A 56028-nucleotide genomic window follows, 5' to 3' on the forward strand; every position below is an offset into this window, starting at 1 on the left:
GGCGCACTTGTCCCTTGGTGCGTCCCCTCGTCTGTCCTCTCGTGTGTCCCCACATTTGTCCCCGCACTTTTGGGGACATCAGGAGGGACACGACGGGGGACATTGTCCTCGCAGTGTCCTTTTTTGTCCTCGAATTTTTGAGACAATCGAAGGACATTGTCTCCTCCTTTGTCCCGTTGCAGTCTCTTTTTCTCTGCCCACTTTGTTTCGCTGCCGACCATCTCACCGATTCCTGCGACAACGAACACGCCATCCTCGCGTTCGACGATCAGTCCGATCTTCTTATAAAGTCCCATCGCAACGACTACCGTATCGAACTTGAAGCGCGTGACCTCGGCGATCTTCTTGACGTCGTACGGGATGATCATATCGCCGACCTTGCGTACCAGCTCCCCGCCGCTATTCGCAGAGAGAAGGCAGAGCTTCTGGTAAAGGACGATGTACTCACAGCCGTTCTTCTGGTCTTGCAGCCAGTCGATGGTCGGGAGATCGAAGAAGTCGGACTTGATCTTGATCCAGTAGTACCGCTTGTCAGCCATTTCCTTACCCCGCGATCTGCTTCATGTCTGATCCGCTCTGCCCCACCGCTGCAAGGCGCACGGGAGAATCCTCGGGCGTTACGTTGCGCGGATTCTGCCCCTCATCGTCAAACAGTCCGCCCTGCCCGCGATGCCCCTCGAGATAACGTACCGCCTCATGAATGAGGTCACGCAGGTGTTCCTCGGTCTCCTCGCTAAAGTAGCTCGGCAGCCCCACCTGCTCATCTGCCTGTGGGAATCGGAGGAGCGGCGTGTTGATCGTGGTCGTCGTTCCGGACTTGGGCATGTGGTACTCGCAGGTAATGATCGCGCCCTCGTAGCCGTCAGTGCCCGTGGAATAGCTGACGCCCGTCGGAACGATGCGCCTGGCGTACTGCCCTGGGTCTACCTCGAGAATCCGGCACACATCGGCGCGAAGATACCCGAATGCCGACCAGAACGAAGGCTCTGGCTCTTCCTCGAACTTCGAGGTGTGCGTGCTGATGAGGCTCTCCTCGTCCTCCTTCTTGTCGTACTCAAAGACCAGCTTTCCTTTTGCCGCCTTGATCTTCTTGATGGTGATATCCATGATTGTCCTCCTTTATGTTCTGTATCTATTTACGCCGGTAAAGGGAGGCGTGTATGTGCCTCCCTACCAGCCTCATGTCAGCCTGTAATCTCTCCTGTCTCGGGATCCACATTGGGCGGCACATCGTCCTGCGCGGAAGTCATGAACTTGTTCGGCTGCGGCGTGGCGTCCTCTGCCGGCTGATTATCATCGCTTACCTCGACCGCCTCTGCTTCGATGTAGTCCGTCTCATCTGCAGTAGCCGTCATGTCTGCTGCAATCTCTGTCTTGATCGTCTCATCGGTGCTCAGCGCGCGCGTGAACTCTGTCTTGATCGGCGCGTACTTAAGACACGCTTTGAGGACGGTCTTCTTCGCCATCTCATCAAAATTCGTTGTCCATGGCGTACTGTAGCCCTTCTTATATGCCTGGCTGTATTTCCTGGCGAAGGAATCCACCTCTGCGCGGCTCATGACGTGGAATCCATAGCCACCGCTCTTGGTCTTGAACATGGCGTAGTAGTGCGTGACCGCCCCCTTCTCGCCCGTCGTTGGTACGTGTCGGAGCTTTGGCTCGAGCCCGAGCTCGTACTCAAAGACGTCGTTTTCATACACCTCGTGTGCCTGGATGATAGTGACCTCCCCGCTGCGATACGCAAGGTCGAGGAGCCCCTTGTAGCCAAGCTGAAACTGGCACTCGAGGATCCCTTTGTTTTTGTACGGGATGAGGTATGCCTGTCCGAGCGGCGTGTTCGGCTCGACACCGAGCTGCGCCGCCTGCATCATCGCACCGAGAAAGCTATTCGGCGTGCACTCGCGGAGCTTCGGGTTCGTGCTGAGTGCCGTGAGCACCATGCGCGTGAATCGCTCCGGGGTGAGGACGGAGGGCAGTGCTTTTGCAATCTGCCCTTCCATCGACACAATGAGGTCTTTGATGGAGCGTGCGCCCTGCTGGGCTGCCACTCTCTGTTCCTGCGCTTTCTGGATCGCGCCGCCTTTTACACTTGCCATGATGATTATCTCCCTTCTCTATGTGTCAGCTGATCCGCAGGACGCGGGTCGGCTTGCCCTGCTTCACGTACTTGGCGTAGATGGCAGGCTCTTTTGCCTTGAGTGCCTTGTTGTCGACGGTCGTGCGCCCTGCCTGCGTCTTCCAGGTGACTTTGTAGTCACCTGCGTAGCCGAGTTCGTAGTCGCCCATCAGCCGGCGGAGCTGGTTTTTATGGTGCTCGAGGTCTTCCTCTGTGTTCTTCTTCGCGTCATCCAGGGCTCGGATGCGTTCGATGATCACTATCGCCGCATCGGGAAGCGTCAGCGGCTCTGCGTTGCCGCCTCGGAACTCTGCCGTGAGGGCATCCTTGCAGCTCTCGCTGCCGTCTACCTCTGGCATGATGCCCGATTCTACCTTGTGCCAGAAGTCGATCTCCGCCTGAAGTAGGAGGTCAATCTCATTGTCATTACGCGGGATCTCTTTCCAGACGAAATGGTTTCCGCCGATGAGCACCGCGATGTACCACCGCTCGCAACCCGTGACCATCATGTAATGCTGGCATTGCACATAGTAGGCGGCGGGCACTTCGTCGTCCTCCCACTCCTTTGCCGCGAATCCGTTGCAGGTCTTGCACTCAAGTCCTGCGTTCTCGCCAACGACCATGCGGTCAACGCTGGCGCGGATGTATGGGTAGTCGTCCATCTGGAGCAGTCCACGCCGCTGCACCTTCTTCCCGGTCAGCTCGCAGAAGCGGTTGGCGACTGCCTCCTCAAGCACCTTGCCCCAGTAAACGTACTCGTTGTCGCTGAGGTCTTCCGGTTCTGCCTTCCCTGTCTTCTCGAGCCAGAGCTGGAAGGGCGACTTCCAACGGTTCAGCCCGACGATGATGGAGGCATCGCTGCCGCCGATGCCTTCGCGGCGGGCATCCAGCCACTTCTTTTCGTCCGCCATCTCGGCGACCGTCATGATAAGTTTTGCCACGTTACTCTTCCTCCTCCATGGCGAACGCAGAGAATCCGTGCTCCTCGGCATACGCAACGATCTCTTCGCGCTCCATATTCTCAACCAGGAGAACGGCTTCGTCTTCGCTCGCTGCAGTGACGCCGATCATTCCGTTGAGCGTGAAAATTACTTTGTAGGGCTTTGGCATTGTCTTTCCTCCTCATCCGTGATATACTCACGGTGAAAACTTATTTCTTTGCGCCAAGAGCGGTTACCGCCGCCTCGGGCGCTTTTTCTTTTGCGATCCGTGCATCGTTCAAAAACATAATGCACGTTCTAATCTGCGCGATCTGCTCTTCGGTCGTTTCGAGTTCGTCAATCGCCGATAAGAGCGTATTAAATGCCACGCCGATCAACTTATACGTCTCTCCGTAAAGAGCTTCCTGCGAGCGGCCTCGCTTCATTGTCACGCAAATGAACAAATCGCTTTCTGCAAGTCTGCCTGCGAGCTCTTCCGCTTGTTCCGTTGTCATTTCTCCACCTCCTCATTAAGTGCTGCGTTTAGTTCGTGCATCCGGGCGATCGCCTCGCTCTGCGTGCCGTATATCAGCACGTCAAGCTCCGCGATGCCGTCTACTGTCCGGCACGCCCGCCACATCGGAAGAATCCCGCCGACAATCTCGCGGCAGACTTTCCACTGCGTCATTTTGCTGCCTCCTCACTCTTGATCCAGTAGGTCAAGGTCAACTTATCGCCGGGATAAATCATCCCGGCCCTATCGAGGAGCCACGGATTCAGCTCCTCCATCCCCGACTTGTATTCGAGGATGTACCGGCGCGTGCCGGTATTTTTGCGGACATACGTCTCTGCGATATCCCAAAGCGTATCGCCCGGGCGCACCGTGTAGGTCTCCTCAACGAGCACGGCGTTCTTGCCGTCGTCCCATGGGTTACACGCCCCAGAGAGGAGCGATGCTGCTGCGACGAATGCCCCGCCGATCAGAATTGGCTGCCAAAACTCACGCATTTTCTGCCACCTCCTTTCAGGCAATGATCCGTTTGCGCGGACGTCCGCGCCGCCGTGTCATCTCAAGCTGATCCGCATTCTCTACAATCTTCACGGCGTGCTGCAGATCTTTGTGAGAGACCGCCGTATCCGCGATCCATTGCAGAAGCGGTCCCCGTGCGATCTTTATGGATGTCCCCACCCAGAAAGCAGGAAAGTCGTTCCTTCCGTGCTTTGCGGCGTGAGCCAGCGCACGGATTAACTCGATGCGAACACCGGTGTATGCGGCAGCCTCCTCGACAGTAAGGGCCGCTTTTTCCCAAATTGGAATCAGTTTTTCCATTTGGTCACCTCCTCACTTTGCGCTTGCCTTCCCCAGTAGGTAGGCTGCCGTGAGCGCCTTCTCGATCCCCCAGACGGAGGTCTCGATGAAATCGAGGCTGTCGCTATTCTGCGGCTCGAAGTCCTCCCTCGTCTCCATTCCGACAAGCGTTTTCCGGGCAATCTCGAGAAGGGCTTCCTTCTCCTTGGTGCTGATTTCGTCCATCATTGTTTCTCCTCCTTACCTGCGTTTGTCGAGATAAATCTGAATCTCAAGTGCTACTGTGGCGATCCGCTGGATGCCACTCAACAGGTGCTCCATCTGCGGTACTTCGTCTGCCGTGAGCATCCCATCCCGCGCAATCTGCAGAAGCTCCTTGTCGGAATCCCTGATCTGCTCAAGGGCACTGAGAAACTTCACCGTGATGCGATCCAGTTCGTTCAGCTCTGCCCGGGGGACGGTTCGTTGTCCGATCGGGCAGCACTGCGAGCAGTGGTAATTCAGAAGCTCCGGCGCGTGGTATGCTTCTGCCATAAGCAGAACTTCTTCGGGATACGGATTCAGCGTACCGATTTCGATGCGCTGCATTCTCTTTCGGTCGATGCCCGTCTCCTCACTCGCGCCCTCGCGGCTGCTCATGCGATCGTTGCACTCTGCCGCCGCCATGCGGGCTAAATAGTACCGATTGACCGCTGTTGACGGTGCAATCTTGGTCATGTTCTATCTCCCTCCCATCCATTACAATGAACTTGTAAGGATTTCTTACTCGTTCCTCGCTGCGCGTTCCTCACATTTGCATCAGATTCAGACAAATAAACGAAACAATCAGAACAGCGCCAATCAACCAGAACAGAAGCATAAGGTGTTTCTTTCGACGGTGCTTCGTGCCCCCTTCGTTTTGACGACGCTCCCACTCCTTAGAGAGAACATCTTCCTGTCTTTTCTTGAATGTCGGCGTTTGAACCAGCTGCATTCCGATCGCAACAAACTCCTCTTTGGTCTTTGCATGAACTAACTGGTTTCCCAGTTCGCCGTAATCTTCTTTTAGCAATTAACTCATCTCCTCCGTTGTTGCTCCCTCCCTGCCGTGGTACAATGAGCGCAGAAAGGGCGTGATTTACATGGGGTATCCGCGAAAAACTTGTGAAAAACTGGTAATGGCTGCTGATAAAGACGGGAAAATATCTTTCGCACAAATCAGAAAGGTTTTTCCCAACCATGACAGCTCGTTCTTTTATGACTTGATTGGCGATGACTTTGTGCGTACTTTTCCCATGGATATGGATACAAGAACGCTGAATAAGTATCGCTATGAAACGGTCATGTTGTTCTGGGAAACACGCCCCAACGACTATGTAAGGGGCTACGAGTTCAAAGACTCCGATCAATTCCGCCTGTCCGTTAGCGGTCTAAACATTCGCGACGATTGTCTTGAACGAATGAAAGACCGTCGCCTCGCAATAACCGCCGCTGTCGCGGGTATCATCGCCGCAATCGCTAGTGTAATAGCACTCTTGCGTTGATGAGTGTGCACACAACAGCGACCGCAATGAACATGATATCTAGAATGAGCATGACCCCCTGATGGTCATAGACGAGCGAATCAAGCCATTCAATCAAACGTTTCATAGTCTCACCTCCTCTCTGTCCCGCTCACGTCTTCCTCCTCGCGGTACTCGTTGGGGAGGGTTCTCTATCCACATATAACAGAATCCGTTAGTTTATCGTCTAAAAAAATAGAACTGTCAACGCCCAGCGCATCGCCAATCACCTTCATGCGCTCAACATCGAGACGAACACTTCCATTTTCCAGATAGCGATATCCTTGCAAACTCATCCCCAACACCTTTGCCAAGTGTGTTTTTGTCACACCTTTTGCACGCCGAACACGTTCGATATTTTGATTCACCGTCACAATATCACCTCCCTCTTTTATAACGGATTTCGTTATATGTATTATACTAACGTAATTCGTTGATGTCAAGTAATTTACATAGAACAATCTCATATTTCGTTACTTTTATAACAAATATCGTTATTTGTGCTATAATGAAACCGTTATCGAACGGAGGTGCGTAGCCGTGGACATCAGCGAGAAGATAAAATTTTACCGAAAAGAACGCGGTCTTACACAAAAAGAACTCGGCATACGAATCAACAAATCTTCACAAGTAATATCAAACTGGGAGCGTGGGTATACTACCTCTATTAACCAAGACGATATATTGAATTTATCCAATACTTTTGGTGTTTCAATAGACAAATTGGTTGATAAAGACGCTTCTCTTTTTGAATCCTCACCGAAAGCATCATCTTCCACCTCCCCCCACTCCAAACGAGACTTGAACGACCTCGCGAAATTCCTCAACAAAACAGAAGTCATGTTTGATGGCGATACATACAACCTCAGTGAAGAGGATCAACAAAAGCTGCGTAATGCTCTTGAGTTCGTCTTTTGGGATGCGAAAAGGCAAAATAAGCGGAAGAAGGATTGATGTGCCATGTTTAACATCAAAGTCCGCGTCAAAAATCTTGTCAACAAATACCACACCGGCAACCCGTTCCAACTTGCGGGCGATCTCGGTATCAAAATAGTACGTCTCCCCCTCCCCGACGATATACGAGGATTTCTGGTAAACGTACTGCGACGAAAATATATTGTATTGAATGACGAACTCTGCTACGCAGCGGAGAAAGTGACAGTATGTCACGAACTCGGACACGCACGTCTGCACGCAGGATACGGCTATTATCTTCACGCCGACCGCGCCTATTACGTTCGCAGCCGTCTTGAGGCAGAGGCGAACGAATATGCCGCGCATTTGCTCGCCTATTCCACTGACATTGACAGTGACCAGGTGACGCACATCATCAACCAACGCCGCCCTGATCCCCGCGAGGTGCATCTATTATTGGGAAGGTTTATTGATACACAGGTTTGGTAGGGAATACTGATCAGAAATGTATTTTGATAGAGAGGAAGATCTATTATGCGACTGAGCGAAGTAAGAAAAATCATTACAGAAAATCGACAAATTCTATCTATACGGACAGATAAATATCGTTCAGATTCTACCATGCTCGAAGTCAATAACATGCACACAGTATTAACGTACCTAAATAATTTGAAAAAAATTCCGAGTTTAGAGCCTCATATAATCAGTCTATATAACGACTTCCCTAAACTAGCTGCTATATATACCTCAGACATGGTGGTTGTTAAGGAGGACGACTTTAGAGGGTTTTATTCACGCCTGGAAAAGATTTCAATAAAGTGTGATGCTATTTTAGAATTAGCTGAATCTATTCTCCCGCAGGAGGTAGAAAACACTATTTCTATAAAATTACCTGTTGAAATCAGCCTGTCCGAAATAGGACTACTTGCAAAAGATTTTTCGGCATTTTTTGATGTGCTTTTTTCGTCCCCGAAACTTAAAGAATGTGGCTCTGTCAAGTTTTATGGTGTAGAGGCAGGCTCTTCATGGCTGTACCTACTCGTCCCTGTATCGGCTATGAAAATAGTCAATATAATCGTTGACGGAATATACAATATTTATAATTCCTACTTAAAGATTCAGCATATGAAAGCAGAGCTTGAGAAGATCAAGTTTGAAAATGAGATGCTATCAGACATCAAAAAAGTAGTTCGCGCCTTGAGCGAAAATACAGTACATCTTATTAACGACGATCAGGAACTTGGTCTTGATGCCGAGTCAGAAAGAAAGTTGTCGCGTAATCTGGAAAATATAATAAAACTATTTAACACAGGCGTCAGAATATATCCATCACTCGCCGCCCCCACAGAAGAACGCAACAAGACGAATGAAATGATCTCACATATCGAGAATCTACTGACAGATATAAATAAGCCAACTTTACCGGAAACAAGTGACCAAGAGATGAGTTCCGACGATGATGCTGATACCGACGATTGATCTTTGGGTTCTCTCTATGGCATTAACGCTCAGGAGTTCTATGAGAGTAGGTTTTACTCAATATGGAGTTTTCGAGGTGCTGTCGAGTTGCTTCTCCCCGATGAGCTTCTGCGTGAGTACCCCAACTGCTCGATCTACCAGATCGCGGCGTCTGTCGGCGTGCCGGAGGAGTTTGTCGGGCTGAAGGGGTAAAGCAGGGCAATGTATGTTGTAGTATGTAATTCTTACTTGACATTTTTCTACCAAAGACGTATGATATTGGCACAAGGTAAATATGCTAATAGCGTCTCTGGTAGTAAGCAGCTCCTTTATCTGAGCTTTGCCGAATCCAGAGACATTTTTATTTACAGGAGGGTTTATGAGAACTGCGATCTTAGTTGACGGTGGGTTTTATCGCAGACGAGCGCAAAGCCGCCTTGGAGAGAAAACAGCCGAGGAACGGGCAGACGAGCTCAACAAGTATTGTCGTCGACATCTGTACCATCATGGCAAGCAAGTCGCCAATCTGTACCGTATCTTTTACTATGACTGTCTCCCGATGGATAAGAAGGTATACCATCCCCTCCTGCAAAGGCAAATTGACTTTTCGCAGTCAGACCTGCGTACATGGATGTATGCCTTCATCGAACAGCTCAAGAAAAAACGAAAGTTTGCAATACGATTGGGAAAGCTCGCTGATGAACAGGCACAGTTCCTTCTACGGGAAGATATTACACGAAAGCTGTGCCGTAGCGCTCTCCAAGTTACCGACCTAAAAGAACAGGATTTCCTGCTGGATGTAAGTCAAAAAGGCGTGGATATGAAGATTGGTCTGGACATAGCATCTCTCGCCTATAAGCAGCAAGTAGATCAAATTGTCCTGATCTCAGGAGACAGTGACTTCGTCCCCGCTGCAAAACTCGCACGACGGGAGGGCATTGACTTCATTCTAGACCCACTGTATAACCCCATCAAGCCCGATTTATTCGAGCATATCGACGGACTGAGAACCTGTGACCCGCACTTCAATCCGAACTGGTCTGAAAAAGAATCCACCGAATAAAATAAAAACCGCCCACCGTGTTGGCGCACGATGAGCGGTGAAGCAGATAGTCTCCGAGGAGATATACCTACTCTGTTGCTATGTGAAAATTAAATAACTTAAACTTATTGCAAAAGGCACGGGTATCTGGTAATATACAAATAAAGAGGATCCTCGGCGTGGCTTCGGTCACTACCTTGGACAACGATGACCCTAGCGCCTTGGCGTTAGGGTCATTCGTCTTTTTAGGAGAAACAGATGGAAGCCCAGATCCCCAAGGATATACTCCACGATATAAATCAAGAAATGGGATTCCCCATGACCTATCTTGCTAAGTTATAAAAAACCGCCCACCGTGTTGGTAACACGACGAGCGGCGAGCAGGTCATCCCCGAAGAGATATACCAGCCATAGCAAGCAAAGTATATCACACCTTCGGGGATTATTCCACAACGGATCCTTCGGAGGTGTTTTATTATGCCCAGCAAACGCAAAGATGGACGCTATCAGTCAAGTGTCATCCTTGAGAACCCGATCACGGGTGAGAAGGTACGGCGTTATTTCTACGCCTACACGCTGCAGGAACTTGAGGCTGAGCGGCGGCGCATCATGAACGCGAACATCTCGGATTTCCTACTGGTCGAGACGTTCCACCGTTTCGCCGACGAGTTCCTCGCCATGAAGCGCGACGTGGACAAACTTGAGGCATCGACACTCTCCGCCTACCAAGGCTTTCTCAATCGTCACATTCTGCCACAGATCCCGCCGTCCATGAAGATCGCCGATGTAAAGCCCTCTCTGCTGAAGCATATCCTCGCGCAGATTGATGGCGATCGGACGAGGCAGGCGGTCTATACGCTTCTGCAGTCGATCTTTCGGGCGGCAAAGTTCGAGCGATTGATCGAGAACAATCCGATGGAGTACATCCGAAAGCCGAAGCACAAGGCGACGGCTGCGGGGATTGTCACGCCGGAGATCTATCACGCGCTCCTTGACGCGATCCAGGGCTCACAGACCGAGCATCTCTTTAAGTTTGCGTGGGACACAGGTCTGCGTCGTGGTGAGATCGTCGCGCTGCGCTGGTCGGACTTTGACGAAAAGGCGGCGACCATCCGCGTATCCAAGGCCCGCAAACGTGCTACAGAGGAGTACGAGGGCACAACCAAAACGGCGTACAGTGCACGAACGGTCACGCTATCCCCTGCCGCTGTGCAAAATCTCCTCGCATGGAAAAAGAAGCTCGCGACGCATCTGCTGCAGCAGGGCATTTCACTCGCGAAGGGCGACTATATCTTTCGCTCCCTGCGCGACGAGACGCAGCCAATCACATTGACCGCTGTGACGCATCTCTTCGCCGATCTCAAGCGACGGCTGAATCTCCCCGCAGATCTGCGCTTTCACTCGTTCCGCCATACCCACGCGACGCTCCTTGCGGAGCAGGAAATCAGCGCGAAGAAGATACAGGTGCGCCTTGGGCATGCCTCCGTATCCTTCACGATGGACCGATATGTGCACAACACGGAGCAGATGCAGGAGGGCGTCACCGAGAAGGTAGTCAAGTGTGAAGAGAAATACGGTCGATAACTGCCATGATGTCAAAAATGATGTCAAAAATAAAAATAGAACAGAAAAAGGCTTCTGAGCAAAATGCTCGGAAGCCTTGATTTTACTGGCAGAGAGGGTGGGATTCGAACCCACGGTGGCTCATCACCACACTTGAAAAGCAGTCAACGAGACATCCATCTTGCTGACTGCTTTTTTCCTATATCAGTGCTGCCGGCTCATACTCCTCGGGCAGGATGCGGCGGAGGAAGCGGCGCGTGCGCTCCTCGCGCGGCGCGGTAAAGATCGACTTTGCACTCCCCTCCTCGACGATCACGCCGTCCGACATAAAGATGACGTGGGTCGCAACATCCTGTGCAAACTTCATCTCATGCGTCACGACGATCATCGTCGTGCCCTCCTCGGCGAGCTGCTTCATCACGGAGAGCACCTCGCCGACGAGCTCTGGATCAAGCGCAGAGGTTGGTTCGTCAAAGAGGATCACATCGGGCTTTGCGGCAACGGCGCGGGCGATGCCGACGCGCTGCTGCTGTCCGCCCGAGAGCTGTGCAGGATAGTAGTCGGCGCGCTCCGCCATCCCCACACGCCGCAGAGCATCCATGCCGATCTCCTTTGCCTCTGCCGCCGCCATGCCGCGCCCGACGGTGAGCCCAAGGGTCACATTCTCAAGGGCGGTCTTATTCGCGAAGAGGTTGTAGTTCTGAAAGACGAAGCCCGTCTTTTTCCGCACAGCGGCAATCTCGCTCTTGGAAGCATCCACAAGGGAGAGCTGCGTCCCGTGGAAGTCCATCGTCCCGCCGTCAGCACGCTCAAGGAAGTTGAGGCAGCGCAGGAACGTCGTCTTGCCTGAGCCGCTCGGCCCGAGGATGACGACCACATCTCCCTTTTCCACGCTGAGGCTCACATCCTTCAGCACCTCTGTCTGCGCAAAACTCTTGCGCACATTCTGTACTCCGAATAACATGCTGCACCTCCTAGCGGAACGCTCCGACACGCCGCTCCGCCGCCGCAAAGAGCAGCTGGACGATCGTGCAGAGGATGAGATAGACGATGAATACGTCGAGATACGCCTCAATGTAGTTGTACCCATAGGAGGCGGCGACCTTGCCGACCGCCATGATGTCCTTGACCGTCATGAGGAAGGCGAGTGACGTCCCCTTGATGAGATTGACCGTGATGTTCGCGATGCTCGGCAGTGCCACAACAAGCGCCTGCGGGAGAATCACGTGCAGGTAGGTCTCTGCCTCGCTCAGTCCGCACACCGCCCCCGCTTCGAGCTGCCCCTTGGGGATGGCGAGCAGTGCCGAGCGGAATGCCTCCGTGAGGAGAGCGATGGTGTTGAGTGTAAAGATAAAGACGGCATACCAGAACGGATCGACCGCCTCGAACACGTTGAAGCTGCTCCCGGCCGCCTTGACGAGCAGATTCAGCAGGCTCGGCAGAAGGCTGTAGAGGAGAAGAATCTGGAGGACGAGCGGCGTGCCGCGCACAAAGGAGACATAAAGACGCGCGATCGTCCCGCCCACACGATGCCCGCGCACGCGCAGGACGGCAAAGCAGAATGCAGGGGGCGCCGCGAGAACGAGCGAGAGCGCGGTGAGTGAGAGGGTCACGCCCGCGCCCTGCCAGATGAGCAGGAAGGTTTCCTGCATAAAGTCAAGATCCAGTTCCAACGGCGTTCCCTCCCTTCAGTCCATTCCGCAGTGTCTTAGGCGCAGTGCGCAGCCCCGTGCCTTGGTCGAGACGATGCTCTGCCCACGCGAAGCCCTGCTCGATGAGCAGGACGAGCACCCAGTAGATCAGCATGGCGCTGAGATAGACCTCAACGCCGTACGCGCCGTAGTTCTGCGCGATGATGAGGCTGCCGCGCCCGATGAGGTCGATCAGCCCAATGGTATAGGCGAGCGACGCCTCCTTCAGGAGATTGATGGTCGAATTGCCGAAGTTCGGCAGGGCGATGAGCGCCGCCTGTCCGAGCATGACATGGCAGAAGGCCTGCCACGGCGAGAGCCCCGCACTCACCGCCGCCTCGTACTGCCCGCGCGGAACCGCCGTATAGGCAGCGCGGAACACCTCCGAAATGTATGCGCCGAACAGCAGCGTAAAGGTGACGACGGCAAAAACGGCGCGGTGCATCGCATTCATATCATAGTCAAAAAGCGCAAAGACGAGCTTCGGCGCACCGTAGAAGACGATGAACAGCAGAACGATGGGCGGCGTACAGCGCATCACATACACATAGGCGAGAGAACATACGCGCAGCACGCGGCTGCCGCTGAGATTCGCCCATGCCAGCAGTCCGCCGAGCAGGGATCCGATGACGATGCTGAGGCCGGCAACGAGCAGTGTGACGTCAAGATAGGAGAGGAGATCGGGCAGAAACTGAACGATCTGCCCGAAGTCAAAGACACGTGTTTCCATCGAATGCCGTCCTCCTCATTATTTTACTTCAGGTAGTCGGAAAGGCTCTCACCGAAGTACTTCTGCTCAAGCTCCGCGATTTTTCCCTCGGCGCGCAGCTCCTCAATCGCCTTGTCGTAGTCGTCCGCAAACGCCTGCTCCTTCTTGTTGAAGATCGGATAGGTCGGGATACCCTTGTAGCGGACGTATGCCATCTTATCATCGAACTGATGATACGGCGCGTCTTCCTTCGCGATGTTGTTCTTGTAGCTCAGCTCAACATCGAGGTAGCCGTCATAGCGCCCCTCGAGCACCCAGCTGTACGCATCCGCCACCTGGAATGCCTCCGAGGACGTCAGCTTGATCTGGTTGTCGGGATTCTCCTTGTTGTACTCGTCGATGACCATATAGCGCGCATCCTGCGGAGCGATCGGGACAATCTTTCCGCTGAACTGGGCAAAGGTCTCCAGATCTTTGATCTTGTCTGCCGTATCCTTGCGGATCGCAAGGCCGATCACGCTCGCACCGATGTTGTTCTTCGGGAACACATACTTCTTCCTGCGCGCATCCGTGATCCAGATCCCTTTGGTGCCGACGGTGTATTTCCCGGACTCAACGCCGATCAGGAGATCATCGTCCGAGGTCGGGACGAACTTGAACTCATACTGCGGCAGCTTCTTCGCCACTTCCTTCATGACGGCAACCTCGAAGCCGTCGGATTCGCCCTGCTCGTTCACATAGTCGTAGGGAACATAGTAATTCGTATGGGCAACGGTGACGATCTTCTTCCCGTCTGCCGACTTCGCGCTGTCCGCGCCGCTCTTTCCGCAGCCCGCCAGCCCTGCCGCAAGTGCTGCGGCGAGAAGCCCCGCGAGTGCCGCCTTCGTGATTTTCTTCAGATTCATGTCATGCTCTCCTTTTATTGCGGCCCTGCCGCGTCGCGTACCCAGTCAAAATGCTTCCAGTCAATGTCGCGCGGCACGGTGCAGTCCGCCCCCAGCAGAATTCCTGTGCGCCCTGCCGCATCGAGGATGCGGTGCGTCTCCGCCGTGATCTCCGCCTGCGTGCCGCGATAGAGCACATCGGATGCGAGATTGCCGAAGCCGCCGAGCAGTGCGTGCTGCGGGAAGATCTTCTGTCCCTCCTCGAGGGGAACCCCCTCGACGACCGACGCCCAGTTGATCGTCTTGGCATCGTAGTCACGATACCAGTCCAGCGCGTTGCGGTGTCCCGCATAGCCGCAGATATGGAGGATGTTGTAGCTGCTCTCGGCGTTTGCCGCGCGCAGAATCTCCTTTTCCCCGGGGGCGAATACCTCCTCGTAGACCGCGCGGCTCGCGCCCTCGCCGATGAGGTTCTGCAGGCTGAAGTAGATGCCCGTCACGCCCGCCTCGGCGATGATGCGGCGTGCCAGCTTCGCAAGATCGGCGGAGATCACATCGAACGCCGCGCGTACCGCTGCTGCATCCTCGCGGACGAGCTGTGCGAGGAATGCCTCATCCTCGGCAAGCGTCCCGGGCTGCATGAACTTCACCGTTGTGCCCGCACAGAAAAGATTGTAGAATGTTGCGACCTCATTTCCATACCGCTTCGTGATCTCCTTCGCATAGGCGATCTGCCGCGTAAAGAAGGGGTGGTCGTCGGGCAGCGGCTGCACCTTTGCCAGTTCCTTTGCCGTGCGTGCGGTCTGCACGGCGGGATTCGGATAGGAGAAGAACCCGTCCGTCATGATCTTTACGAAGTCCGGCTGAAAGCCATCGATATAGCGCAGTTCCCCATCCAAAAGCGTCTGCTCGAGACGCGGGTCAGCATAGGCATCGGCGTGAATCTCATCCGCAAGAAAGTGGAACCAGAATCCCGACGGGACACGCTCGACCTCCCTGCGGTCCATCGCCCTAAGAACAAGCTCCTTTTTTGACTGAGCCATTGTATTTCCCTCCAATAACCATATTTGCATATATGTTTTTCGTTTCCGATGTCGCTATCTTACATGGAATTATCATATTTGTCAAGTATGTTTTATATATTTTTTGATTGACAAAGTATCCTGACAATGTTTATAATGAAACAACCAAAGCGGTTCTGCGCTGTGCACAGACAGTATGGGCTGGGCGTAATCACGCCGTCCATACTGTCTGTGCAGAATACAAACGATACAGGGAACAATGGGAGGAGATACAATGAAAGATTACACTGCAGAGGTACATGGCTGTCACGAGTTCGATGCGACGGGCGCACTCACCACGCCCGTCTATCTCTCGGCGACGTTCCGCCACCCCGCATTCCGCCAGAGCACGGGCTATGACTACAGCCGCGTTGCGAATCCGACGCGCAGCGATTTTGAGAAGGCGATTGCCCTCCTCGAGGGCGGCGAACGCGCATGGGCACTCTCCTCGGGCATGGCGGCGATCAATCTCGTCTTTGCCCTCTGCGCCCCTGGGGACCACGTACTCCTGCCTGAGGATCTCTACGGCGGAACGGTGCGTCTCGCGAACGACATCTACAGCCGTTACGGCATCGACTTCGAGTACATCGATATGCGCGATACGTCACTGGTCGAGGCAAAGATGCGTGAGACGACGAAGATGATCTTCATCGAGACGCCCTCCAACCCGATGATGTTCATCACGGACATCCGTGCGCTCGCCGCCGTCGCTCACGAGCACGGCGCACTCCTCGTCGCGGACAATACATTCCTCTCACCGCACGCGCAGAAGCCGCTCACGCTCGGCGCAGACATCGTGGTCGAGAGCGCGACCAAGTACCTCTGCGGCCACAACGACGTGATCTGCGGCACGCTCGCAGTCCGGGACGCGGACTCCGATCTTGCAAAGCGGATTGAGCTGCTCGTAAAGTCCGAGGGGCCGAATCTCTCTCCCATGGATTCATGGCTCATGCTGCGCAGTCTCAAGACGCTCGGTGTGCGCGTCGAACGCCATGCGGAAAATGCACGCGCTATCGCAGAGTGGCTGCTCACCCGCCCCGAGGTCATGGAGGTCTACTACCCGGGGCTCGCAGGCCACCCCGGGCGCGCCCTGCACGAGAGTCAGAGCACGGGCTATGGCGGCATGATTTCGTTTAAGGTCAAGACCTCCGCCATCGCACAGAATGTCCTCGCCCATCTGCGCCTCATCGCGTTCGCCGAGAGTCTCGGCGGGGTCGAGAGTCTCCTGACCTATCCACTCGTGCAGACACACGCAGAGATGCCCCGCGAGCTCATCGCGCGCACGGGGCTCGACGACCGCCTCCTGCGTCTCTCCGTCGGGCTGGAGGACGTAGAGGATCTGAAGGAAGATCTGGCGCAGGCACTGGAGAAGGCAGCACGGGCGTAGCAGCAGGGTTTGGTTTTGGAGGACACTGTCCCCCCCCCCCCCGCACCGTTCCCCTGTCTGCCCCAAAGAGGAAGGAAAAGAAAACATTATGTCCATCAATTTTGACGAAATCATCGACCGCCGCGGCACGTCCTGTCTGAAATACGACTTTGCTGCTGAGCGCGGCTACCCCAAGGATGTCCTCCCGTTCTGGGTCGCGGATATGGACTTTCGCGCGCCCGTACCCGTCATTGACGCCCTGGCGGCGCGCACGGCACACGGCATCTTTGGCTATACGCAGATCAAGGACGACTACTTCAACGTCCTGCGCGACTGGTTCCGTACGCATCACGCGTGGACGGTGCAGCGCGACGAGCTCGTCATCACACCCGGCGTCGTCTTTGCCATCGCCACCGCCATCCGTGCCTATACCGCACCGAATGAGGCCGTCATCATCCAGCAGCCCGTCTACTATCCCTTTGCGAGCATGATCCGCCAGAACGGGCGCACGCTCATCGACAGCCCCCTGCAGTTCGCTGACGGACGCTACAGCATCGACTTCGCGGATTTCGAGCAGAAGATCATCGACCATAAGGTAAAACTGTTCATCCTCTGCAGCCCGCACAACCCCGTCGGGCGTGTATGGACGCGCGCAGAGCTCGAACAGCTCGCTGCCATCTGCCTGCGCCGTCACGTCATTGTCGTCGCGGACGAAATTCACGAAGAGTTCGTGCGCCCCGGCTTCCGCCACATTCCCTTTGCCTCTCTCTCCGCGGACGCCGCCGCCATCACCGTCACCTGCACTTCCCCGAGCAAGACGTTCAACCTTGCGGGACTGCAGATTTCCAATATCTTCATCAGTAACGAATCCCTGCGCCGCCGCTTCAAGGAAGAACTGAGCCGTACCGGCTACGATGAGCCGAACACGCTCGGGCTCGCAGGCGCGAAAGCAGCATACGAACACGGCGCTCCGTGGCTGAAGGAACTGCTCGCCTACATCGAGGAGAACTACGCCTTTACGAAGGAATACCTCGCTGCGCATCTGCCGAAGGTAAAGCTCATCGAGCCTGAGGGAACCTACCTGATCTGGATGGACTTCTCCGCCTACGGTCTCTCGGACAAGGAACTCAACGAGAAGGTCATCCATGAGGCGAACCTCTGGCTTGACGACGGCCCGATCTTCGGTGCGGGCGGCAGCGGCTTCCAGCGCATGAACCTTGCCTGCCCACGCAGTACCCTCCAAACGGGTTTCGCACATCTCGCCAAGGCATTCGGATAAATAAGCATACAAAAAGAGAAAACACAGCATCATCGCTGTGTTTTCTCTTTTTGTGTCGTTCTTTGATTCAGCTGACCTTCTCGCGTTCCCTGCGGTGTGCCCGCAGCGTCTCAAGCCCCTGCGGATATTCCTGCAGGAGGAGCAGGAGGTTTGCCATCGTGCGGCTCGGCAGGATGTCACCGGACTCATATTTCTGGAATGCCCGTGCCCCGCCGCCGAGGATCGTCCCTGCCTCCTCCTGCGTCAGTGCGAATTTCTTCCGAATGGATCGAATCTCCGTCGGGAGAGGAAGCCCCTCCACGCGTGCCTTCATCACGTGCAGAGCACGGTCAGACACCTTTGTATCCTCATACGAGTGCACACTCCGTGTCCCATCCGCTGAGTACCACCCCGGCATATCCACCGTAACGCTCTCCCCTTGGTACGTGAATGTCATCGGGCGAATATCACGATGCAGTTCTTCCCCCGTCTCTGGGTCAATCATCATATCATCTTGATTCATCGCAATTCACTCCATTTCATTTTTCCTTAAACGACAGCAGCCAAAAGTCCGACACAATATCGTTTGCCGTAAACTTGATGTATAGTAAATATTCACCAAAAGGCACATGATAAACATCCTGCCAAACCTTGTGGTTATACTTCGAGGTCATGGACTTATAGAAATGCGATTGCTCCATGGAGGCGATTACTTCACGAATCCCATCCGCATCAAATCCCAATTCTGCCGCTGACATGAGCGCTGTTCTCGTAATAAAATACCCAGTTTGCTGAATCTTCCTAAGATCATAACTAGGGAAGCACTGATAAATTCAGCACCGCCATCTTAGCGCATCTTTTTTGCCCGCACTTCGTCGGAAAATCCTCCACATAGCTTTAGCTATGCGTCCGGTTTTCCTCCTTGTTCGGACGAAAAAATCTACGCCAATCTGACGGACTTCATTTTATCAGCGATTCCCTAGGCTTGTATTTATCCATCACAGGATATGTTTTATGCTCCAATGACCTCCCTCCTCTCTTACATTTTACACCACTATGGTGTAAAAAACAAGACTTCCTCCCAGACGGAGGAAGTCACTTGTTTATTTGTTTTCTTTGAAATACTGCCACGCATCCATCACGTCGAGGAAGGCACCGTCAAAGCCCGCTGCCATAATCATGTCCAGATAGGCATCGGGGCTGCCATAGAGGATATCGCACCACTCCTTCGACCAGTAGCGAGCCTTGTAGCTGCCCGGCCACTCAGGATTCGGCTCGGCGAGCCAGTGCGGACGCTCTGTGTTCCACTCTTCCTTCCAGTAGGGACGGTAGTCCGCCGCCTCCCCAACGCTCATGTAGGAGAGCAGAAGACGCTTGCCGCCGTTCGCCTTTACCTTCAGCCGCGCAGTCTCTGCCGGGGTCAGCGGACGGTCGCCGTAGTAGAGATCGACGACGAGGAGGTCGTAGTTCGTTGCTGCAAGGGCGTTGATATAGGCGTCGCGCGCATGGAAGTGCTCGGGGTTCAGCAGGAAGAGGAAGTTTTTCACCTGTTTCAGCTGCGTAACATCGTCCGCGTTCTCGTTCATCGGCAGACGCCTTGGAATCACATCGAGCAGGCGGTCGCCCGCCTCGGCGACATAACCCTGCTCCGCACCGAGCTCCTCTACCTCATGAATTCTCTTGCCCTTCACATAGTCGAGGGTAAAGACTGCCTTGCCTGCCATGAGTGGCTTGCGGAGCATCGCGGTGAGATATTCATCCAGATCGCCGTCGTTGCGCTCCGGCGTGTCGCCGTTCTCCTCATAGCCGTCATAGAAGCGGGACTCCATCAGGATGCCGTCGAGCGCACGCACGAGACGTGCGACATTCTCCTCGGAGTTGTCCTTCGTCACCTCCAGCAGCCCCACAGGTCCGTTGCCGACGAGCAGAAAGCCCGGATGTCGCTCGCGCGCATAGCTGCCGAGCTGCTCCGTGAGGTCGATCATCGCCGTTTCCGGAACGACGTGCTCACGTCCGCCCTCCGCCGAGGGGAGTGCCTGATGCACGCCGAACAGTCCTGCCGCTCCCACGAGGAGTGCTGCGATTCCCTTTTTTACCTTGCCCATAAGCTCCCTTTCTGATCTCTTATCTCAGAGGCTCTCATTGTACCAGAGCGTCATACCCCAGCCGTGGTATCCGCCGCCCCCCTCATCCGTGCGCACATACCGCTCCGCCTGCAAAACGAGCTGCTTGCGGTCGCTCATCCGACACGCGAGCTCCGCGAGCAGGGAGCGGCGGCTGAACCCGCCGCCCGTATTGAGCTCCGTGCGCAGCGGATCGTAGGTCGAATTCACCTTCTGATAGTGCGCCATGACCTGCCATGTGAGGCGTTTCGAGATCGTATGCCGCACGCCGATGCCGTAGTACTGCCGCCCGATGGACGAGGAGCCGGGGGCTGTGCCCGCCTGCGTCTGCGAGAGGATCGTATAGCAGCGCAGCACATCCTTTTTCGTGACACCGCGATGGTAGAAGAAGCGCAGCTCCCAGTCGTCGCCGTCACGGTAGTGGCTCTTCCCCGTGATCGTTCCAGCATCCGTATCGATGCTGTCCTGCACGGCATTCCCTGTCGAATTGTGGTAGAGCTGCACCATGTAGGTTTTCTTCGCATCCGTATGCAGATACTCGAGCTCCTGTGCAAAGATATTGCCGGGTGAGACATGGGCATCCCACACCTCGCGCGAGTAGTTGTAGCCGCCGCGCATCGTATAGCTCATTCGTCCCATCAGACGATCCTGCTCCGTGATCTTATGCAGCACCTCAATGCTCGGGATATACTGCCAGCCTGCGCCAAAGTCGGTAAAGCGCGCAAGGCTCTCCGGCACAACCGCCTTTGCACCAATGCGGCTCTGCCCCGTCGGAATGCTGAGGCCGAATCCGTAGCGAACGCTGTTGATGGGGTTCTCGTTGCGCAGGGTCAGGCTCAGCGAGGTATCCGTCCAGCCCGACACCGCGCCGTTTACAAAGCCCGTATCGGACTTCACATAGCCCGTCGAAATCCCGTAGTCGAGCTTCTGCTTGCCGCGGTGCGTGCGCTTGTAGTAGGAGAGCGGCAGATAAAGCTGATGCCCGCCGCGCTCCCCGCGCCACGCATAGTACTCTGCCCCGGTCTGCCAGCCCGCCCCCTCACCGAAGCAGTTGAGATCATGCTGCGCGACACGGAGCTGCTGTTCTGCCGTGCCCTCATCGCGCACGGCATCGCGCTCCCACGCTGCGGCCTGCTGCAGATAGTTCTCCGCATCCATCACGTAGGATGTTGCCTCCGCGAGATTTGTCGTGCTGTCAGCAAGATCTTGCTGATAGCCCGCAACAGCCTCGCGCGCGTCGCGCTCCGCATCCTCTGCCGCCTCACGTGCCGCCGTCAGCTGAGAGAAATAGTCCTCGATCGCATCCAGCTCGGACTGTGCGGCGTCCACCTCGGCGGAGGCCGCATCAATCGCGCTCCTATCCGACGTCCCCTCCGCCGTCTCTGCCGGTGCTGCACCCGCGAGAGCAGCATTGACCATGGCCTGTGCATCGTTGACGCGGTTCTGCTGGTAGCCGACCTCGTTCAGGACGCGCGCCACCACCGCCGCCCGATCCTTCTCGGCAGCGCTGCCCAAAGGAGCCGACGTGTCACCGCTCGCCGCTGCCATGCGATCATACCGTGCACTTATCGCCTCCACATGTGCGCGCTGCGCATAGACTGTCGGTGCGTAGTCCGCCTCCGCCTGCTGCGCCGCGATCGCCTCCTGCGTACGCTGTGCGCTCAGTGCCTCTGCTGCTGCAAGAGCGTTCTTCACCGCAGCCAGCTGTTCCTCTGCATCGTGCAGATTCGACTTGGCCTGCGTGAGATTCGCCGCGGCATCCGCCACGCCTGCCTTGGCATCGGCGAGGTTCTGCTGTGCGTCGGCGAGATCCTTCTTCGCCTGCGCGAGAGCCTCCTTTGCTGCACGGTAGGAGGCGATCTCATCCTTGACATCCATCATATACGAGTAGTAGCCGTATACATCGTGCAGCGCATCGTTGCTGCCCGCGAGGGCCTCATGCCCCGTCATGGCAAAAAGGAGCGTACACGCCGCCGCAGTCGTGCGCCGCAGGAGATCACGGCGGCGCTGCGCCCGTCTCAGCATACTCATGCCTTCTCCATCCTTTCCAGATCGGGGAGCTTGTCCCCGTACAGCAGATGGGCAATCGTCCAAAAAATCCCCGCGTCTGCCTGATAGAACACCGGCTGCGCACAGAACACATAGTAGTTGATCCCGTTGGAAAAGCATCGGAGCAGCCACACGCCGTAGGCGAGGGCGAGTGCCGATGCGAGGAAGAAGCCAAAACCGTAGCTCTTGTCGCCGAGCCAGAAGCTGACGACGCCAAAGGCGATGTTGCCGACGGCGGCAATTGCGCCGATCCGCCACACGCCTTTCTGGAAGTCAAAGTACTCCAGCATGATCATAAAGATCTGCAGTGTCCCGACGAAGAAGGACGCAAAGAGGATCACGTTGTACATATTGATCGCATTGTAGTCCAGCCCCGCAAACGAGAGGATGTAGTTGCCAAGAGCGAGGAAGATCAGCGTAAAGACGAACTGGAACTCAAGCGCCTGCCGCATCTCGAACCACATGGAATAGAGCAGATCCTTGCGCGAGTCCTCGATGAGGTGCAGGTTCCCGCCGTGCGTGATCGCTCCGAAGTAGTGGGCATAGCGCTCGTAGAACTGCGTCTCCACCTTGACCACAAAGATCGTCATGAGCGGCAGAATCGAAAGCAGTGCGTAGAAGACGACCACATCATAGCGCGGCGCATAGAGGAATGTCCCGTGGATGAGCGCGCCCCATGGCCCCTGCCATATAATGATGTTCGGCAAAAAGAGGCCGAGCGTATAGCCGAACGCACCGATGAAGAGGCGTCCGTGACGCCCGAGATAGGGGAGAAAGGCAAAGAGCATCCCGTCGCGCGGCAGTCCGAAGCGGCTCGTCACATAGAGGAAGAAGAAGAGCGCGAGAACGCCCATCCCCACATCCACGGATAGGAGCGCTCCCTCCGTCGGCGGCAGCCAGCTCGTTTCCAAGAACAGTACGGTCAGCAGGAGACTGATAAGCACGCCCACGAGATAGCCGAGGATGAGATACTTGAACTTCTTAACCGCCGTCAGGTAGACCCCGCCCACCCAGATCAGCAGCAGCTCCGAGAAAAAGACATGAGAGAGCAGTTTCAGCTCGAAGGCGAGCGGCTTGTTCCAGAAGAAAATCACCGCCGCAATCGTCCCGAGTGCAAGGAGAATTGCACTCATGCCGAACATGGACGGCGTCACGTCGCGATAGTGCTGCACCGTGATGCAGTCCGCGAGATAGCGCGTCAGTACAATCGTAAAGCCCGAGGAGAGCAGCTGCGAGAAGATGAAGGAATAGATCACCGCCCCGAGGAACACCGCCGAGGCATCATCGCCTGCGTCGTACGCGATGAAGAGCAGCTGCACAGCGAGTACCATGCTCGTGAGGAGGACGAACGGCCCCGTCGTCACAATGGCGGAGTACGAGTACGCCTTGAGATGTCCTGCCGCCGTCCGCGCACGGAACAGCCGCTTCAGCTCAAACCCGACGCCCGCCATGGGATCCCTCCTCCGCTGCCTCACGATAGGCAGTCCGATACGATGAAATAAACTGTTCGTAGGTATAGTGTGCCTTCGTCCGCGCAAAGCCGACCGCCGCCATGGAGCGGCGCAGCTCATAATCGCGCGCGAGGCGCAGAATCTCGTATGCCATCGCCTCAAAATCCATCGGGGCGACCACCGCTCCGGCGGTGCCGAGCGTATCGTTGCTGTCGCCGTAGATCAGCTCACGGCAGCAGCCGACATCCGTTGTCACGTACGGACGATGCGCCGAGAACCCCTCGAGCACAGCGAGCGGCTGCCCCTCGCTGATCGAGGAGAGCACGAGCACATCCATCTTCGGCAGGTACTCCGCGACGGGCACAGACCCCGTGAACTCCACATCCTCAAGACCGAGCATCTTCACCGTACGGTAGCAGACCGCCACATAGTCGGGATCCTCCTCCAGACCGCCCATGATGCAGAGCTTCGCCTCGGGCATCTCGCGCTTAACGATGGCAAAGGCACGCAGGAGCGTCAGGATATCCTTGATCGGCGCAACGCGCACGACTGCACCGACCTGAAACGCACCGCCGTGGTCGCGCAGCTCCTCGATGTGCGCAAAGCGCTCCATGTGGACGCCGTTCGGCACGATATGGATTCGGTCTGCGGGACAGCCGAGATCAACGGCGATCCTGCCGTTGTGCTCAAAGAGCGTATAGACCCGCTGCGCCGACCGATAGGCGATCCGCGCCAGATGATAAAAATACTGGATCCAGAGGCCCTTGAAATCCGTCTTCACCCAGTCACTCTTGATGATCTCTGCCTCGCGCTCACGCGAGTAAACACCGTGCTCCGTAATCATAAACGGCTTTCCGCTGAGCGTCGTCGCCATGCCGCCGACCACACCGCAGTATCCCGTCGCCACACTGTGATAGACATCGGCCTCGGGCAGCTTCTGCTGCAGCAGGAAAAAGAGCGGCAGCAGCATCGAGCGCATCGTCCAGAAAAAATCAGTGAACGGGAGATTTCGATATTCCTCCCGATAGAAGCGTACAATCACATCGAAGAAATCGCTCGACATAAAGACCGCGAGCGGCGATTTCCACCGTCCGGGGCGAAAGATCTCCGCGAGATGCTCAATCGACACCGTATGTTTTCCGCGAACGAACTCATAGAGCGTCTGCTGCTCCTGCCCCGTGAGGATACCCTCTAGCATATCCGAGGAGCGCAGGGCGAGGATCTCGTCGAGAAAGACCTCCTCGATGCTGATGCAGTTCTTCGGCAGCTTGTACTTGAACTTGCCGCGATCCTTCCCCTCCGCACCGATCGAATAGACGACGAACTCATACTCCGGGAGCCCCTCCATGAGCATCTGTACCCACGACGATACGCCGCCCACAACGTAGGGATATGAGCCTTCCGTCAGCAGACAGATCCGCATCAGGGCTCCTCCTTCCAATAGATATGTGCCTCGGGCTTCGTCACGCGGACGATGTAGACACCGTCCTCCACCGCCTCTGTCTTACAGCCGTCCGTATGGTCGATCTCCTTCTCCGTGCGCAGCAGGAAGCGCAGCTCCCCGCTGTAGCCCCAGGAGTAAATATGCAGCCCATTCTCCTCGTGCACGACGCGGTAATCCATGTCGTAGTAATCCGAGAAAATGGGAATACTGTCCGAGACCGTCTCGGGCGTCAGCCACGGATAGCGCGTACTGAGGCGGTGCATGAACGACTTCAGACCCGTCGACATACTATGCCAAGATTGGTTGGCACTCTCCGCGTAGAACAGCTCATCGGGGTGGATGAAATGCGAGAACACGCCGATGTAGTTCAGCGCTGTGATCTCGCCCCAAAACTGCGCTTCATCGTCCTCATTCCCCGAGCTGATGCGCGGGATATTGTAGATGCCATCCTTGTAGTTAAAGTCCTGATACCACGCATGATCCGTCGCGAGTCCGTCGTAAAGCGAACAGACCGCGATGAGCTCCGGAAACACCTGCCGCACGACAGCGATCCCCTCGGGGCTCGAGATGTTCGACGGCGGCACATAGTAGCGGAAATCATAGTCCGGATAGACGGATTTTATATACCTGCGCAGCTCCGTCAAGGAGTCGATCATATCTGCCTGACTCTCCCACGGCACATAGTCGAGCTTTGCCTGACCATAGCCCGCAGGCGCGAGCGGCTGATGATTGTAGCCGTGCAGCCCGAGCTCCCCACCCATGTCGATCAGCTCGCGGCCATAGATGATGAGCGCGTCGCGCGCCGCACGTCCGCCGAGCGCATGGAAGGGGCCTTTGATCTGTGCGTTATAGTTTTCGATGATCGCCCCCGAGAGGCGGAGGTTCTCGTCCTTTGCGAGTTTGCGCACGAACGGCCACCAGATTTTCCGGTAGAATGTCGCCGTATCCACGCCAAGCTCATTGTAGATATGGGGGAAATCTCCATCGGGCACCGGTGCCGGGAAGTCGTCGAGGATGAAAATCTTGACACCGACCACGGGGTAGATCGGATCCGTTCCGCAGTGCGCGAGCATTGCCATATAGATACCGAGATTTGTCTTGTCGTCGCGCTCCATCCCATTATACATATAGACATGGCCGTCGCCAAGGCTTTTCTCCCAGACGAGCGGCACGCCCTCTGCCGTGGCAATCTGCACCTCGGCATCGGGCGTGAGTGTCGTCAGATTGACCTGTGTCGTGTAGCTGTCACCGCCGTTAAAGCTGAATCCCTTCGCCCCGACGAGAAAGTTCGTGACCACATAGATCCCGAGCGCATCTTCCACCGTACCCACATCGGCAATGCCGACATCCGCGAGCAGTGACGCATCGATCGCATCCTTGTCCTCCTGCCAGATCCGCTGCATGGCAAGGAGCGTTCCGCCGCCGCGCACATAGTCCATGACTGCAGGCAGCATCGTCACCCGCTGGAGATGCCCCGTCGTAATCGCCACGCCCGTATAGGAATCATCGAGCGGGACACTCTCATCCATCGGATGGCTCTCGTATGCCTTGCGCTTTTCCGTCAGCAGCTTCTCCACATTGTGCCGCGTATACATGCTCAGCACATCCGTCGGATCGTAGAGGATGAGGAACTTCTCCTGCGGCATATCCCCGTCGAACGGTTTGTCATACACCGTATGGTTCCCGAGCAAACGATTGGAGAGTGCACCGAGGTGGAGGAAGCCGTCGAGACGGCTGTACTGGAAAAAACATCCGAGGAAGAACGAAACGAAAAGGAGGATGTAAAGACTGCGCTTATTCATGCACTCTACCTCCATCCCAATACCGTATCGCCTGCATTGCCTCGTTGCTGAGACGTACCGGCAGCTTCTTCAGGGCGCTGATCATCTCCAGCAGCTTTTCCCGCCGATGCGACGCCTGATAGACATTCATCAGGAGGAGGAGCGGCAGCTCGTCATTCGGGTGCTGCTCCCGCATCTCCAGACAGGACGCCTCCGCCTCGAGCATCTGTCCACCGTGAATCAGCTCACGGATCTCCTCCGCTCGGTAGGCGGGATGCTCGGGATGGCGCTCCGCGAGGAGACGCAGCATCTCCCTGTAGCGCGTGCGCTGCTGCTCGCGCGTCACCTCGTCGCCGTACTGACGCAAGAGGAACTCGCGCACCTTCTTGACGTACTCGTCCAGCAGGGCGTCGTCGTCCGCGCCGCGCTTGATCTGCTCCTCGAGGGTATAGATCTCCTCGTTCAGCTGCTCCATGTGCGCCGTCATGAGCGACACTGCATAGTAGGCGATCTCACGGTCGCTGTCGTGTACTGCCTCGTTCAGGATCGACTGCCGCTCCACCACATTCTGCTTGATCGCATCGGTGAAGAACTTGCGCTTCAGCTTCGCATCATCGAGCAGAAAGGTATCGCGCAGCGGCACAATATCGCCGCTGTAGGTGGGATCATCGATCGAAAGGCTCAGATCCTCGTCTTCTTCGTCCGGTCTTGTACGGCGCATGAGCCCGAGCACCTGACCGATCAGCTCGTAGAGCAGCAGCAGCACGAGTCCCGCGACCGGTATGGTAAGGGAGACGAGAGCCTTGGACAGTGCCGAGATCCACCCGCGATAACGCCATTCGAGCACGGTACAGACGAGAACCACGACGAGGTATATGGCGACGAAGATCCATCCGCCCGGAAGGCCCTCGTTCATCATAGTGACTGACTCTCCCCCGTTTCAATCCCGACCTTTGCGAGACGTTCCCGCACCATGGCAAGCGTCTTGCCCGTAACATCCGAGAGGAGCAGCGAGACGCCTTTCTCTGTCGCGCCGATCACATCCTCGGCACGAATGCTGTTCGCGATCTTATGGTCGAGCTCGCGATAACTCATGTGATGAATGTGGATCGGGAGCAGCGTGACAGGATAGTCCAGCTGCAGCCGACGGCGCTCGCGGAACTCCGCGACCACCTTATCGAACTCCTCCGCACGCAGGATGCGCGTATCGTCGAGATACTTGCGGTCGGCCGTCTCCTTCTCCCATGCGTAGGCATTCGCGAGCGAGCCCGCGACCAGGCGTGCCGTAATCGAGAGCAGATTTTGCTCGTAGAGGCTCCACTGCTCGAAGTCCAGATGATAAATCTGGACCACCGCAATGACCCTGCCGTCGTGGACAATCGGTGCGGCGAGATCGGGGCCCCCCTTCATGAGGTCGCGGTTGACAAATATCTCGTGATCCTCGAGCACCCGCTTCAGATACGGATGATCCTCCACGCGCAGCGAGCGCGGCAGCTCGTAGGTGCTGTCGCCGAGACGTACCTTCTGGCGCAGATAGTAGCCACCCTCACCCACCACATAGACCACGACATCCTTGACGCTCAAGATTTCTGCCGTCACGGCTGCTGTCTGCGTATAGAGGTTCTCTGTCTCGACCGAGTCCAGACGCGAGGTGATGCGATAGAGGCGGCCGATGCTGTCGTCCGAATTGATGATCTGACGGTAGAGACGATCCTTGATGGCGACGCTCTCCTTGAACAGATTCTCAAGGAAGGAGACACGGTACTGCAGACGACGCTTGACCCGCCCATCCGCACGCTGACGGAACGCCTCACGATCGGCAAAGTAGCCCGTCAGCACGGCGGTAAAAAAGTAGGAAACAAAGTGGAGGAACTCCGGCGGGCTGTAGAGGAGCGCCACGAGATCCCAGCCCTGCCCGAGCAGCGAGCGGATGAGGATCACGAGTGAAAATCCGGCGGCAAGGAGTGCCTGCTGCTTTCCGTAGAGAAGCCCCATACAGCTGATGTAGATAAAGGCAAAGTCCACATAGATGATCGGATTGACCGGCGTTCCGCCCTGCAAATGCGTCACACCGAGCGTCAGGAGTGCGCCGACGATATTCTCCACGAAGGGGACGACGGTGCGCATGATGCGCGCACGCTGTGCCCGACGGATGTGCTCCATGCCCTCCGCCTGCGCCGTCTCGCGCGCCGCCTTCATCGCCGCCCATGTCTCGCGCAGCCCGGGGACAAGTGGGCGGCGTGGCTGCCAGCCCAGCAGCTCCGAAGCTATCGTGCTCCGAAGCACGGCAATCCCGTGCGGGTGATGCGGGGTGGCGGACGTATGCATCGAGGGGAAGAAGTCCGCGCAGATCATATAGAGATCCTCCATCGTCGTCCCCTCTGTGGGGGCAATGTGGAGATATGGCTCATGAAAGTCACGCGCCGTTGCCTGATAGATTGCATAGACCGCGTCACGCGCATCGACCAGCCCGCACATCGTCTCGGCGGGCGCGACGTACTTCGGCAGAGAACGCCCCGTGAGCGCCATGCTGAACAGGTGTCCGATCAGGCCATCCTCCGCCGTCATCCCCGGAGCATAGAGCTCGGGAAGACGGATGACAGAGACGGGAACGCCCTGTGCACGATACGCTATGCCGAGCTCTTCGAGCCGTACGAAAAGCCTGCCGTCCGCATTCTGTGGATTCACCGCATCACGTTCCGTCGGCTGCGTCCCGGCGGCAAACACCTCGTCGTCGGAGAGCAGAAAAACCTGCTTGACCGCACGCTCCTGCGCCATGCGCAGGAGCGCATCCAGACGACGCATCGCAACGGAGGGATCGCGCTCCAGTCGGTAGACGAGCAGATCCAGATTCTGAACCGAAAAGACCTGTGCCGCCTCCGCACTGTCCACCTCGCAGTCATACGTGTGAATCCCCTGCGGAGGACGTTCTCCCTCCACCGCGCGAAAACGATAGAGCTCCCACCCCTCCTTTGCGTAGCATGCACCGAGCAGCTGCTCCAGATAGCGTGGAAGCCCGACGAACATCGCCTTTTTTGTCCATGTACTCATGTCATCATCCTATTCTTGCGACAGTCGGCATCTCACCAAGGGATAGTCCATACAACCCATGCCATTTCCGCCAAACAACAAATAACAAATAATGGCACGATATGGAAATAGCAACTATATCGATGAAGATCCGAATTTTCAGCAGCTACATTTTATCGCATTTTCTTAAGAAACAATACAAAGAGAGCAGGAACAAAATTATAAATTCCACTCTCTTGGTCTTATATCGCACAAATCCTTCTTCAACACCCGATATTCCAATGTTTTGTGATGTGTCCCGCACGGTATCAACCTAAAGAATAGGCTCTATCACATAAGAAGAAAGCACTGGGATAAACATCCCAAGGTATATATCGAAAAAAGCATCTCCTATTACAGTCATTTTTTGTAATAAGAGATGCTTTTGCGTATTTTTTACGAAGGACTAATAAGAAGTAATTTTTTACTTACCTGCAAAGAGGTCCGTTGAGAGGTAGCGGTCACCGCCATCGGGCAGGAGGGCGACGATCGTCTTACCCTCATACTCCGGACGCTTTGCCAGCTCCACCGCCGCTGCGAGTGCTGCACCTGAGGAGATGCCAACCAACGCGCCTTCGCGCCGAGCGAACTCGCGCCCGTAGACAAAGGCATCGTCATTCGACACGCGGATCACCTCATCATAGACCTTCGTGTCGAGCGTGTTGGGGACGAAGCCCGCGCCGAGTCCCTGCAGTTTGTGCGGGCCGGGCTTGCCGCCCGAGAGCACGGGCGAGTCCGTCGGCTCCACTGCGACGATGTATACGGCGGGATTCTGCTGCTTCAAATAGCGGCCTGTGCCCGTCACCGTGCCGCCCGTACCGACCCCGGCGACAAAGACATCCACCTTGCCGTCCGTGTCCGCCCAGATCTCGGGGCCCGTCGTCCGCTCGTGCGCGGCAGGATTCGCGAGATTCTCGAACTGCGAGGGGATGAACGAATTCGGGATCTCCTTCTGCAGCTGTTCTGCACGCGCAATAGCGCCCTTCATCCCCTGTGCCCCCTCCGTGAGGACAATCTCTGCGCCGTATGCCTTCAGCAGGTTGCGGCGCTCCACGCTCATCGTCTCCGGCATCGTGAGAATCGCACGGTAGCCGCGCGCCGCCGCCACCGAGGCGATACCGATGCCTGTGTTGCCGCTCGTCGGCTCGATCAGCGTCGCCCCCGGCGCGATCCTGCCGTCTTTCTCTGCCTGCTCAACCATTGCAACCGCAATACGATCCTTCACCGAGCCCGACGGGTTGAAATACTCGAGCTTCACGAGGAGATTCGCCTTGAGATCATGCGCCTTCGCGAACGACTTCGCCGCGAGAAGCGGCGTGCGACCGATGATCTCCGTCACACTCTGATATACCTTCCCCATTGTATCGTCTCCTTCATCTTTATATTATTAGCAAACATACCGAAAAGCTATGTTTGTAGTTTACACGATTTCAAGTACTGTGTCAAGGGAGGAAATGAAAAAAGACTGCTGTACGATATTTGCAGCTTCGTACAGCAGTACTATTTTGAGTTGTTTTTTATGGAAGCACTGATAAATTCAGCACCGCCATCTTAGCGCATCTTTTTTGCCCGCTTTTTGTCGGCAAATCCTCCACATAGCTTTGGCTATGCGTCCGGTTTGCCTCCTCAATCGGACGAAAAATCTACGCCAATCTGACGGACTTCATTTTATCAGCGATTCCTTATGTCGGATGGAAGTAGACCTTGACGCGTTCGCCCTGGTCGACGATGTCGTTGACGCTGAGGCTCTGGCTGACGGCGGCACCCGTGCCCTCGCTCTCGAAGGTAAGTCCGCGCAGCTCGGCGAGGCGCGCCGCCTCGCGCAAGGAGAGTCCCGTAAAGTCGGGCACGACAGCCTTGCCCTCGGGCGGTGTCGCGGCCGCTTCCATGCGCTTTTCTTCGTCGTCGCTGCGCCCCTTCTCCCTCTCGCTCGTCGTTTCGGCAAAGGTGTTGCTCGACGGCTCGACATGGGCATAGCGCAGGAGCTGGGTAAAGATGCGCGAGGCGACAGGTGCGGCGATCTGTCCGCCGTAGAAGTCTCCGCCGCGCGGATCGTCAATCATGACGAGGACGGTGAAGATCGGATCCTCGACGGGCGCAAAGCCACAGAAGGAGGCAATATAGCGGCCTTCAAGATAGCCCGCCGTCTCACGGCGGATCTTCTGTGCCGTACCGGTCTTGCCTGCGATGCGGTAGCCCTTGACTCCCGCCTTCATGCCGCCGCCGCTCGCGACGACCTGCTCCAAGAGCCCGATCAGCGTGCGGTCAACGGTCGGTTCGAGCACACGCCGTATCTCACGCGGTGTGCGCTCCTCGTAGACAGAGCCGTCGGGGTTCCGAATCTCACGCACGATATAGGGGTGCATGAGCGTGCCGCCGTTCGCGATGGCCGCCATGGCCGTGACGAGCTGCAGTGGGGTCACGGCGATACTCTGACCGATCGCCGTCGTCGCGATATCCGAGTCGCGCATATCATCCGCACTGAAGAGGATGCCCTCCTCCTCGCCCGGGAGGTCAATGCCCGTGCGCTCGCCGAAACCAAAGACGCGAGTGTAGTGCATCATCTTCTCCGCGCCGAGGGAGAGCCCCACCTGTGCAAAGCCCGTGTTGAGGGACTTCTTTACGATGTCGGTGAAGGTGACCGCGCCGTAGCTTTCGTTGCTCCAGTTCTGGATGCGTCGTCCCGAGACCATGACGTAGCCGGGGTCAAAGAAGACCTGATTCGGCGTAACGATGGCCTCCTGCAGTGCCGCGCCCGCAATGACGGCCTTAAACGTCGAGCCAGGCTCATAGATAAAGGCAACGGCGCGATTCTTCCAGTTCTCCTGCGGATACTCCCAGAAGCGGTTGGGGTTGTAGGAGGGGCGTGATGCCATGGCGAGGATCTCGCCCGTCTTTGGATCCATGACGATCGCCGTGATGGAGTCGGGGTTGTTCTCCGCCATCGCACGGTCAAGTTCCTGCTCGACCATGAACTGAATTGTGCTGTCAATGGTCAGTGAAACGGTCTTGCAGTAGTCGCTGCCGTAGACGCGCCGTCCCGCAAAGATGGAGTCGAGGATAGGGCGGCGCTGTCCGTCGACGGTGAGCCGCTCCTCGCGCACCTCGCCTTTCAGGAGCGGGTCAAGTGCCTGCTCCACGCCGTCAAGTCCCTCGTCGTCCGTGCCGACGAAGCCGATGACGTTCGCCGCGAGCGCGTCGTTCGGATAGTAGCGCTTTGCCTCGTTCTGAAAGCCGAGGCAGTCGCTGTAGCCCTTCTCACGAATGACGGCGCGCACGGCCTCGTACTCCGTGTGCTCCAGCCGCCGCTTGACCCAGACGAATCCGCCGCCGCGCGCGATGTCGTCGAGGATGTCCTGCTCCGTGAGGCCGATAAGCGGTGCAATATCACTTGCGATCTCCTCGGGGTTGTGGGTGTCATAGACGTGGTTTGGGTCGACGAAAAGGGATTTCGTCATGCTGCTGACGGCGAGTTCCTTGCCGCCGCGGTCGAGAATCGCCCCGCGCAGGGACTGGATGTGGAACTCGTAGCCGCTCTGGTCGCGCATCCGCTGGGCGAGCGCATCCCCCTGCACGATCTGCAGATAGGCATAGCGGAATACCAAGATAACGAGAACGCCGATCATTACGAGCGCGACGTAGCCGATGCGCCCCTGCACGGTCGACCGAATATTTTTCATCTGTCCATCTCCCCATGATGCACTGCGATTGTGTTACGGGCAACAGAGACCGTTACTCCATATACTCTGTCATGATACCATAAACGGGCGGGAAAAAAAAGACACGGCTCTGCGCAGGCAAAGCCGTGTCTTTCGTAGGGATTACGGAACAGAGAGGAAACGCCTCAGTGGTTTCCCTCTGCCTTTTCCGCCTCGTTGATCTCCGCGCGCGTAACGATGCCCTCGGAGATGAGCTCGTTCACCCATGCACCATGGTGATGGTCGGCGTACGATGCCTTGATCGTGCCGTCCGTCATGCCGTGCAGGGAGTCGGGGTTGACGCCCGCCGCGAGATAGATATGCCCGAGCGCTGCGGCAAAGCAGACTGCCGCCGCAATGCTGTGGACGGGGATGGCATACGCCGTGATCGTCGCGGGCAGGATACTGTCACCCATCCAGAGGATGAGACCGGTGACGACGATGACGACCGACAGCGCAAGCTGCAGGGCGATGTTCATCTTCTCGCCGCCGTTGTAGAACCCCTGCGGGGGCATGTGGGGATCTTTGCCCATCAGCTCAAGGGGGAATTTCTGCATGAATTCCATGTCCTTCTTGCCGAAGCTGAAGATCTCCTTCAGCATGATGATGTAGCCCTTGCGCGCGATGATGAACCCGATGATCGGGGTCAGGATGAACATGACGCCGAACACACGGTGCGCATACATAAGCGTCTTATCGCCGAAGATGTTGTAAAGGAAACGGAACGTGTCCGTGTAGAGCGGGAGTGCCGTGAGGAAGAGCATGAAGAACGCAAATGCGTTTAGCCAGTGGCACATGGCAAACGCCTTTTCATGGCGCGGAACGTATTTTTTGTCGATCAACATTGTGCTCACTCCTTCCCCTGCTGGTCATTCTTGCTGCCGCTTGCCATCTTGCGGAGCACCATTGCACCGACGATGCCGGCAGCCGCGCCGCCGATGGCGAGCTTCGTGAGGGTGCGCCCCACCTTCCAGACATCAATCGATGCCGGGGTCACGGGGTTCGCCGGGAGGCCGAACACCTCGGGCTTCTCCGGCAGGACATAGATCATGTGCGTGCCGCCGACGCCCGATGGGCTGTAGATGTTCGCATCGGGATGCGATGCGCGTGCAAGATCCACGCGTTCCGCCGCGAGCTGCTTCATCTCCTCCAGCGTGCCGAACTCAAGCGCATGCGCGGTACAGGTCTTGGCGCAGGCAGGCTTCAGCACCTCGCCCGTCGTCTCATAGCCATGCGCAATGCGGTCATAGCAGAGATCGCATTTGTACGACTTATGCTTCACATCGTCGATCTTTGGAATGTGCCATGGGCAGTTGTGCTCGCAGTAGTGGCAGCCGACGCATTTGTCCTGATTGATGACGACGGTGCCGTTCTCGTTGCGGTCAATTGCGTTCTCCGGGCAGCCCTTCGCGCAGGCGGGGTCGCCGCAGTGGAAGCAGTTCTTCTTGAAAAAGTCCCAGTGGAACTTCCCCTTGTCGTCAACGCGCTCTTTCATCTCGATGAGCGTGAAGACGGTCGGGGTCAGATCCTTATGCGACTGGTACTGTCCCTCGAAGGGCGTACTCATATCGGGCGGCAGATCATGCCACTGTTTGCAGGCAACCATACAGCCGCGACACGCTGTGCAGCGCGTCATATCATGCAGCATTGCGATTTCCTGTGTCATGACGCTTTCTCCTCCTTTTATCTGTTGTCTTTTATTCCAGAATCGGATTGCCCTTTTTCTGAAGTCCCTGTTCCTCCGCGAGGAGGTCAAGGTGCACCGTTGCCCAGTCCTGCCGATAGATGAAGTCACTCGTATCGTCGTCGACGGGGCCGCGATAGGTCTTGATGTAGTGATGGCAGGCATCACAGACATCAAGGCGCATGATGTCGCTGTCCTCCGGCTCGAGCGTGTGCATCTTCTGGAGATCCGTGTTGCCGCAGTAGACGCAGCCGACGCGCGTATAGTGCCAGCGCGTGCCGCAGCCGCCGCAGACGAGGTCGCGTGCGCGCCCCTGACGGTACTTCCTGAGATCGGCGATGACGGGCTGCCGTCCGCAGACGGGGCAGTAGTTCTCACTGAAACGCGGACGGTCGCGGTCGGGATTCCACATCGTGGGATCCTTCAGCTCCGCAGGGACGAGCGCGGCGATGATGCGCCAGATCGTGCTGCGGATAAAGCCCTCGTTCAGGTCATAGCGCTGGCAGAGTGCTGCAAACGTCTTCTTGTCCTGTGTGAGCACGGCAATGATGAATTCTTCCTTTGCCGCCTTGCGCAGGGGCTTCAGCGCGGCGAGATAGCCGCGCGCCGACTCCTGCATGAGGGGCGGCACATCCGCTTCGGCGATGCGAGCAAAGACGTCCTCCTGCATGAGGTAGACCGCACGCACCATGCGTTTGCGATATGTCTCCTGCTTCAGGATCGGCAGCTTCTCCGCGACCGTCTTCGTGACGGCACGCGCGGGGAGCTGTATGGGCTCCGGCGTACCGACCGCCGCGTCGACGAGGCGATGGACGCGCTCAGTCTCGGCGAGGAACGGATGCTTCTTCAGGAAGCGCCTCATCGGATCGGTGTTCTTCGATTTCATAAAAAGGGGTTCTCCTCGTCTTTTCAGACGTTCGTTGTTGTGAATGTTCGTTCGGCGGTCAGCCCCCATACGCGGCGTACCGCGGGGAACTTACACGCGTTCGACGTTGGCGAGGCAGGCCTTGAACTCCTGCTCCTGCACGTTCGGATCGAGTGCGTCGATGGTCAGATAGTTGCCGGAAGGACCCGTCGAGAGCCCCTTGAAGCCCCAGTTGTAGGGCATCCAGATCATGTGCGTCTCCACGCCGTTGATCGTTAGCGGCTGCGCGCGCTTCGTGACCATTGCCTTGACCTGGATCGCAGCGCGCGTCGTGCTGACGCGGACGAGATCGCCCGGGCGAACGCCGAGTTTTGCAGCGAGCTGCTCCGAGATCTCGACGAACGGTTCCTTGACGAGCTCGTTGAGGTACGGGATGTTGCGCGTGATCGTGCCCGAGCACCAGTGCTCCGTCAGGCTCGATGTGCAGAGGACGTAGGGGTACTCATCCGGCGTGCCGATCTTCTGCAGTTCGGGGACACGCGGATAGATAACGCAGGGGTTGAACTGCGCCTTCTGCCCCTCGTTCATCATGTTCTTCGTCGGGCTCTCGACAGGCTCATAGAACTCCGGCAGCGGGCCGTCCACGGGGACGTAGGAGTGATCGCGCGTCTCGCCGCTCTCCACGTCGCTGTACTCGGCGGCGAAGAGGCGGCCAATGCCCTCACCGTTCATACGGAACGGTTTCTGTCCGCCCGGGGTGTTGGGTCCCTGTGTGCGATCGCCGACGTCCGGGACGTCGTAGCCATCCCAGATGCCCTTGGCCTCATCCCACCAGACAAGTGCCTGATCGGGGCGGGTCGGCTTGCCGTTCTCGTCGCAGGACGCACGGTTGTAGAGCATGTGAATGTTGTCGGGCCACGTCCATGCGTAGTTCGGGAAGATGCCCATGTTGCCGTTGTCTTCCTGTCCGCGGCGCTTTGCCATGTGGACACCGTCACCGTAGATGCCCGTGAAGATCCACATGCCCGCCATCGTCGTGCCGTCGTCGCGGATCTCGCGGATGCCGCGCAGGAGATGTCCGTCCTTCAGGTCGTAGCCGTTGCACTCCTTCATGATGTTCTCGACATACGCCTCGCCGTTCGCCTCGGGATCGCCGTAGTTCCATGTGAGGAGCTTGATCGTGTTGTCCTTCGGGTCGGTCGAGTCCTTGTAGAGCTCCACGATGCGCTTCCAGAGCTTGTCGCAGATCCAGTAGTCCGGACGCGAGTCGTGCGTGGGATCGGGGCCCTTCATGCGCCACTGGATCATGCGCATGGAGTTCGTCATCGTGCCGCAGCGCTCGAGGTAGGAGGCCGCCGGCATGAAGATGACCTCGGTCTGGATGTCGGCAGGGTTGTCGCCCGGACGCTCCCAGAACGCCGCCGTTTCGTTGACGAAGACATCCTGCACGATGAGCGTACGGACGCCCTTGAGCCCCTTGTTGACGATCGTGAGGTTCGCGTTCGTCATCTGCGGGTTCTGTCCGCAGACGTACAGGCACTTGATCTGCCCCTCGATCGCCTTCTCGAACATGACGTACATGGAGTCGTTGTGCGTGCCGTTGCGGATCGGCAGTGCATTGAACAGGTAGTCATTTCCTGCATTTGCCGCATCGCCGAACCACGCCTTGAGAAGGTTCTTGAGGAACTTCGCACGGAACGTACCGTTGTGGTGTGTCCACTTTGCAAGTGTATCGTCCGTATGCGTCGGATACGAGAGGTAGGATGGGTAGTACTGGAACATGATGCCGTAGTCCGTCGAGGACTGGACGTTCGGCTGCCCGCGCAGAGCGTCAATGCCGCCGCCTGAGACACCGATGTTGCCCATGAGCAGCTGGATGATCGTAAAGCAGCGGATGTTCTCCACGCCGATCGTGTGCTGCGTCATGCCGAGGGCGTACATCATGACCGTCGGCGTAATGCTCGAGAAGAGCTCTGCCGCCTTCTTGATGTCCGCGACGGGCATGCCCGTGATCGCCGAGGCCTTCTCGAACGTATAGCGCGAGAAATGCGTTGCGAGGCGATCCATGACCGTGCCCGGCTCCGACATCGACAGAGCCTTTACCGGCTTGCCGTTCGCGTCGACCTTGTAGCCCCACGTCTCCTTGTTGTACGTACGCGTCTTCTCGTTGTAGCCGGAGAAGATGCCTGCGTCGAATTTGTAGTCATCACGCAGCAGGCAGTAGGCATTCGTGTTGCGGCGCAGATAGTCGGCATCGTACTTTTTGTTCTGAATAATATAGTTGATAAGTGCTCCAAGGAAAACGATATCTGTGCCGGGACGCAGCTGGAAGAAATGATCGGCAACGCGCGAGGTGCGTGTATAGCGTACGTCTACGTGAACGATGGTGGCTCCGTTGTCCTTTGCCTCCATGACGCGCTTCATCGCGAGCGGATGGCATTCTGCGAGGTTCGAGCCCTCGATCCAGACCAGCTTTGCCTTCTTGAGGTTGTACCATGAGCCCGTCATCGCGCCGCGTCCAAAGGCGGCGTTCAGCGCCGGCGGCGTCGTCGCATGGCAGACACGCGTCTGGTTGTCGATGTAGACAACACCGAGCGCACGCGCCATCTTGATGAGCTGATAGCACTCCTCGTTGTTGACCTGCGATCCGCCGACAAAACCGATGGCATCCGTACGGTTGCTCATGAACTTGTAGCCGTTCGCCTCGTCCTGCCCGATCCAGTTCTCATCACGCGCCTTCTTCATGGCACGCGCAGAGCGGTCGATGGCCTCCTCCCAGCTGATCTCCTCCCAATGGTCGCTGCCGGGTGCACGGTACATCGGGCACTTCGGACGCAGCTCCGCGTTCGGGATGTGACCATAGCCGATTCCCTTCGGGCACAGGCCGCCGCGATTGACGGGGTTGTCTGCCGCTCCTTCGAGGTTGATCAGCTTGCCGTCCTTGACGTAGCCGATCGTTCCGCAGCCGCAGCCGCAGAAGTGGCAGACGGAGGTAAATTCGCGACCGCCTGTCAGCTTGTACTCTTTTGCCGCCGCCGAGACCGTTGCGACGTCAAGTCCGAGACTGGCGAGTGCCAGCCCGACGCCGCTTAGCCCGGTGGCTTTCAAAAAGTCACGTCTGCTAAGGTTCATCGTGATTCTCCTTTCGTATCGGCGGGATTCCGCCGACAGGCTCTCCTAAACTTCTATATGAAACGAGGATATCCCCGGTTTCAGCAATGTACAGAGGTACACCGTCAGAGGGTGATGCGCTCAGGGTTTGCGTAGATGCAGAACGAGCCCGGCGCCATGCGCGCGCAGAGCGTGATGCCGAGTTTGCGCGCGATGTTGAGCGAGAGGGTGGTCGGAACGGACTTCGCCGCAACCGTGGAGATCCCCATCCGCCCCAGTTTGAGCATCATCTCCGAGGAGCAGCGCCCGCTGAAGATGATGATTTTATCGGAAATCTCCACGTGATTCCTGAGCGCCCAGCCATAGAGCTTGTCAAAGACGTTATGGCGGCCGACGTCCTCACGGAAGACAAGGATTTTCTTGTTTGCCTGATCGAACAGGACGCCGCTGTGGACGCCGTTCGTCGTATCGTGGGTCTTGGAGAGATGTGCGAGCAGCTCATCCGCTGTCGCGAGGATGTCCTTCGCGCTGAAGCGCACGTCGCGCGGCCGCTCAAAGATTTCCTCGGGGCGCAGTTTCAGGATGCGCCGTGCCGAGAAGTAGCGCGGATTTTTCACTGCGTCCGCCGCCCACCACTGCGCATCCGTCGTCGTCTTGACCGCGGCGCGCAGATGCTCTGCGTCCACCGTCATTTCCACGATATCGTCAAAGCTGCGGATGCGTCCCATCTGAGCGAGCATCCCAACGATGAGATCCTCGAAGTCGACGGGTGAGCAGAACGCCGTCGTAAAGTTCTCCCCGTTGAGATCGATGTCGAAGAAGACCTCCTCCGAGGTATATTTATGATCCGCGACAAACGCATTCTCCTCAGAGACATAGCGGGTCACGGGTACGTCGATAAAGTCACTGCGCTGAATTTCCATCGTTTCTATTCTTCCATTCGTATACTGCATGCTCTCACGCGAGCACCTACATCGTCAAAAACATTATGCCGTCTGCCCCATAGAGCGGCCGCCCCATAAGAAAGAGAGTGATCTGCGCCGCTGTCTCCATATCATCGAGATCATAGGAGAGCAGCCCGTCATGCGGTGCGGCATCCTTTTGAAAAAGTGCCGTCACACGTGCATCAATCTCCGGCGCGGCAAGTCCGCGGTCGAGCATGAGAGTCGGCAATGCGCCGCGTGAACGCGATTCCGTAATAAAAAGATCTATATCATATTCTATTTTCGATATAAGATTCTGAAAGTCCTTCCTTTGATCTTCTATTTTCTGAATGAAATAGCCATTCGGCGCACTAATTGCCGTTGCCCGCGCCCCCGCCGTCATGAAACGCGCCGTATCCTTTCCCTCCGTATCGAGCTGAAAACCGTGGCTGTCGCTCTTGATGACCGCTGTACGCACGCCATGTACCGCAAGGCGCGGGATAAGCCGCTCGATGAAGGTTGTCTTGCCCGTCCCCGAAGCAGGGGCTGCGACGGAGAGAATGGGCCGCTCACGCCCCTCGTTCGCAATGCGTCCGCATGCGAGGCGGTAGGCAGCAGGGGTGTTCACGTTGAAGAAGAGTCCCGCATCCACCGCGAGCGGCAGTTCGCGCACGGTGAGGCCGCGCAGGATAATGCCGAGCTTGCGGTCGCCGCGTGCGATGGCAGCGGCAAATGCCTGTCCCGCATCGCGCCGATAGAGCGCGGCGAGCGGCTGCCAATAGCCTGCAAGCGTCGGCAGGACGACCTGCACCGCACCATGTGCTTCGGGCAGCAGTGCCCGCACAAGATCGAAATCGTAGAAGGGCATATCGCCTGAGAGGACGAGCGACCATTCCGTCTCCGCCGCAGCGAGCCCCGCCGCAATTGCCGCCGCCGGGCCCTGCCGCGGGCAATCGTCCGTGACGAGATGCGCCCCGTACGCCGCAGAGAGCTCCGTGAGCTCTCTGCGCTCCCCCTCTGCCGCGAGGACAATCGCGTGAAACCCTGCCGTACGGCCGCGCCGCAGGGTACGGGAGAGCAGCGTCTCACCGTCCGCCATGGGGAGGAACCGCTTGTCCTCGCCCATGCGCGTGCTCATGCCGCCCGCCGCGACGATGAGCGTCAGGTCGGCGGGCGTCACCGTGCGCACTCCCCCGCGTCGCCGCGCAGGATCTCGATGCCGTGCTGCAGCTGGGGCAGGATGAAGCCGAGACACTCGCGCACCGCTTTCTCACTGCCGGGCAGGTTGACGATCAGTGAGCGTTTCCGCAGGCCCGCCGTCGCACGGCTGAGCATGGCACGCGGGGTCACCTTCATCGAGAGCGCGCGCATCGCCTCGGCGATGCCCGGTGCCTCGCGGTCGATCACGGCACGCGTCGCCTCAGGCGTCACGTCGCGCACGGAAAAACCCGTGCCGCCCGTCGTCAGGATCAGCCCGACGCCGCGGTCCGACCAGAGTGTCATCTCACGCTCGAGTTCCTCACGCTCGTCGGGCACGATGCTGTACCCCGCGACATCGTAACCCTCCGCCGTCAGGATCTCGCGAATCGCCGCGCCGCTCGCATCCTCGCGCTCGCCGCGCGAGCCCTTGTCGCTCGCCGTGATGACGGCGGCGTCGAGCGGGATCTTCTCCGTCGTGATCTCCAGCGTATCGCCGACCGTTACCCAGCCGCCGTGCAGAACACGGGCAAAAACGCCCTCACGCGGCATGATGCAGTCGCCGACGCGGTGAAAGATCTCGCAGTGGCTGTGGCACTTCTTCCCGATCTGTGTGATCTCAAGAAAAACCTGCCCCACGCGCAGGCGTGTCCCGACGGGGAGCTCCTTGAAGCGGAACCCCTCGGCGACGACGTTCTCGCCGAACGCGCCAAACGCCACATCTGCACCGCGCGCACGGAAATCCTCGATCTCGCCGAGGCCGAGCAGGCTCACCTGTCGGTGCCAGTCGCCCGCATGGGCATCGCCGTCGATGCCGTATTCCGTAATAAAGAAGGCGCGGTCCGTCGCCTGTTTTTCCGTGCCGCGCTTCTCACTGATGCACAGCGCCCGAATCTCTCCCATATCCGTATTAGCCTCCCACTTGGTACATAGCGCGGTGATCGCGCGTCTCCTGATCGATTTCAAAATGATGTTCTTCGGGCTTCTGCCACACCGCATGGGCAATGGCATCCGCGAGCTGTGCATCCGACATTCCGCCGCGCAGCAGTGCACGCGTGTCAAGCCCCGCACTGCTGTAGAGGCAGAGCTTCAGGAAGCCCTCCGCCGTCAGGCGCACGCGGTTGCACGTATGGCAGAATTTGTGCTCCATCGCATCGATAAAGCCAATGGTTCCCGTAAAACCGGCAGGCCTCACATAGGCGGCGGGCCCCTTCGGCACCGCGCCCTCATGTGCCGCCTCCCCCACGGGCAGGAGTGCGCCGAACGCATCCTTCAGCCGCGCGCGCACCTCATCCATCGGTACGCCGTGATAGTTCTCCGTGCGCGCACAGCCAATCGGCATGAGCTCAATAAAACGCACATCAATCGGATGTGTGCGGGCAATCGCGGCAAGCGCGGCGAGTTCCTCGTCGTTTACGCCCATGATCGGCACGCAGTTCACCTTGACCGTGAGGCGCTCCTCCTCGGCAAGCCGCGTGAGTGCCTCCATCACCGCGCCGAACATCGGCCGCCGCGTGATGGAGAAGAATGTCCCGCCGTCGAGTGTATCGAGGCTGAGATTCACCGCGTCGAGGCCGGCATCCAGCAGCTCATCCATCATCGTGCCGAGCAGGACTCCATTTGTCGTGAGCGCCACCGTCTCGATGCCCGGGATCTCTTTCAGCCCGCGCACAAGGCGTGTGATGTCACGCCGCACGAGCGGCTCACCGCCTGTCAGGCGCACCTTGCGCACGCCCAGTGCCGCGAGCACACGCACATCGCGCAGGATCTCCTCATAGGTGAGCACATCCGCGTGGCGCAGCTTCTTGACCCCATGCGCCGGCATACAGTAGCGGCAGCGCAGATTGCAGCAGTCCGTCACCGAAACGCGCAGATATTCAATTTTCCGCTGAAACTGATCCTGCATGATGAACCTTCTATCTATCTTTCTATCTTTTTCCTATACGTTGACGTGAAAGGCAGAAGTTGATGCGTCGAAGCAACCGGGAAAAGTGCACGTTTGCTTCGCGGGGGGATTGCTGCAGGACATCACCACAGCACTGCTTCGTCAGAGAATCACAACATCCACTTCCGCCCCTGCCGCGAGCGGCGGCATCCCCGCCGGCACATCCACAAACGCGTCGCAGCCTGCCGCCGAAAAGAGCGAGCCGGACTCATGCTGATCGGGCAGCGAAACGCGCCCATCCGCCTCCATGCGTGCACGCAGGAAACGCCGTCCGTGGCAGGGCTTGGGGAACGCATCGGCGAGCACGGCACGGCGGCGCGGCATGAGCACATCCGTCTCGCCCGCAAGCCGTGCAATCGCCGGACGCGCCATCAGCTCGAACGTCGCATAGGCGGCGAACGGGTTGCCTGAGAGCGCGATGCCGAGCATGCTGCCGCGCGTATAGGCAATGGCGGGGGCGCCCGGCTTCATGCAGACGCGCCAGAACAGCCGCTCCGCCCCAAGGGCGGGCACAACGCCGTGCATGATGTCCTTCTTGCCCACGGAGACGCCGCCCGACGTGAGAAAGAGATCCACACGATCCGCATAGGAGGCGATTACCTCCGCCGCGCGTTCCACATCATCAGGCACCGAGCCGACCACCGTCACCTCTGCGCCGAGTTCCTTCAGGCGTCCCGCAAGGAGGTAGAGATTGCTGTTGTAGATCTTGCCGGGACGCAGCGGCTCGCCGGGCTGCATCAGTTCGTCGCCCGTACTGGCAACGGCAATGCGTACGCGCCGATGGACACATACCGCAGCATAACCCTCACTCGCGAGTACCGCAATCTGCGCCGCATGGATGCGCTGTCCCCGGCGCACGAGCAGATTTCCCTTTTTGATATCCTCGCCCGCATAGCAGTAGTTCTCGAACGGCTGCGACGTAAAGGGAACAAAGATCGCATCCCCCTCCTCACGCACATCCTCCTGCCGCACGACACAGTCACAGCCCTTCGGAATCGCGCCGCCCGTCATGATGCGGACACACTCGCCCGCGCCGACTGCGCCGGCGAAAAAATCGCCCGCGCACTCCTCGCCGATCACCGACAGGCGCACAGGGTGCTCTGCCGAGGCGTCCGCCGTACTCGCCGACGCAAAGGTATAGCCGTCGAGCGGCGAACGGTCAAACGGCGGATTGTCAAACGCTGCGTACACATCCTCCGCCGCCACGCGCCCCACCGCCTCCAGCAAGGGAACGCGCTCCGTCTCCGCGACGGGTACTGCATGTGCGAGCAGTACCTCGATTGCCTGTTCAAGTTCGATATCCTGCATGGAATTCTCCTTACTTTCCGAACGGGCAAATGGGATAGTGGCAAACCTTGCATCCCATGCAGAGCCCGCCGATCCCAAGGCGCGTGATCTCCTGCCGCGTCCACGCGCTGCCCGCCGCGACACGCGGCAGAATAATATCAAAGATCGTCGCGGGCGAGTACATCACGCAGCCCGGCAGCCCCATGATCGGCACCTGCCGCCCATCCTTCTCATAGTAGGCGAGCAGGAACATCGCCCCCGGCAGCACAGGCGCGCCGTACGTCACGATGCGCGCCCCCGTCGCTTTGATCGCCGCCGGCGTGCGGTCATCGGGGTCGACGCTCATGCCGCCCGTGCAGAGCACCATATCCATCCCCGCGTCGAGCAGCTCCTCAATCGCCGCACGCGTGTGCTCCGTCCCATCATCCGAAAGACGGTGCTCATCCACCTTCAGGCCGAAGGCACGCAGCTTGGCGTCGATCACGGGCGTGAACGTATCCTTGATGCGCCCATGGAACACCTCAGAGCCCGTCGTCACCACGCCGACCTTCATCTTCTGATACGGCAGGATCCGCAGCATCGGCTGAGTGCCCGCCGTCTCACGCACCCGCTCCATCACCGCCTTGTCGATGACGAGCGGGATCACGCGCATCCCCGCGAGCTTCGTCCCCGCCTTGACAGGCATGTGCTGCGCAATCGTCGCAATCATCACATCCTCGATGTCGTTGACGGCATTGAGCGCATCCTCGTTCACCTCGAACACGCCCGCCGTCGTCGCGGTCAGCTCTATCTTGCCCTCGCTCGGCTCACTCGCCGCCATGTGCTCATTCTGACAGACATCACGCAGGATCGCCGCCGCATCGTTCTCATGCAGCAGATTCGGATCGTCCTCCCAGACAAAGATATGCTCTTTGCCAATGCGCAGAAGAACGGGAATATCCTCCGCGCGGATGATATCCCCCTTATGGAAACGTGCGCCCTTTCGTTCCCCGCGCACAATCTCTGTAATGTCGTGGCAGAGCACCATCCCCACCGCATCCTGAACACGAACCTCACGCATACTGCTCCCCCTGCTATGGCAGCGCTGCACATACGCTGCCCCTCCCCAAAGGCAATCACCCCGTATAACGATTCTCAACTATGAATATCTATTATTGATTATACCACAAAAAATAAATAACCTCTATGAGTTTTCCTAAATTATAGATAGATTCATTTAATGTTAGAGAAACACAATTGATTTTCTACGCTGATTCCGCTATGATAAAATTATTTCACGAGGAAAGGAGGATATCTATGCCAGAAACAGGACTGACGCATTTCGATGCAGGCGGTGCCGCCATCATGGTCGATGTCAGCGGCAAGAACAAGACACATCGCGAGGCCATCGCGAGCGGACGGATTTGCGTGAGCGAAGCGGTCTATGCGGCGATCACGGCGGGCACGGCAAAAAAGGGCGACGTCCTCGGTGTCGCGCGCATCGCCGGCATCATGGCGGCAAAGCGCACCGCGGACATGATCCCGCTCTGCCATCCGCTGCCGCTTGCCAAGTGCAGCATCGACTTCACGCTTGAGGAGGTGCCGCACCATGCGGTATATGCTGCGGCGACGGTCAAGGTCACGGGCGAAACGGGCGTGGAGATGGAAGCACTGCACGCCGTGAGCACGGCGCTGCTGACCATCTACGACATGTGCAAGGCGATCGACAAGCGCATGGAGATCACAGACATTCGTCTCGAGCGTAAGTCCGGCGGCAAGAGCGGCACATTCGTCCGCTGAGAAGGAGGGCAGCGCCCTCACCCTCTCCGAGCAGAGCACGTCTAAGGAAACATCTATGGCACTCTGCCTGACGCATATCGTCACAGGGTATGTCGGGAAACGGACATACCTCCCATTTGCAAAGGAGAAACATCACATGAACATCAAAAAGACACTCACCGCCCTCTTGGCGGGCACGGCTCTTCTCACCGCCGGCTGCATCGGCGGCGGCAACAGCGCGAACAAGATGGAGACGCCGCAGGAGAGCCCCATCGAGCTGCAGGTCTCTGCGGCAGCGAGCCTCACGGACGCGATGAAGGAACTCGCCACGATGTACGAGGAGAACAACAAAGAGGTTCATATCGTCTACAACTTCGGCAGCAGCGGCGCCCTACAGCAGGCGATCGAGAACGGCGGAGCCGCCGACGTATTCGTCTCCGCCGCACAGAAGCAGATGAATGCGCTCGACGAGAAGAAGCTCCTCGCGGACGGTACGCGCGTCGATCTCCTCGTCAACGACATCGTGCTGATCACGGCAAAGGACAGCAAGCTGAACCTTCCCGACTTCAAGGCAGTGCTCGACCCGCAGGTTGCGCACATCGCTCTCGGTGAGCCGAAGGGCGTTCCTGTCGGACAGTACAGCGAGGAGGTCTTTACGAAGCTCGGCATCCTCGACCAGGTCAAGGCGCGTGCCGTCTACGGCTCCGACGTACGTCAGGTGCTCGCATGGGTCGAGACGGGCGATGCGGACTGCGGCGTGGTCTATGCGACGGATGCCGCCATCTCGGACAAGGTGAAGGTCGCCGCCGTTGCCCCTGCCGACACGCATAAGCCCATCGTCTACCCCGCCGCTGTGCTGAAGGACTCCAAGAACGAGATGGCCGCGAAGGAATTCCTCGCCTTCCTCCAGACGGACAAGGCAGCCAAGGTCTTTGAGAAATACGGATTCACCGTCAAATAATGGCAGACGAAACATTCTCCCCGCTCATCATCTCCCTTGAGGTGGCGGGGCTTGCTACTGTCCTCACCTTCTTCGTCGGTATTGGGCTCGCCTACGGCGTGCTGCGTATCCGCAGCCATATCGCGGCGACCATTGCCGATGCTGTGATTACTCTGCCGCTCGTCCTGCCGCCGACCGTCGTTGGGTTCTTCCTCCTGCTCTTTCTCGGAAAGCGCAGTGCCATCGGGAGCGCCCTCCTCGCCATCGACCTGCCGCTTGTCTTTACGTGGCGTGCGGCGGTCATCGCAGCGGTCATCGTGAGTCTTCCGCTTATGTACCGCACGGCGCGCGGCGCATTCGAGGCACTCGACAGCAGCATGATTCATGCGGCGCAGACGCTCGGCGTCAGCAATGGGCGCATCTTTTGGCGCATCATCCTGCCGAATGCACGGCACAGCATCCTCGCAGGGCTCGTTCTCTCGTTTGCCCGTGCCCTCGGCGAGTTTGGTGCGACCATCATGTTCGCGGGCAATATCCCAGGGCGCACGCAGACCATGTCCACCGCCATCTATGCGGCGGTGCAGGCGAACGACTACGACCTCGCCTTTCGCTGGGCAGTCATCATCTCCCTGTTCTCGCTCTTCTTTATCGGTGCGATGAACCTCTACCTCAAACGGGAGGTGCATGAATGAACCTCGTCGTCAACATCGAAAAACGCCTGCGTGACTTCACGCTCTGCGCGAACTTCACGCTCACGAATACGACGCTCGCCCTGCTCGGCGCGTCGGGCAGCGGCAAGAGCATGACGCTGAAGTGCATCGCGGGGCTTGAGACGCCGGATCGCGGACAGATCATCCTCAACGGCCGCACGCTCTATGACAGCAGTGCAGGAGTCAACCTCCCGCCGCAGGAGCGCAGTGTCGGCTACCTCTTTCAGAACTACGCGCTCTTTCCGAATATGACCGTCCGCGAGAACATCATCTTTGCACTGGACGGATCACAGGAGGAAAAGGAACGCATCCTTGCCGAGAACGTGGCGCGCTTCTCCCTCGACGGACTCGAAAACGCCTACCCGGCAGGGCTCTCAGGCGGACAGCAGCAGCGCGCTGCCTTTGCGCGCATCCTCGCGCGCGGCGCAGATGTCCTGCTCCTCGACGAGCCGCTCTCCGCACTCGACACCCATCTCAAGTGGCAGATCGAAACCGCACTGCGCGAGATCCTCATGGGTCAGAACATCGCGGCGATCCTCGTCACACATGACCGCGACGAGGCATTCCGCATCGCGCAGGAGATCGCGACCGTCGACCGCGGACAGCTCACGCCCCCGATGGATCGGCACGAGCTCTTCCGCAGTCCCGGTACGTGTGCAGGTGCACGCCTCACAGGATGCAAGAACATCTCTGCCGCCCGCCGCCTCGACGCGGCACACATCGAGGCGACCGACTGGGGCATCACGCTCGCGGTCACAGACGATGTGACGGATGCGCACCATATCGCCATCCGCGCACATTACTTCGTTCCCGTGCAGGAAGACGGCGAGAACGTCTTCACCGCACAGATCGCAGAGATCATCGAGAGCACCTTCAGCATGATCGTCATGCTTCGCTTCGCCGATGGTGCTCACCGCGTGCGCTGGGAGGTGGACAAGCCCGCATGGGATGCGCTTCGTGTGAGCGAAAACGCAGCCCTGCGCATCTGCCTTCCGCCTGAAGCACTGATGCTGCTGCGGGATTAGGGGAGACAGACAAACGCATACAAAAACGCCCTTATGGTGCATCGCGCCATAAGGGCGTTTTTCTGTACTACGCAGAGCGCGTCAGCCGCCCCTCTGCCATCGTATAGCAAATATCCGCATATGATGCTGCCTCGCACTCATGTGTGACGAGGAGGACTGCCGTGCCTGCATCGGCGGTCTCGCGCACGAGATTAAGCACGTGCCGTGTATTCTCCGCATCGAGGTCGCCCGTCGGCTCATCAAGGAGCAGAATCTGCGGCACGCCGGCAAGAGCCCGCGCGATCATCATGCGGCGCAGCTCCCCGCCCGAAAGCTCCGACGGACAGACATGCGCGAGCGGTGCGATGCCAAGCCGCTCCATCAGAGCATCCGCATGTGCAGATACGTCCTGTTCCCTGCCATAGAGAAGCGCCGAGAGGAGGACATTCTCCCGCACCGTCAGCGCGCGAAGCGACATCAGCTGCTGCGGTACAATGCCGAGCGTACTGCTGCGCAGCTCCGCACGCGCATCCTCGGGCAGTGCGTAGAGATCCGTCTCCCCTATGAGCACCTTCCCCGTCACGGGCGGCAGGAGCCCGCCCAAGATATGCAGCAGCGTACTCTTGCCGCTGCCCGAACGCCCCATGACCGCCGTCACCGTACCGGAGGAGAGGCACAGATCCGTCTCCGCCACAGCGACAATGTACCCTTCCCGCGCACTGTCGCGCAGGAAATCCTGACTGATTTTCTCCGCCCGCAGTTCCATCATCCATCCTCCCGCAGCAGTGTGCTGATCGGCGCCGTACATACGCGCCCCACCGTCCACGCCGCCGCCAGCATCCCAGACAGTGTCACTGCGAGGAGCGTATTCACCGCCAGCAGCAGAATCGTCCCGCCGTCGGGGAGAATATAGGGGCGCATCAGCCCCGCCTTCATCAGGCCCGCGAAGGGCAGAATAATCAGTGCGCCGAGTGCAACTCCTGCCGCAGCGCCCGCCGCCGAGGCGAGTGCCGCCTCCGTCAGCATCATGCGTGTCAAAAAGCCGCGCGCCGCCCCCGCGATGCGCAGCATCAGATACTCGCGCCGCCGCTCGCGCGCCGACAGGTGAAAGGCGATGCCGAGAACGATGACGGCGATCACCCAGACCACTATGACGAGCCCGCCGATCGTCTCCAAGATGCCGCCCAGTCCCTGCTCCACTGCGTGCACCATTCCGTGTGCAGGGCGCGCTGTAAGCGCGGGATATGCCGCATTGACCGCCTCTGCCACGCCCTCGGGCGAGAACCCGTCCGCCGTCCGTATCATCACGGCAGAGATCGCATCCTCCGTCGGACCCCCCTGAAACACATCAAAGCCCCTTTTCGCCGCATTCGCCATCATTGCACGGATCGTCTCCATATTCGTGTAAACCGCCGTATCCATCCCCGTTCCCGTCGGCGTGAGCCGTCCCACAACGCGGCAGGGCAGATCGTAGAACGTCAGCATCCCATCCGCAGGCACGGAAATGCCGCTGCCGACGAGAATATCGCCATAGCCGACCGTACCGCCATAGCTCTCGCGGATCCACGGCTGAATGGTCTGATCCGAGGCGGGATCAAAGCCGATCAGCTGCACCGCTACGGAGCAGCAGCCCGCATGTGCCGAGGCAAGGAAGAACTGCGGCGTCGCATGCGCCACCCCCGCCATGCTGCGCAGATCGGAGAGATAGTGCTCCTCCATGTAGAACTGCGCGGGAACGCCCTGCACGAGCACCCCCTCCAGCGAGCCCGCTCCCTCTGCCGCCTTCGGCAGGACAATGACATCTGCACCGAGCCGCTGCTGAAACTGAATCAGACCGCCCTGCAGCCCGAGCAACATCTCCGAGCCGCCGAAGATCACGAGGGCAAGAATCCCCGTCAGCACAGCAAGCGTCGCGGAGCGTGCCATATTCCTGCGGCAGGAGCGCAGGGCAAGTGCTTCACTGAACTTCATTCATTCTCCCCCTTTCGATGCTGCCACAGATACAGAGCAGAAAGGATGATGTTCAGCACGGCAATCACGCTGACCGACGGCTGCATCAACGTATGACACCGCATGGTCTCCATCATGCAGAGCGGAATAAGATGTCCCGGAAGACAGATCACCAGCACAGCGAGCGGAATCATCGCAATGGCCAGCCCTGTCTTTGTTCCTGAGCGCAGCGGCACAAGATGCAGGAGGGACAGGATGAGCATAACCGCAGCAAGCCCCGTCAGCGCCTCCCCTGCCCAATGACAAGTCATCCACGTTCCATCCTCATGCGGTGCACATGGTGCAAAAGTCGTCTGTATGCCAATGAAAAATATCGTATTCAGCACAATCTGCAGAAGCGGACACACGCCGATTCCCTTTTTCTCGCTGCTCATGATCATTCTCCTTATCTGCCATTTTTATCTATCCTACCAGAGATGATAAAAAGTTTCAATAAAAAAAGAACTGCCCCTCAGGGCAGCTTCTCAAAATTCAAATGGCAGGGGTAGCTGGACTCGAACCAACGCATGCGGGATTCAGAATCCCGTGCCTTACCAACTTGGCGATACCCCTATCGCTTTCTCAGCAACATAGCGAATTATAGCGGAAGAAGAAAATCTTGTCAAGAAATTTTTTTCTGCTCCTCCTCTGTCTCTTCCTTCTCCAGGGCAAGCACCGCCTGCACAAGAATCGCGCACTCCAGACGCTTCTTCTGAATCGCACAGCCAATCTCGTACGGCTGCCGAATGTCCCCATGAAAGAGATCGGCGTTGGCATGACAGCCGCCGCTGCAGTAGAACCGTGCCCAGCAGTCGCGGCAGAGCGGCTTGTTCAGCACATGTGAGTTGCGGAAGTACGTCGGCAGCTCCATGCTCTCAACGCCCGTAAAGACCGAACCAAGGCGATAGCCCTCACGCCCTACGAACTGATGGCACGGATAGAGATCGCCGTTCTCCGCGACGGCATAGTACTCATGCCCCGCCCCGCATCCCGCCAGTCGTTTCGCCACGCAGGGACCATGGTTGAGATCCATGTTGAAGTGGAAGAAGAAGAAGCCCTTCCCCGCGTGCACGCGATCGAGATAAGTCTGTGTCAGATGATCATACTCGGCGAAGATGCGCGGCAGATCCTCCTCGGTAAAACCAAGCGGGCTGTCCTTCAGCACAACCGGCTCCATCGACAGAACGTCAAACCCCGCCTCGTTCATCGCGAGCACATCCTGCGTGAAATCGAGATTTTCGTGCGTGTATGTCCCGCGCAGATAGTAGTCATTGCCGCCGCGCGCATCGACGAGCTTCTTAAAGTTCCGCATGACCACATCATACGTTCCGTGACCGCCCGCATCAGGGCGCATCGCATCATGCACCCTGCGCCGTCCATCCGCTGAGAGCACGACGGAGAGATGGTTGTCGTTCAGCCATGCGATATTCTTGTCGGAGAGCAGCATCCCGTTCGTCGTGAGCGTCAGTTTGAACTCCTTGCCCGTCTCCTGCTCACGCTGACGCACATACTCCGTCACCGCCTTCACCGTGCTCAGATTCATCAGCGGCTCGCCGCCGAAGAAATCAATCTCACAGTGCTTGCGCGGACCGCAGCCGCCAATGATAAAATCGACTGCCGCACGCCCCACCTCGGGCGACATCACCGCGCGCTCACCGCCGTAGCTGCCGCCGTCGCCGAAACAGTACTTGCAGCGCAGATTGCAGTCCTGTGCCACCATCAGGCACAGGGATTTCACCAATCCGCGCGACTTGAAGGTCGGCGGCACGTCAATATCGGGGGCAAAGAGCGCCCCTGCCGCCATCAGCTCATGCAGCTCGCCGCACGCCTCGCGCAGATCTCCCTCAGGATAACGCCCCCTGAGACGTGCCACGACCGCCTCATCGTTCGTCCCATCGAAGTCATCCATCATATCGTAAATCATCTCGTCGATCACGTGAACCGCGCCGCTGTTCACATCGACGAGGATGTGCATGCCGTTCTGCTTGAACTTATGCGTTCGGACTTTCATTTGTTCTCCTTCATAACCACTCTTGGAAATGTAATACGCTTAAGCAAACCTTAGTGGAGCAACACATAGAAAAAGCCCCTCTCGCAAACGAGAAGGGCTGTGCCGATTTCCCCGTCTTACTTCGCGCAGGGCTGATTGCCCACCGTGCAGGAAGTCTTGCAGGCAGACTGGCAGGATGCCTGGCATTCGCCGCAGCCGCCCGTGTAGAGCGTGGACTGCATCGTCGGCTTGTTGACCGTCTTGATGTGCTTCATCCTTCATACCTCCTCAATCCATCGTTCTGAATTTATTCTATCGCATCATTCTTTATTATGCAAGCAATTTTTACACGCCTGCCCATTCCGCATCCACGCGCTGAATATCCGCCCCGAGCGCCACGAGCTTTGCCACGAGATCATCATACCCACGGTCGATGTGATGGATGTAGCCGACACGCGTCTCATCCGACGCGACCAGCCCTGCAAGCACCATCGCCGCACCCGCACGCAGATCCGTCGCCCGCACAGGTGCGCCGCTGAGTAGTGCGCCGCCCTCGACCGTCGCCGTCCGTCCGTCCACACGGATCCGTGCGCCCATGCGCACGAGCTCATCGACGTGCATAAAGCGGTTCTCGAACACCGTCTCCGTCACGACACTCGTCCCCTCGGCGACGGCGAGCATTGCCATGAACTGCGCCTGCATATCCGTCGGAAAACCGGGATAGGGCATCGTCTTGAGATCAATCGCCTTCATCGGGCGGTCGGCAGAGACGCGCACCCCGGCGATATCCTCCTCGATCTGTGCGCCCGCTTCCTTTAGCTTCGCAATGACTGGCTTCAGATGCTCGCTAATCGCGTTCTCGATGAACACATCACCACGCGTCATCGCCGCCGCGACCATGTACGTCCCCGCCTCGATGCGGTCGGGGATGATCGTATAGTCCGCCGCGTGCAGCTCCGGCACGCCGTCGATCTTGATGCGGTTCGTTCCCGCGCCACGGATGCGCGCCCCCATCACATTGAGATAGTTCGCGAGATCGACAATCTCCGGCTCGAGCGCAGGATTCTCGAGGATCGTCTGGCCCTCGGCGCAGGACGCCGCCATCATCACATTCTCTGTCGCCCCGACACTCGGGAAATCGAAGTAGATGCGTGCCCCCTTCAGCCCATGCGGCGCACGCGCGTGAATGTCGCCCTGCGTGATCTCGATCTCCGCCCCGAGCGCCTCAAAGCCCTTGAGATGCAGATCGATCGGACGTGTCCCAATGGCACAGCCGCCCGGCAGCGAGATCTCTGCGTGCCCCTCGCGTGCGAGCAAGGGGCCCATGATGAGAAATGACGCGCGCATCTTGCGGACGAGGTCGTAGGGGGCTGCGACCGTCGCAATATGTGATGCATCAATGACCAGACGATGCTCCGATACCGTGTAGTCCGCCGTCACGCCAAGGGCACGCAGCACCGCCGTGATCGTATAGACATCTTCGAGTGCAGGCACCTCATCCAGCACACTTTTTCCGTTTGTACCGAGCAATGCCGCCGCAATGATGGGCAGCACCGCATTCTTCGCCCCGCCGATCTTCACATGGCCGCGCAGGGGATGCCCTCCATGAATGACCAGTTGTTCCATTCGTCCTTATTCCTCAACCTTCAGCGTCGCGTGGATCACGTTCTCGATCACATACGGCGCATAGAATTTCTCGCGTTCATCCTTCTTCTTCGGATCGCCGAGCAGCGTCACGCGTTTCGGCTCCTCGCGCTCTGCCGCGCGTGCCGACGCCTTTGCCGCCGCACGCATGCGCTTCTTCATTTCCTTCTCCGAGGACGGAGCCGGGGCAGCTCCAGGCGCGATAATGATCTCATTGTTCTGCCCCTGAGCGGCGAGATCGTCCAGCTTTTCCGCCGTCGACTTGAACTTCTCCTCGTCGTCGGGGATCTCGAGCCCCGCCTGCGCGAGGAGTGCCAAGGGGTTCACGGGGACAAAGCCTCCGCCGCGAATATCGAGGTTCAGTGTCCCCGCCGGCTGCGCCTTCGGCACGCGATAGGGGATCGACAGCGTCTCCTCCGGCTTGCGATAGGGGCGAATCTTCGTCTTGAACGTCACCGTGTCGCCCGGCTTTACCACCAGCTTATCCGGCACCGCCGAGACCAGAACGGCCGTCTGACGTCCGCCCGTGAGCTCCACATCCACATCGAGATCGAGAATATCGGACTCCTCCTGCGGATTCGTCACGATCATATTCATCGCCTGCAGCAGCTCGGTCACGGCGACCTGCCCGACATCCGCCGCGCTGTAGTACATATTGCGCCGCTCAAAGACCCCGCTGTCCACGGCGTTCGTACGGATGGCAAAGCGGATGCGCGCCGTGCTGCTGCCAAGGGAATCCGACACGCGGCTCATCGCCGCATAGGCAATGCTGCCCGAAAGCACGGGCAGGAAATCCTCATCGTAGGCAATCTGCGCACCGAAGGTCTCCTCCGTGCCAAGCGCGTCGTCCTTCACGTGAATGCGAATGGGAACCGCTGTTGGGAACATCCCAAGGATCCCCGCAACGCCCGTCTCACGATCCTGATTGATGCGCCCGATCACACTGCCGATGTTCGCGATCTTCACGCCGTTGCTCTGTCCTGCAATCGTCCCGACCACATCGGCATCCGTCATGAAGTAGTTCACGTTTCCCTTGTGCATAAAGGAGTGACCGAATGCCAGCACTTTCTTGCCGTCCACCGCCGTCACCGTTCCCGTCGCGCCGATGCTGAAGTCGCCGTAGACAATGGCGACCCCGACGGGCTGACCGCCTGCAAGAGAGGCATCATAGCGCGTGGGAAGGGGCGTATTTGCACTGACCGTTCCCAGCGGAAAGAACGTACTGCCTGCAGGCATATTGTTCTCTAGATAGCGCAGCCCCGCCGATCCAAATCCGCTCACGAAGAAGGTAGACTTCTCCTCGGCAGCATGCACATTCTCTTTCTTAGCTGCAGGAGATGATGTGACGGGATCGGTCGACGTTTGCTCACCTTTGTCCGTACTCTGCACAGCATCAGCGGTCGTGTCATGCGTGTCGTCCGCAGCCTTCTGCGCCTCTGACGCACCTGCACCGCTCGCAGATGTTTCCTCTGTCTTCTCTCCGCGCAGGGCTGCGAGTGTATCACGCCACTCCGCCTCACGCTCGGCGTGTGT

General features: G+C 58.0%; 59 protein-coding genes, 1 tRNA gene and 1 riboswitch (1 of these 61 running past the window's edge). Of the genes, 12 read left to right on the forward strand and 48 right to left on the reverse strand.

Annotated elements, in window-relative coordinates; all coding sequences use genetic code 11:
• From HMPREF9166_RS06210 to HMPREF9166_RS06255, 12 genes are all read right to left on the reverse strand, one after another.
• Nucleotides 1–539: phage replisome organizer N-terminal domain-containing protein (locus tag HMPREF9166_RS06210; RefSeq protein WP_009753135.1), on the reverse strand; the 539-nt coding region annotated here is incomplete at its 3' end.
• Between the two features lie 4 nt (nucleotides 540–543).
• Nucleotides 544–1107: a hypothetical protein gene (locus HMPREF9166_RS06215; protein WP_009753136.1), complete on the reverse strand. Its 564-nt coding sequence runs from the start codon at nucleotides 1105–1107 to the stop codon at nucleotides 544–546.
• A 77-nt stretch (nucleotides 1108–1184) separates the two neighbouring features.
• Complete coding sequence (locus HMPREF9166_RS06220; protein ID WP_009753137.1) at nucleotides 1185–2096, reverse strand: recombinase RecT; 912 nt, start codon at nucleotides 2094–2096, stop codon at nucleotides 1185–1187.
• Nucleotides 2097–2121: 25 nt separating this feature from the next.
• Nucleotides 2122–3057 carry a YqaJ viral recombinase family protein gene (locus HMPREF9166_RS06225; RefSeq protein WP_009753138.1) on the reverse strand — a complete coding sequence of 312 codons (936 nt, stop codon included), beginning with the start codon at nucleotides 3055–3057 and terminating at the stop codon, nucleotides 2122–2124.
• Between the two features lies 1 nt (nucleotide 3058).
• Nucleotides 3059–3226 carry a hypothetical protein gene (locus HMPREF9166_RS12320; protein WP_009753139.1) on the reverse strand — a complete coding sequence of 56 codons (168 nt, stop codon included), beginning with the start codon at nucleotides 3224–3226 and terminating at the stop codon, nucleotides 3059–3061.
• A 40-nt stretch (nucleotides 3227–3266) separates the two neighbouring features.
• Nucleotides 3267–3551: a hypothetical protein gene (locus HMPREF9166_RS06230; protein WP_009753140.1), complete on the reverse strand. Its 285-nt coding sequence runs from the start codon at nucleotides 3549–3551 to the stop codon at nucleotides 3267–3269.
• Entirely contained in the window at nucleotides 3548–3724 is a 177-nt protein-coding gene (locus HMPREF9166_RS12710; protein ID WP_009753141.1) for a hypothetical protein, read from the reverse strand. Before HMPREF9166_RS12710 ends, HMPREF9166_RS06230 begins: the two co-directional genes overlap by 4 nt.
• A complete protein-coding gene (locus HMPREF9166_RS06235; protein WP_009753142.1) occupies nucleotides 3721–4044 on the reverse strand; it encodes a LysM peptidoglycan-binding domain-containing protein in 324 nt (107 codons plus the stop codon). Before HMPREF9166_RS06235 ends, HMPREF9166_RS12710 begins: the two co-directional genes overlap by 4 nt.
• A 16-nt stretch (nucleotides 4045–4060) precedes the next feature.
• Nucleotides 4061–4366: an excisionase gene (locus HMPREF9166_RS06240; RefSeq protein WP_009753143.1), complete on the reverse strand. Its 306-nt coding sequence runs from the start codon at nucleotides 4364–4366 to the stop codon at nucleotides 4061–4063.
• Between the two features lie 12 nt (nucleotides 4367–4378).
• Nucleotides 4379–4573 (reverse strand): hypothetical protein, encoded by a 195-nt coding sequence (locus HMPREF9166_RS06245; RefSeq protein ID WP_009753144.1) that lies wholly within the window; start codon nucleotides 4571–4573, stop codon nucleotides 4379–4381.
• A gap of 12 nt (nucleotides 4574–4585) precedes the next feature.
• Complete coding sequence (locus HMPREF9166_RS06250; protein WP_009753145.1) at nucleotides 4586–5062, reverse strand: XRE family transcriptional regulator; 477 nt, start codon at nucleotides 5060–5062, stop codon at nucleotides 4586–4588.
• A gap of 70 nt (nucleotides 5063–5132) precedes the next feature.
• A complete protein-coding gene (locus tag HMPREF9166_RS06255) occupies nucleotides 5133–5396 on the reverse strand; it encodes a hypothetical protein (protein ID WP_009753146.1) in 264 nt (87 codons plus the stop codon).
• A gap of 70 nt (nucleotides 5397–5466) precedes the next feature.
• Between HMPREF9166_RS06255 and HMPREF9166_RS06260 the strand changes: the two genes are divergently transcribed.
• Complete coding sequence (locus HMPREF9166_RS06260) at nucleotides 5467–5868, forward strand: hypothetical protein (RefSeq protein WP_139062651.1); 402 nt, start codon at nucleotides 5467–5469, stop codon at nucleotides 5866–5868.
• Between the two features lie 170 nt (nucleotides 5869–6038).
• On the opposite strand, the gene HMPREF9166_RS11980 is transcribed toward HMPREF9166_RS06260, so the two are convergent.
• A complete protein-coding gene (locus HMPREF9166_RS11980) occupies nucleotides 6039–6260 on the reverse strand; it encodes a helix-turn-helix domain-containing protein (protein WP_071586080.1) in 222 nt (73 codons plus the stop codon).
• A gap of 166 nt (nucleotides 6261–6426) precedes the next feature.
• On the opposite strand from HMPREF9166_RS11980, the gene HMPREF9166_RS11985 reads away from it, so the two are divergent.
• The 5 genes from HMPREF9166_RS11985 to HMPREF9166_RS06280 all read left to right on the forward strand — a co-directional run bounded on the left by HMPREF9166_RS11985 (nucleotide 6427) and on the right by HMPREF9166_RS06280 (nucleotide 10885).
• Nucleotides 6427–6840, forward strand: a complete 414-nt coding sequence (locus HMPREF9166_RS11985) for a helix-turn-helix domain-containing protein (RefSeq protein WP_071586081.1) — start codon at nucleotides 6427–6429, stop codon at nucleotides 6838–6840.
• Nucleotides 6841–6846: 6 nt separating this feature from the next.
• Entirely contained in the window at nucleotides 6847–7290 is a 444-nt protein-coding gene (locus HMPREF9166_RS11990; protein WP_009753150.1) for an ImmA/IrrE family metallo-endopeptidase, read from the forward strand.
• A gap of 45 nt (nucleotides 7291–7335) precedes the next feature.
• Nucleotides 7336–8280, forward strand: a complete 945-nt coding sequence (locus HMPREF9166_RS06270) for a hypothetical protein (protein WP_254655015.1) — start codon at nucleotides 7336–7338, stop codon at nucleotides 8278–8280.
• A 358-nt stretch (nucleotides 8281–8638) separates the two neighbouring features.
• Entirely contained in the window at nucleotides 8639–9322 is a 684-nt protein-coding gene (locus tag HMPREF9166_RS06275; RefSeq protein WP_009753153.1) for an NYN domain-containing protein, read from the forward strand.
• Nucleotides 9323–9778: 456 nt separating this feature from the next.
• Nucleotides 9779–10885, forward strand: coding sequence for a tyrosine-type recombinase/integrase (locus HMPREF9166_RS06280; RefSeq protein WP_009753154.1), 1107 nt, complete (start codon nucleotides 9779–9781; stop codon nucleotides 10883–10885).
• A 178-nt stretch (nucleotides 10886–11063) separates the two neighbouring features.
• On the opposite strand, the gene HMPREF9166_RS06285 is transcribed toward HMPREF9166_RS06280, so the two are convergent.
• Genes HMPREF9166_RS06285 through HMPREF9166_RS06305 form a run of 5 tightly spaced genes read right to left on the reverse strand, consistent with a single transcriptional unit; the run spans nucleotide 11064 to nucleotide 15191 of the window.
• Nucleotides 11064–11828 carry an amino acid ABC transporter ATP-binding protein gene (locus HMPREF9166_RS06285; RefSeq protein WP_009753155.1) on the reverse strand — a complete coding sequence of 255 codons (765 nt, stop codon included), beginning with the start codon at nucleotides 11826–11828 and terminating at the stop codon, nucleotides 11064–11066.
• A gap of 10 nt (nucleotides 11829–11838) precedes the next feature.
• Complete coding sequence (locus tag HMPREF9166_RS06290; protein WP_009753156.1) at nucleotides 11839–12537, reverse strand: amino acid ABC transporter permease; 699 nt, start codon at nucleotides 12535–12537, stop codon at nucleotides 11839–11841.
• Nucleotides 12521–13285 (reverse strand): amino acid ABC transporter permease, encoded by a 765-nt coding sequence (locus HMPREF9166_RS06295; RefSeq protein ID WP_006691212.1) that lies wholly within the window; start codon nucleotides 13283–13285, stop codon nucleotides 12521–12523. The genes HMPREF9166_RS06290 and HMPREF9166_RS06295 overlap by 17 nt, the downstream gene beginning before the upstream one ends.
• A 23-nt stretch (nucleotides 13286–13308) precedes the next feature.
• Nucleotides 13309–14169, reverse strand: coding sequence for a transporter substrate-binding domain-containing protein (locus HMPREF9166_RS06300; RefSeq protein ID WP_009753157.1), 861 nt, complete (start codon nucleotides 14167–14169; stop codon nucleotides 13309–13311).
• A gap of 14 nt (nucleotides 14170–14183) precedes the next feature.
• On the reverse strand, nucleotides 14184–15191 hold the full coding sequence (locus HMPREF9166_RS06305) for a uroporphyrinogen decarboxylase family protein (protein WP_039981124.1): 1008 nt from the start codon (nucleotides 15189–15191) through the stop codon (nucleotides 14184–14186).
• Nucleotides 15192–15444: 253 nt separating this feature from the next.
• On the opposite strand from HMPREF9166_RS06305, the gene HMPREF9166_RS06310 reads away from it, so the two are divergent.
• Together HMPREF9166_RS06310 and HMPREF9166_RS06315 are read left to right on the forward strand one after the other, a co-directional pair.
• Nucleotides 15445–16596 carry a PLP-dependent aspartate aminotransferase family protein gene (locus HMPREF9166_RS06310; RefSeq protein ID WP_039981126.1) on the forward strand — a complete coding sequence of 384 codons (1152 nt, stop codon included), beginning with the start codon at nucleotides 15445–15447 and terminating at the stop codon, nucleotides 16594–16596.
• An 88-nt stretch (nucleotides 16597–16684) separates the two neighbouring features.
• Nucleotides 16685–17854, forward strand: a complete 1170-nt coding sequence (locus HMPREF9166_RS06315) for a MalY/PatB family protein (RefSeq protein ID WP_009753160.1) — start codon at nucleotides 16685–16687, stop codon at nucleotides 17852–17854.
• A 67-nt stretch (nucleotides 17855–17921) separates the two neighbouring features.
• On the opposite strand, the gene HMPREF9166_RS06320 is transcribed toward HMPREF9166_RS06315, so the two are convergent.
• The 22 genes from HMPREF9166_RS06320 to HMPREF9166_RS06420 form a co-directional block, all read right to left on the reverse strand.
• The gene (locus HMPREF9166_RS06320; protein ID WP_009753161.1) at nucleotides 17922–18356 is read right to left on the reverse strand and encodes a type II toxin-antitoxin system MqsA family antitoxin; all 435 of its coding nucleotides are present in this window, start codon (nucleotides 18354–18356) and stop codon (nucleotides 17922–17924) included.
• 16 nt (nucleotides 18357–18372) lie between these two features.
• Entirely contained in the window at nucleotides 18373–18591 is a 219-nt protein-coding gene (locus tag HMPREF9166_RS06325) for a type II toxin-antitoxin system MqsR family toxin (RefSeq protein ID WP_009753162.1), read from the reverse strand.
• Between the two features lie 345 nt (nucleotides 18592–18936).
• Nucleotides 18937–19938: an endo alpha-1,4 polygalactosaminidase gene (locus tag HMPREF9166_RS06330; RefSeq protein ID WP_009753163.1), complete on the reverse strand. Its 1002-nt coding sequence runs from the start codon at nucleotides 19936–19938 to the stop codon at nucleotides 18937–18939.
• Between the two features lie 24 nt (nucleotides 19939–19962).
• Nucleotides 19963–21987, reverse strand: a complete 2025-nt coding sequence (locus HMPREF9166_RS06335) for a hypothetical protein (protein ID WP_009753164.1) — start codon at nucleotides 21985–21987, stop codon at nucleotides 19963–19965.
• On the reverse strand, nucleotides 21984–23456 hold the full coding sequence (gene pelG, locus HMPREF9166_RS06340; protein WP_009753165.1) for an exopolysaccharide Pel transporter PelG: 1473 nt from the start codon (nucleotides 23454–23456) through the stop codon (nucleotides 21984–21986). Before pelG ends, HMPREF9166_RS06335 begins: the two co-directional genes overlap by 4 nt.
• Nucleotides 23437–24879: a GT4 family glycosyltransferase PelF gene (pelF, locus tag HMPREF9166_RS06345; RefSeq protein ID WP_009753166.1), complete on the reverse strand. Its 1443-nt coding sequence runs from the start codon at nucleotides 24877–24879 to the stop codon at nucleotides 23437–23439. Before pelF ends, pelG begins: the two co-directional genes overlap by 20 nt.
• Nucleotides 24879–26702 carry a DUF2194 domain-containing protein gene (locus HMPREF9166_RS06350; protein ID WP_039981131.1) on the reverse strand — a complete coding sequence of 608 codons (1824 nt, stop codon included), beginning with the start codon at nucleotides 26700–26702 and terminating at the stop codon, nucleotides 24879–24881. The genes pelF and HMPREF9166_RS06350 overlap by 1 nt, the downstream gene beginning before the upstream one ends.
• Entirely contained in the window at nucleotides 26695–27600 is a 906-nt protein-coding gene (locus tag HMPREF9166_RS06355; RefSeq protein ID WP_009753168.1) for a hypothetical protein, read from the reverse strand. The genes HMPREF9166_RS06350 and HMPREF9166_RS06355 overlap by 8 nt, the downstream gene beginning before the upstream one ends.
• Nucleotides 27597–29732, reverse strand: coding sequence for a GAF domain-containing protein (locus HMPREF9166_RS06360; RefSeq protein WP_009753169.1), 2136 nt, complete (start codon nucleotides 29730–29732; stop codon nucleotides 27597–27599). Before HMPREF9166_RS06360 ends, HMPREF9166_RS06355 begins: the two co-directional genes overlap by 4 nt.
• Before the next feature lie 442 nt (nucleotides 29733–30174).
• Nucleotides 30175–31110 (reverse strand): cysteine synthase A, encoded by a 936-nt coding sequence (gene cysK, locus HMPREF9166_RS06365; RefSeq protein WP_009753170.1) that lies wholly within the window; start codon nucleotides 31108–31110, stop codon nucleotides 30175–30177.
• A gap of 157 nt (nucleotides 31111–31267) precedes the next feature.
• Complete coding sequence (locus HMPREF9166_RS12950; protein WP_071586095.1) at nucleotides 31268–31393, reverse strand: secretion protein HlyD; 126 nt, start codon at nucleotides 31391–31393, stop codon at nucleotides 31268–31270.
• A 39-nt stretch (nucleotides 31394–31432) separates the two neighbouring features.
• A complete protein-coding gene (locus tag HMPREF9166_RS06370) occupies nucleotides 31433–33430 on the reverse strand; it encodes a penicillin-binding protein (protein ID WP_009753171.1) in 1998 nt (665 codons plus the stop codon).
• Nucleotides 33431–33594: 164 nt separating this feature from the next.
• Complete coding sequence (locus HMPREF9166_RS06375; protein WP_009753172.1) at nucleotides 33595–34293, reverse strand: formate dehydrogenase subunit gamma; 699 nt, start codon at nucleotides 34291–34293, stop codon at nucleotides 33595–33597.
• 5 nt (nucleotides 34294–34298) lie between these two features.
• Complete coding sequence (locus tag HMPREF9166_RS06380; RefSeq protein ID WP_009753173.1) at nucleotides 34299–35114, reverse strand: 4Fe-4S dicluster domain-containing protein; 816 nt, start codon at nucleotides 35112–35114, stop codon at nucleotides 34299–34301.
• A 31-nt stretch (nucleotides 35115–35145) separates the two neighbouring features.
• Nucleotides 35146–36018: a formate dehydrogenase accessory protein FdhE gene (locus HMPREF9166_RS06385; protein ID WP_039981133.1), complete on the reverse strand. Its 873-nt coding sequence runs from the start codon at nucleotides 36016–36018 to the stop codon at nucleotides 35146–35148.
• A gap of 90 nt (nucleotides 36019–36108) precedes the next feature.
• Nucleotides 36109–39129, reverse strand: a complete 3021-nt coding sequence (gene fdnG, locus HMPREF9166_RS06390) for a formate dehydrogenase-N subunit alpha (RefSeq protein ID WP_009753175.1) — start codon at nucleotides 39127–39129, stop codon at nucleotides 36109–36111.
• Between the two features lie 104 nt (nucleotides 39130–39233).
• Nucleotides 39234–40031 carry a formate dehydrogenase accessory sulfurtransferase FdhD gene (gene fdhD / locus HMPREF9166_RS06395; RefSeq protein ID WP_172664517.1) on the reverse strand — a complete coding sequence of 266 codons (798 nt, stop codon included), beginning with the start codon at nucleotides 40029–40031 and terminating at the stop codon, nucleotides 39234–39236.
• 46 nt (nucleotides 40032–40077) lie between these two features.
• Nucleotides 40078–41211: a molybdopterin-guanine dinucleotide biosynthesis protein B gene (gene mobB / locus HMPREF9166_RS06400; protein WP_039981135.1), complete on the reverse strand. Its 1134-nt coding sequence runs from the start codon at nucleotides 41209–41211 to the stop codon at nucleotides 40078–40080.
• Nucleotides 41208–42131, reverse strand: a complete 924-nt coding sequence (locus HMPREF9166_RS06405; RefSeq protein ID WP_006691225.1) for an MOSC domain-containing protein — start codon at nucleotides 42129–42131, stop codon at nucleotides 41208–41210. The genes mobB and HMPREF9166_RS06405 overlap by 4 nt, the downstream gene beginning before the upstream one ends.
• A 7-nt stretch (nucleotides 42132–42138) precedes the next feature.
• Entirely contained in the window at nucleotides 42139–43134 is a 996-nt protein-coding gene (moaA, locus tag HMPREF9166_RS06410; RefSeq protein ID WP_009753177.1) for a GTP 3',8-cyclase MoaA, read from the reverse strand.
• 141 nt (nucleotides 43135–43275) lie between these two features.
• On the reverse strand, nucleotides 43276–44481 hold the full coding sequence (gene glp / locus HMPREF9166_RS06415) for a gephyrin-like molybdotransferase Glp (RefSeq protein WP_009753178.1): 1206 nt from the start codon (nucleotides 44479–44481) through the stop codon (nucleotides 43276–43278).
• Nucleotides 44482–44491: 10 nt separating this feature from the next.
• Nucleotides 44492–45520 carry a molybdopterin-binding protein gene (locus HMPREF9166_RS06420; protein ID WP_009753179.1) on the reverse strand — a complete coding sequence of 343 codons (1029 nt, stop codon included), beginning with the start codon at nucleotides 45518–45520 and terminating at the stop codon, nucleotides 44492–44494.
• 200 nt (nucleotides 45521–45720) lie between these two features.
• Between HMPREF9166_RS06420 and moaC the strand changes: the two genes are divergently transcribed.
• The 4 genes from moaC to HMPREF9166_RS06440 all read left to right on the forward strand — a co-directional run bounded on the left by moaC (nucleotide 45721) and on the right by HMPREF9166_RS06440 (nucleotide 48893).
• Complete coding sequence (moaC, locus tag HMPREF9166_RS06425) at nucleotides 45721–46239, forward strand: cyclic pyranopterin monophosphate synthase MoaC (protein ID WP_009753180.1); 519 nt, start codon at nucleotides 45721–45723, stop codon at nucleotides 46237–46239.
• A gap of 12 nt (nucleotides 46240–46251) precedes the next feature.
• Nucleotides 46252–46382, forward strand: a riboswitch (molybdenum cofactor riboswitch).
• Nucleotides 46376–47179 carry a molybdate ABC transporter substrate-binding protein gene (modA, locus tag HMPREF9166_RS06430; RefSeq protein WP_039981662.1) on the forward strand — a complete coding sequence of 268 codons (804 nt, stop codon included), beginning with the start codon at nucleotides 46376–46378 and terminating at the stop codon, nucleotides 47177–47179. Its footprint overlaps the riboswitch before it by 7 nt.
• Entirely contained in the window at nucleotides 47179–47850 is a 672-nt protein-coding gene (gene modB, locus HMPREF9166_RS06435) for a molybdate ABC transporter permease subunit (RefSeq protein WP_009753182.1), read from the forward strand. Before modA ends, modB begins: the two co-directional genes overlap by 1 nt.
• Nucleotides 47847–48893, forward strand: coding sequence for a sulfate/molybdate ABC transporter ATP-binding protein (locus tag HMPREF9166_RS06440; protein WP_009753183.1), 1047 nt, complete (start codon nucleotides 47847–47849; stop codon nucleotides 48891–48893). The genes modB and HMPREF9166_RS06440 overlap by 4 nt, the downstream gene beginning before the upstream one ends.
• Nucleotides 48894–48960: 67 nt before the next feature.
• On the opposite strand, the gene HMPREF9166_RS06445 is transcribed toward HMPREF9166_RS06440, so the two are convergent.
• From HMPREF9166_RS06445 to HMPREF9166_RS06475, 8 genes are all read right to left on the reverse strand, one after another.
• Nucleotides 48961–49641, reverse strand: coding sequence for an ABC transporter ATP-binding protein (locus HMPREF9166_RS06445; protein ID WP_009753184.1), 681 nt, complete (start codon nucleotides 49639–49641; stop codon nucleotides 48961–48963).
• Nucleotides 49638–50843, reverse strand: coding sequence for an FtsX-like permease family protein (locus tag HMPREF9166_RS06450; RefSeq protein WP_009753185.1), 1206 nt, complete (start codon nucleotides 50841–50843; stop codon nucleotides 49638–49640). Before HMPREF9166_RS06450 ends, HMPREF9166_RS06445 begins: the two co-directional genes overlap by 4 nt.
• Nucleotides 50840–51262, reverse strand: a complete 423-nt coding sequence (locus tag HMPREF9166_RS06455; protein WP_006691235.1) for a DUF4418 family protein — start codon at nucleotides 51260–51262, stop codon at nucleotides 50840–50842. Before HMPREF9166_RS06455 ends, HMPREF9166_RS06450 begins: the two co-directional genes overlap by 4 nt.
• 96 nt (nucleotides 51263–51358) lie before the next feature.
• Nucleotides 51359–51434, reverse strand: a tRNA-Gln gene (locus HMPREF9166_RS06460).
• Nucleotides 51435–51483: 49 nt separating this feature from the next.
• A complete protein-coding gene (gene scfB, locus HMPREF9166_RS06465) occupies nucleotides 51484–52872 on the reverse strand; it encodes a thioether cross-link-forming SCIFF peptide maturase (protein WP_009753186.1) in 1389 nt (462 codons plus the stop codon).
• Nucleotides 52873–52988: 116 nt separating this feature from the next.
• Complete coding sequence (scfA, locus tag HMPREF9166_RS12010) at nucleotides 52989–53126, reverse strand: six-cysteine ranthipeptide SCIFF (protein WP_006691237.1); 138 nt, start codon at nucleotides 53124–53126, stop codon at nucleotides 52989–52991.
• A gap of 70 nt (nucleotides 53127–53196) precedes the next feature.
• Nucleotides 53197–54477 (reverse strand): UDP-N-acetylglucosamine 1-carboxyvinyltransferase, encoded by a 1281-nt coding sequence (murA, locus tag HMPREF9166_RS06470; protein WP_009753187.1) that lies wholly within the window; start codon nucleotides 54475–54477, stop codon nucleotides 53197–53199.
• A 6-nt stretch (nucleotides 54478–54483) separates the two neighbouring features.
• Nucleotides 54484–56028, reverse strand: the 3' portion of a protein-coding gene (locus HMPREF9166_RS06475; protein ID WP_039981141.1) for a SpoIVB peptidase S55 domain-containing protein. It continues 528 nt past the right edge of the window; only the last 1545 of its 2073 coding nucleotides appear in the window; its start codon lies off the right edge, out of view; the stop codon is at nucleotides 54484–54486.

It is taken from the genome of Selenomonas sp. oral taxon 149 str. 67H29BP (assembly GCF_000146365.1).
Lineage (GTDB): Bacteria > Bacillota > Negativicutes > Selenomonadales > Selenomonadaceae > Centipeda > Centipeda felix.

Bases quoted from the DNA above. Each gene is read 5' to 3' on its own strand.
- HMPREF9166_RS06235 (WP_009753142.1), bottom strand. From the start codon at position 4,044: ATGCGTGAGTTTTGGCAGCCAATTCTGATCGGCGGGGCATTCGTCGCA.
- HMPREF9166_RS06280 (WP_009753154.1), top strand. From the start codon at position 9,779: ATGCCCAGCAAACGCAAAGATGGACGCTATCAGTCAAGTGTCATCCTT.
- pelG (WP_009753165.1), bottom strand. From the start codon at position 23,456: ATGGCGGGCGTCGGGTTTGAGCTGAAGCGGCTGTTCCGTGCGCGGACG.
- HMPREF9166_RS06230 (WP_009753140.1), bottom strand. From the start codon at position 3,551: ATGACAACGGAACAAGCGGAAGAGCTCGCAGGCAGACTTGCAGAAAGC.
- HMPREF9166_RS06285 (WP_009753155.1), bottom strand. From the start codon at position 11,828: ATGTTATTCGGAGTACAGAATGTGCGCAAGAGTTTTGCGCAGACAGAG.
- HMPREF9166_RS06455 (WP_006691235.1), bottom strand. From the start codon at position 51,262: ATGATCATGAGCAGCGAGAAAAAGGGAATCGGCGTGTGTCCGCTTCTG.
- HMPREF9166_RS06420 (WP_009753179.1), bottom strand. From the start codon at position 45,520: ATGCGTGAGGTTCGTGTTCAGGATGCGGTGGGGATGGTGCTCTGCCAC.
- HMPREF9166_RS06355 (WP_009753168.1), bottom strand. From the start codon at position 27,600: ATGATGAACGAGGGCCTTCCGGGCGGATGGATCTTCGTCGCCATATAC.
- moaA (WP_009753177.1), bottom strand. From the start codon at position 43,134: ATGCAGGATCAGTTTCAGCGGAAAATTGAATATCTGCGCGTTTCGGTG.
- HMPREF9166_RS06300 (WP_009753157.1), bottom strand. From the start codon at position 14,169: ATGAATCTGAAGAAAATCACGAAGGCGGCACTCGCGGGGCTTCTCGCC.
- scfA (WP_006691237.1), bottom strand. From the start codon at position 53,126: ATGAAGCACATCAAGACGGTCAACAAGCCGACGATGCAGTCCACGCTC.
- murA (WP_009753187.1), bottom strand. From the start codon at position 54,477: ATGGAACAACTGGTCATTCATGGAGGGCATCCCCTGCGCGGCCATGTG.
- HMPREF9166_RS12710 (WP_009753141.1), bottom strand. From the start codon at position 3,724: ATGACGCAGTGGAAAGTCTGCCGCGAGATTGTCGGCGGGATTCTTCCG.
- HMPREF9166_RS12320 (WP_009753139.1), bottom strand. From the start codon at position 3,226: ATGCCAAAGCCCTACAAAGTAATTTTCACGCTCAACGGAATGATCGGC.
- HMPREF9166_RS06270 (WP_254655015.1), top strand. From the start codon at position 7,336: ATGCGACTGAGCGAAGTAAGAAAAATCATTACAGAAAATCGACAAATT.
- HMPREF9166_RS06250 (WP_009753145.1), bottom strand. From the start codon at position 5,062: ATGACCAAGATTGCACCGTCAACAGCGGTCAATCGGTACTATTTAGCC.
- HMPREF9166_RS06320 (WP_009753161.1), bottom strand. From the start codon at position 18,356: ATGAATCAAGATGATATGATGATTGACCCAGAGACGGGGGAAGAACTG.
- scfB (WP_009753186.1), bottom strand. From the start codon at position 52,872: ATGAAAGTCCGAACGCATAAGTTCAAGCAGAACGGCATGCACATCCTC.
- HMPREF9166_RS06380 (WP_009753173.1), bottom strand. From the start codon at position 35,114: ATGACACAGGAAATCGCAATGCTGCATGATATGACGCGCTGCACAGCG.
- HMPREF9166_RS06305 (WP_039981124.1), bottom strand. From the start codon at position 15,191: ATGGCTCAGTCAAAAAAGGAGCTTGTTCTTAGGGCGATGGACCGCAGG.
- modA (WP_039981662.1), top strand. From the start codon at position 46,376: ATGAACATCAAAAAGACACTCACCGCCCTCTTGGCGGGCACGGCTCTT.
- modB (WP_009753182.1), top strand. From the start codon at position 47,179: ATGGCAGACGAAACATTCTCCCCGCTCATCATCTCCCTTGAGGTGGCG.
- HMPREF9166_RS06315 (WP_009753160.1), top strand. From the start codon at position 16,685: ATGTCCATCAATTTTGACGAAATCATCGACCGCCGCGGCACGTCCTGT.
- cysK (WP_009753170.1), bottom strand. From the start codon at position 31,110: ATGGGGAAGGTATATCAGAGTGTGACGGAGATCATCGGTCGCACGCCG.
- pelF (WP_009753166.1), bottom strand. From the start codon at position 24,879: ATGCGGATCTGTCTGCTGACGGAAGGCTCATATCCCTACGTTGTGGGC.
- HMPREF9166_RS06335 (WP_009753164.1), bottom strand. From the start codon at position 21,987: ATGAGTATGCTGAGACGGGCGCAGCGCCGCCGTGATCTCCTGCGGCGC.
- HMPREF9166_RS06240 (WP_009753143.1), bottom strand. From the start codon at position 4,366: ATGGAAAAACTGATTCCAATTTGGGAAAAAGCGGCCCTTACTGTCGAG.
- glp (WP_009753178.1), bottom strand. From the start codon at position 44,481: ATGCAGGATATCGAACTTGAACAGGCAATCGAGGTACTGCTCGCACAT.
- fdnG (WP_009753175.1), bottom strand. From the start codon at position 39,129: ATGAACCTTAGCAGACGTGACTTTTTGAAAGCCACCGGGCTAAGCGGC.
- HMPREF9166_RS11990 (WP_009753150.1), top strand. From the start codon at position 6,847: ATGTTTAACATCAAAGTCCGCGTCAAAAATCTTGTCAACAAATACCAC.
- HMPREF9166_RS06310 (WP_039981126.1), top strand. From the start codon at position 15,445: ATGAAAGATTACACTGCAGAGGTACATGGCTGTCACGAGTTCGATGCG.
- fdhD (WP_172664517.1), bottom strand. From the start codon at position 40,031: ATGGAAATTCAGCGCAGTGACTTTATCGACGTACCCGTGACCCGCTAT.
- HMPREF9166_RS06260 (WP_139062651.1), top strand. From the start codon at position 5,467: ATGGGGTATCCGCGAAAAACTTGTGAAAAACTGGTAATGGCTGCTGAT.
- HMPREF9166_RS06330 (WP_009753163.1), bottom strand. From the start codon at position 19,938: ATGGGCAAGGTAAAAAAGGGAATCGCAGCACTCCTCGTGGGAGCGGCA.
- moaC (WP_009753180.1), top strand. From the start codon at position 45,721: ATGATAAAATTATTTCACGAGGAAAGGAGGATATCTATGCCAGAAACA.
- HMPREF9166_RS06445 (WP_009753184.1), bottom strand. From the start codon at position 49,641: ATGATGGAACTGCGGGCGGAGAAAATCAGTCAGGATTTCCTGCGCGAC.
- HMPREF9166_RS06220 (WP_009753137.1), bottom strand. From the start codon at position 2,096: ATGGCAAGTGTAAAAGGCGGCGCGATCCAGAAAGCGCAGGAACAGAGA.
- HMPREF9166_RS06450 (WP_009753185.1), bottom strand. From the start codon at position 50,843: ATGAAGTTCAGTGAAGCACTTGCCCTGCGCTCCTGCCGCAGGAATATG.
- HMPREF9166_RS06275 (WP_009753153.1), top strand. From the start codon at position 8,639: ATGAGAACTGCGATCTTAGTTGACGGTGGGTTTTATCGCAGACGAGCG.
- HMPREF9166_RS06385 (WP_039981133.1), bottom strand. From the start codon at position 36,018: ATGAAATCGAAGAACACCGATCCGATGAGGCGCTTCCTGAAGAAGCAT.
- HMPREF9166_RS06360 (WP_009753169.1), bottom strand. From the start codon at position 29,732: ATGAGTACATGGACAAAAAAGGCGATGTTCGTCGGGCTTCCACGCTAT.
- HMPREF9166_RS06215 (WP_009753136.1), bottom strand. From the start codon at position 1,107: ATGGATATCACCATCAAGAAGATCAAGGCGGCAAAAGGAAAGCTGGTC.
- HMPREF9166_RS06405 (WP_006691225.1), bottom strand. From the start codon at position 42,131: ATGGGAGAGATTCGGGCGCTGTGCATCAGTGAGAAGCGCGGCACGGAA.
- HMPREF9166_RS06245 (WP_009753144.1), bottom strand. From the start codon at position 4,573: ATGATGGACGAAATCAGCACCAAGGAGAAGGAAGCCCTTCTCGAGATT.
- HMPREF9166_RS06295 (WP_006691212.1), bottom strand. From the start codon at position 13,285: ATGGAAACACGTGTCTTTGACTTCGGGCAGATCGTTCAGTTTCTGCCC.
- HMPREF9166_RS06440 (WP_009753183.1), top strand. From the start codon at position 47,847: ATGAACCTCGTCGTCAACATCGAAAAACGCCTGCGTGACTTCACGCTC.
- HMPREF9166_RS06375 (WP_009753172.1), bottom strand. From the start codon at position 34,293: ATGTTGATCGACAAAAAATACGTTCCGCGCCATGAAAAGGCGTTTGCC.
- HMPREF9166_RS06325 (WP_009753162.1), bottom strand. From the start codon at position 18,591: ATGTCAGCGGCAGAATTGGGATTTGATGCGGATGGGATTCGTGAAGTA.
- HMPREF9166_RS06350 (WP_039981131.1), bottom strand. From the start codon at position 26,702: ATGAATAAGCGCAGTCTTTACATCCTCCTTTTCGTTTCGTTCTTCCTC.
- HMPREF9166_RS06370 (WP_009753171.1), bottom strand. From the start codon at position 33,430: ATGAAAAATATTCGGTCGACCGTGCAGGGGCGCATCGGCTACGTCGCG.